The following is a 55,657-nucleotide window of genomic DNA, read 5'->3' as shown; positions in this document are numbered from 1 at the left end:
GAACTTCATCGACTCCAGGTAGGCGATCAGCGCCTCCTGGGTGTCCGGTTCGACGTGCGCCCAGACCGTCTCGCCGTCGTCGACGAGGTAGAGCGCGTGCTCGATGTGGCCGTGGGCGGAGAGGATCAGCGCCTCGGTGGCCTGGCCGGGCGGGAGTTCGGTGAGGTGCTGCGTGAGCAGCAGGTGCAGCCAGCTCAGCCGCTCGGGTCCGGTGACGGTGACGACTCCGCGGTGCGAGAGGTCGACGAAGCCGCGGCCGTCCGCGAGGGCGCGCTGTTCGCCGTACAGCTCCCCGTAGTGGGCGGCGACGCCTTCGTCACGGCCTTCGGCGGGCACGGCGCCGGGCAGATCAAGCAAAGGGCTGGTCATAGGGCAAGCCTACGACTGCTCGCCCTGGTGCTTGGCGGCATCCTTCTTGCACCGGCCGAAGATCGCGAAGTGCTTCATGTCGGTCTCGAACCCGAAGGAGGACCGCAGCTTCGCGATGAACTCGGCCGCCACCTCCTGATCGGCCTCGATCACGTCGCCGCAGTCCCGGCACACCAGGTGGATGTGGTGGTGCCGGTCGGCGAGGTGGTACGTGGGGGCGCCGTGCCCGAGGTGGGCGTGGGAGACCAGCTTGAGCTCCTCCAGGAGCTCCAGGGTCCGGTAGACGGTCGAGATGTTCACGCCGGAGGCGGTTTTGCGCACCTCGGCGAGGATCTCGTCCGGGGTGGCGTGTTCCAGGGTGTCCACGGCCTCCAACACAAGCTGGCGCTGCGGGGTCAGCCGGTAGCCGCGCTGCCTCAGGTCGCTCTTCCAGTCGGTGCTCGCCACCCGGCCAGTGTAAGCGCGGAAGGCGCGACGGAGCCCCGGCGGGCGCCGGGACTCCGTCGTGGATTGCCTGAGGGCCTGCGGGGCCGGCTCAGCGGAAGAAGGCGATGCCGTCGTCCGGCATGTCCGGGAGGTTGCGCGCCATCTCGGCGACCTCCTCGGGGGTGACGACCTTCTTCAGCTGCGCCGACATGTACGGGCGCAGCTCGACGTCCGGGGTGGCCTTCTCGCCGACCCACATGAGGTCGCCCTTGACGTAGCCGTAGAGGCGCTTGCCGCCGCTGTACGGGCCGGACGCGGCGGTCCGCGCCACCGCGTCGGTGACCAGGTCGATCTGCGGCTTCTGGTGGGCGAGCTCGCCGTACCAGACCTCGACGACGCCCTGGTCGCGGACCATGACGGTCTCGACCTTGCGGTCCTTGTCGATGCGCCAGTAACCGGTCTCCGACTCCAGCGGCCGGACCTTCTTGCCCTCGGCGTCGAGCACCCAGGTGTGCGAGACGTACGCCAGGAAGTCCCGGCCGTCGTGGCTGAAGACGACCTCCTGGCCGAAGTTGCACTTCTCTTCACCGGGGAAGTCGAAGACGCCCGCGCCCTCCCAGGTGCCGAGGAGGAAGGCGAGGGGGACGAGGCCCGGATTCAGGTCGGACGGGATCTGGATCATGAATGGCTGCTCAGGCGATCTGTGGGAGGGGTCGGAGAACCGGAGGTCAGCGCTGGCCCTGGTAGAGCTTCGCGACGGCCAGCGCGGTGAAGGCGAGGACGCCGACGGCGACCAGGACCAGCAGGGAGGTGAAGACTGCCTCAAGCACGGGGTGCTCCTCGGAGGGTCGGTTCGGGGTGGCTACGGGGCCGGTCCCCAAGCCTACTGGCCCGGGGACCGGCCCACTCTGTGAGGTAGGCCGTAGCGGCTGTGCCGCGGGCCGGCGCTAGCCGAGCAGCTGGTGCTGCAGGATCACCGTCTGGTGGAAGGGGACGGTGGCGGGCTCGGCGGTCTTGCGGGTGTGGAGGACCACGGCCTGGACGTCGCCCGACTGGATGCAGGCGGGCCGGACGGCTTCGTCGCCGGCGGGCGGGGCCTCGCGGTAGACGGCCACGTGGGCGTCCGTCTCGCTGCCGGGCCCGGTGTAGCCGGCCTCACCGCGCTCCGCCTTATCGGCCTCGTCCCAGGACTCGTCCCGCACGACGTCGGCGGTGCCGACCGGAGCCAGGTGGGCGGTGCAGCCGCTGAAGGCGTCCACGAAGGCCGAGGAATGGAAGCGCAGCAGGTGGACACGGGTGCGGGTGCTGTCGGGCGTGGTCCAGCCGCGCGCCGCGATCTGCCGCAGCCCCTCGTCGCGGAGCTGCTCCTTCAGCCCCTGCCGGGCATCCGGCGCGTACTCCTGGAGGAAGGTGTCCGGGACACCGTCCCGTCCTGGCGGTCGGCCCGGCGGTCGGCTCGGTCACGCGGACTCCCCGGGGGACTTCAGGTGGGTCAGCCTGATCTCCACGAACCGGTGCTCGCTCTCGTTCCACCGGCTGACCGCCACCCGCCGGATGTCGTTCGAGGGCGCGGCGTGGTCGCGTCGTCCGCCGCGACCGGCTTCGGTGCCGGGAGGTGCTGCTGCGCCAGCGGCGGCAGCGGGGTCGGGGCGCGGTCGAGCTGGACGGCGTACCCGGTGACCGTGCCGGCCAGGACGCCGAGGACGGCGGCGGCCGCGATCAGGGCGACCGTACGGCCGGTCCGCCTCCGGCGAGGCTGCTCGTTTTCCAAAGGAGTCCCCCCTCAGGACGTGAGCCACAGGTTCCGTCGCCCGTGCACACGCAAGATCCGTACCGGGGGGTGGCAGTTGTACGTGCCCGCATCACGGTTCGGCATCCCCGCGGGGCCGTTTGCCGTCGAGTTCGTCCCACCATTCGTCCGACTTCGGATCGCCCGAGGGGTCGTCCCACCAGCGGTCGTCCGGACCGCGACGGTTCGCGATCACCGCGGCGACCGGCGGGATGACCATCGCCACCACGCACAGGGCCACGGCCGCCTCCACCGACCACAGCCGCACGAAGCTCCAGGCGGAGACGAAGAGGAAGAGACATCCGCCCATGAGCAGGAGGTAGACGCGTCGGCGCCGGGCGTACATGCCTCCAGGGTAAGGCGGCACGAAGGGCCGCACCCCGGTTCAGTGGCGTCCAACCCCCGGGGGTGCGGCCCTTCGGCCGGTCAATGCGTCGTGCGGCTGCTCAGACCGCGATCGCGATGTCCGTCACGCCGCCGGCCTCGGCGACGTGCACGGCGCGGTCCGCCTGGCCGCCGGGCACCAGCGCCCGCAGCGTCCAGGTGCCGGTGGCCGCGTAGAAGCGGAACTGGCCGGTGGCCGAGGTCGGGACCTCGGCGGTGAACTCGCCGGTCGAGTCCAGCAGCCGGACGTAGCCGGTGACGGGCTCGCCGTTCTTGGTCACCTGGCCCTGGATGGCCGTCTCACCCGGCTTGAGGGTCGAGAGGTCGGGCCCGCCGATCTGTGCTCCACACATGTTCTCTGTCCTGTCCCTAGAGAAGTCGTACGTACCGCTGGGCGTCGCGTGCCCGGTGAATTACTTGTTGGCGCCGAGCTCGATCGGCACGCCGACCAGGGAGCCGTACTCGGTCCAGGAGCCGTCGTAGTTCTTGACGTTCTCCTGGCCCAGCAGCTCGTGCAGCACGAACCAGGTCAGCGCGGAGCGCTCACCGATGCGGCAGTAGGCGATGGTGTCCTTCGCCAGGTCGACCTGCTCCTGCTCGTAGAGGGCCGTGAGCTCCTCGTCCGACTTGAAGGTGCCGTCGTCGTTGGCGTTCTTCGACCACGGGATGTTGCGGGCGCTCGGCACGTGGCCGGGGCGCTGCGACTGCTCCTGCGGGAGGTGCGCCGGGGCGAGGAGCTTGCCGGAGAACTCGTCGGGCGAACGGACGTCGACCAGGTTCTGGTTGTCGATCGCGGCCACGACGTCGTCGCGGAAGGCGCGGATCGAGGTGTCCTGGGCCTTGGCCTTGTACTCGGTGGCCGGGCGCTGCGGGACCTCGGTGCCGTCGACCAGGTCGCGGGAGTCGAGCTCCCACTTCTTGCGGCCGCCGTCGAGGAGCTTGACGTCCTGGTGGCCGTAGAGCTTGAAGTACCAGTAGGCGTAGGACGCGAACCAGTTGTTGTTGCCGCCGTAGAGGACCACCGTGTCGTCGTTGGCGATGCCCTTGGCGGAGAGCAGCTTCTCGAAGCCCTCCTGGTCCACGAAGTCGCGGCGGACCGGGTCCTGGAGGTCCTGCTTCCAGTCGATCCGGACGGCGTTGCGGATGTGGTTCTTGTCGTAGGCGGACGTGTCCTCGTCCACCTCGACGATGACGACCTTGGGGTCGTCCAGGTGGGCCTCGACCCAGTCGGCGTCTACGAGGACGTCGCTGCGGCTCATGGTGTCTCCTCCGGGGCAGTGTGCGGCGGGGCTGTGCAGGTGGTGCTGCGGGTGCTGCGTGCGTGGTGGATTCCGGGTGCGCTCGAACGTCCTGCGCGGGGAGGCGTAGGGCGGGAGGCAGCTGCGGTCACGCGGGAAGGGCCGTTTCGGACGGCCGGCGGTCGCGACGCCGGGCGTCGCGCTCGGTCAGCGACAGAGCATGGCGGCGACGCGACACAGGTCTACTGCCCGTCGCTTCGTGAGGTCCGCCTGCATTCGCTTCATGGGCATGGATCGTAGGGACGAATCGGCGGCCCTGTCACCGGTGTGTCATATTCCGAGACAGGATCGTCCGCATGGCGGGATGCGGAGCGCCGCCGACGCCCTCCGGAGCCCCGCCCGGGCCCGGCCGGAGGGCCGTTCATCTGCGGATCGGACCGACCTGTCTCACTATCCGGCCAAAGCGCGGTTCTCAGCCCGACAGCTTCACGTTCTCGCCGTTCATCGTGAGGTGCAGACCGTCCTCGGCCGAGGTGAGTGCGGACAGCGTGAGGCCGGCCGGGAGTCCGCCGTCCAGGCGCCGGTCGAAGTCGGTCTCGCTGCGGACCAGGTCCTCGATCCCCGGGAGGCCCTCGCCGGGCACCTCGTCGGCGCGCACCCGGACCGTGTTGCCGTCGATCAGGGTGATGGTGGAGATCACGCTGCGGGTGATGGGCCGGCCCAGGATCTGCACGGTGGCGGTGACCTTCACCTTGCCCGGCGCCCCGCCGTAGGCGACGGTCGCGCCGCGCTGCGAGGCCTTGGTGAGGTCCTCGTACGTCACGAGTGCGGAGCCGTCGGCGCGCTTCGCGGTGCCGCCGGAGTAGTCGCTGTCGAGCTTCACGTCGTGGAAGCGGGAGTCGATCTTCGAGATCCGCATCCGGCGGCCGTCGGCGGTGGCCTCGACGTCCTTGAGGTGGACGTCGACGCGGTCCAGCCGGTGGCTCATGGCCTGGGTCAGGAACGGGAAGCCGCTGATCCCCACCTCGGCCCCGCCGACCGGCCGGCCCGACCGCACCCGGTCGGCGATCTTGTCCTCGGCGTAGCCGACGAAGATCCGGTCGGCGGCGACGAACAGGCAGGCGAGGACGCCCACGATGATCAGCAGCACGCGCATGAGACGCATTTCCCGTTCCCCCAAGTGATCGTTTACGTGCAGCAGCTAGTTGACCACGCGTCCCATCAGATAGATCGCGGGGGCGGCGGCAGCCAGCGGCAGCGCCACTCCGGCGGTCATGTGGACGAACTTGGAGGGGTAGTCGTACGCGGCCACCCGCAGGCCGATCAGCGCGCACACCCCGGCGGCCAGGCCGACCAGGGCGCCGCCGGCGCCGATCGGGGTCAGACCGCCGGCCGCGATGCCGGCACCGGCCGCGGCGGCCAGCGAGACGACGACGGAGGGGGCGGGCGGCAGCGGCAGCGCGCGGGTGAACACCGCCACGGCGACGGCGGCCGCGCCTGCCGTCACGGCAGCCGGCGCGGCGGCCAGGTAGCCGGCGCAGATGACGGCGAGGGCGGCGGAGGCCACCGAGGCCATCAGGCCGTACACACGCTCGTCGGGGTCGGCGTGGCTGCGCAGCTGGAGGACCAGGGTGAGCAGCACCCAGGCGCCGAGGGTGCCGATGACGGCGCCCGGACGGTGCACCTCGTCGACGGCCAGCACGGCGATGTCGGCCGTGACCGCCCCGGCGAAGGCGAGGGCGATGCCCTGGCGGGCCGGCCACATGCCGTTGAGCCGGAACCAGCCGGCGGCGGTGAGCGCCTGCAGCGCGATCAGCGGCACCAGCAGCGCGAGGTCCGCGACGGCGGCGGCCCCGGCGAGGAGGGCGCCGAGCGCGGCGGTGACGAGGGCGGACTGCGGACCGGGGTCGATGATCGGGGACCGCCCCTCGGCGCGCGCCTGGCGCGGATCCCTTATCCGGGTGGTACCGGCGAGGGTGGGGGACGAGTACTCCTCGGCCGGGCCGGGGGCCGCCTCCGGAGCCGGCTCGGCGACCGGGTCGGGCGCCTCGTAGGTCGGGTAGGGCGAGCCGTCACCGCTGTCCGGCCCCGGGTACGGGGGCAGGTACGCGGTCTCGGCGGGGTCGGCCGGCGCCTGCAGGCCGGCGGGGCCGGGGTAGGGCGGCAGGTAGGCCGTCTCGGCCGCCGAGGCCGGGGCCTGGGCCTGCGACGGGACCTGCGGGGCGAGCTCGTCGCCCCGGTACGGCGGCAGATAGGCCGTCTCGGCCGGGTCGGCGGGCGCCTGGCGGTCCGCCCCCGGAAAGCCGGAGCCGGAGCCGTGGCCTTCGAGGCCCGGTCCGGGATACGGCGGCAGGTAGGCCGTCTCGGCCGCCGAGGCCGGGGCCTGGGCATGGCCTTGCCCCTGCGCCTGGCCCTGGGCCTGCTCTTCGGCCCGGCCGGACCACTGGCCGGCCGAGGCCGGGCCTTGGGCCTGAGCGTTCGCCTGGGCCTGGGCCGGGTCCTGGCCATGAGCCTGACCCTGCGCATGGTCCCCGGCCGGGCCGGACCACTGGGGCGCCTGGGCCGGGGCCGCGTCGTCAGGGGGCCAGGCGTGGGCCTGGGACGGGCTGGGGGGCTCGTCGCGGAACCAGCCGGCCGGGGCCACCGGCTCCGGAGCCCACGCCTCGCCCGGGGCGGGCTGACCGGCTACGGAACCGGGGTACGGCTGCTGCGGCGGCTGCTGCGCGTACGCCGGGCCGGCGGCCTGCGCCGGGGCCTCGTACGACGGGAGGTACGCCTGCTCGGCGGCGGGCTGCCACGAGCCCGCGGCCGCCGGGTCCGGGGCGACCGCGCCCTGCTCGGGGGCAGTCGGCCCACCCGCCCAGGGAGCCGCCGCCGGGTCCGGTGCGGGAGCCGGCTCGTCCCGGAACCAGCTGTCCGGGGCCGCCAGCGGCTGCGACTGGCCCGGGACGGCGCCCAGTACGGGCTGGTAGGTGGTGTCCCAGGTGTCCGTCTGCCAGGTCTGGGTGGCGTACGGATCCTGCGGCAGGCCCTGCTGCCCGGGCTCCGGCTGCGGCTCGGTCTGCCGGTGCCGGCCGGCCTGCGGGGGCTGCGCCTGCGGGTGCTGGTTCTCGGGAGTGCTCATGGGGTGCCGGTCACCCGCCCGCGAACGGCGGCAGGACCTCGACGGTCCCGCCCTCGGTCAGCCGGACGTCGCCATGACTGCGCGTGCCCACCGGCTTCTCGTCCACCAGGAAGGAGCAGCGCTGCAGCACCCGGGTCAGCTCCCCGGGGTGCGCCGACCGCACCGCTTCCAGCGCCTCTGCCAGTGTTTCCGCCGCGTACGGCTCCTCCGCCGTACCGGCCGCGGCCTTCGCCGCCGCCCAGTAGCGGATGGTTCCCGCTGCCACTGCAGCTCCTTTCGTCGGCTCCGTACCGTCGGCCTCCATGATGACGCCTCGGGGCGGGGGCGGTCGGACGACCCGGGCCCGGCCCTGATCCGCCGACCGCCCCCAGGGGCACGGTGTGCCTCCACGCGCCCCTCGTGCGCCGCCCGGTACCGAGTGGGGGTCCACCGAACCGGTGAAACCGGGCATACCCAGGGCATGAGCGGGGCGCAGGGTGGTGCGAACCACAGAACTCGTATGTCAAGCGCCCTCGGCCGGGAATGGCCCGGCGGGCTATTCTGGCGGGGAAGAGGATCCGGGCAACGTAGCCCCCCGGGTCCTTTTGTGCTTTCTGCACGTTGAACACAGTGCGAACAGTGGAATCCATGCGGGCCTCAGGGCGCGGGGACCGCAACCGTACAGAGCACGTCCTCGACGGGACCGAGGAGGAACCGACGTGATGGGCCAGCCATTCCTGCACGAACGCACGACCGCCACCGCCAACGGGAGGTCGCCGCGATGAGCTCGCTGCTGCTGCTGACCAACGCCCTGCAGCCCTCCACCGAGGTGCTGCCCGCCCTCGGACTGCTGCTCCACAACGTACGTGTCGCACCCGCCGAGGGCCCGGCCCTGGTGGACACCCCCGGCGCCGACGTGATCCTGATCGACGGCCGCCGGGATCTGCCCCAGGTCCGCTCCCTCTGCCAGCTGCTCCGCTCCACCGGCCCCGGCTGCCCGCTGATCCTCGTGGTGACCGAGGGCGGTCTCGCGGCCGTTACCGCCGACTGGGGCATCGACGACGTACTGCTGGACACCGCGGGCCCCGCGGAGGTGGAGGCGCGGCTGCGGCTGGCCACCGGCCGGCAGCAGCTCGGCTCGGACGACTCCCCGATGGAGATCCGCAACGGCGACCTGTCGGTCGACGAGGCGACGTACTCCGCGAAGCTCAAGGGCCGGGTGCTCGACCTGACCTTCAAGGAGTTCGAGCTGCTGAAGTACCTGGCGCAGCACCCGGGCCGGGTCTTCACCAGGGCCCAGCTCCTCCAGGAGGTCTGGGGCTACGACTACTTCGGCGGCACCCGGACGGTGGACGTCCACGTACGGCGGCTGCGGGCGAAACTCGGTCCCGAACACGAGTCGCTGATCGGCACCGTACGGAACGTCGGGTACCGCTTCGTCACGCCGGAGAAGGTCGAACGGGCGGCCGAGGAGGCCCGTAAGACGGCCGCTGCGGAGGGATCGTCCCCGGTCCCCCGGATGGCGGACACCGAACTGGACGGGACGGTGGGTGCCCAATCCGCAGGACGCCCTGCCCAGAGGTAGGTCACCCCGCGTAGACTTCCGCGCGTGGCCAAGGTGACGCGGGATGACGTAGCGCGACTGGCGGGTACTTCTACCGCGGTCGTCTCCTACGTCATCAACAACGGACCCAGGCCGGTTGCCCCGGCCACGCGCGAGCGTGTACTCGCCGCTATCAAGGAGCTGGGCTACCGGCCCGACCGGGTTGCCCAGGCGATGGCCTCGCGGCGCACGGATCTCATAGGCATGATCGTTCCGGACGCGCGGCAGCCGTTCTTCGCGGAGATGGCCCACGCGGTCGAGCAGGCCGCCGCCGAGCGCGGAAAGATGGTGCTCGTCGGCAACTCCGACTACCGGGACGAGCGCGAGGTCCACTACCTGCGCGCCTTCCTCGGCATGCGGGTCTCCGGGCTGATCCTGGTCAGCCAGGGCATGAGCGAGCGGGCGGCGACCGAGATCGAGGCGTGGGACGCGCGGGTGGTCCTGCTGCACGAGCGCCCGGAGGCGATCGACGACGTCGCCGTCGTGACGGACGACATCGGGGGCGCCCAGCTCGCCACTCGGCACCTGCTGGAGCACGGACACGCGTACGTCGCCTGCATCGGCGGGATCGAGAACACCCCCTCGGTCGGCGACCCGGTCGCCGACCACGTGGAGGGCTGGCGTCGGGCCATGCTGGAGTCCGGCCGGTCCATCGAGGGCCGGCTCTTCGAAGCCCCGTACAACCGCTACGACGCGTACCGGGTGGCACTGGAAGTGCTGGCCGGGCCCGACCGGCCGCCGGCCATCTTCTGCGCTACGGACGACCAGGCGATCGGTGTGCTCCGGGCTGCCCGGGAGCTCCGCATCGACGTCCCGACGGAGCTGGCCGTCGCGGGCTTCGACGACGTGAAGGAAGCGGCCCTCACGGACCCGCCCCTCACCACGATCGCCTCGGACCGGCCGGCGATGGCCCGCGCGGCGGTGGACCTGGTCCTGGACGACGCCCTGCGGGTGGCCGGCTCGCGCCGCGAGCGCCTGAAGCAGTTCCCTTCGGCCCTGGTGATCCGCCGCAGCTGCGGCTGCGCGTAGTCCTCTATCGCGTAGTCCTTTATTTCGGGCATACACGGTTCTGTCGGGCTTCTCAGCCGGTCCTCAGGAAGCTCTCATGATCGGCGAGCAGAGTCGTTGCCATGACCGAGAGCCACCGCCACGAAGGCGATCACCCACAGGAGAACCGCCCGACCCAGCCCGCGCCGTTCGGCGACGCCTGGCAGCGGGGCCGCGAGGCGCTGGCGCGCGAGACCGGGGCGGAGGGCGCCTCGGGCGGCTCGTACCCGCCGCCGCCGGTGCACCCGCCCGCCGCCCCCGGCTGGCACGAGGCCCACCAGCCGCCGCCTGCACCGGTCACTCCCGTCCCTCCCGTTGCTCCGGTTTCGGGACCGGCCCATGCCGCGGCGTCCGCGCCCCGGGCCAAGAAGCCGGTCGCACTGCTCGCGGCGGTGGCCATCGCTGCCGCGCTGATCGGCGGCGGCACGGCGACGGCCGTTCAGCATCTGCTCGGCAACCCGTCCGCCACCGGTGGCGGCATCACCGGCACCCCCGTCTCCCAGTCCTCCAACGGCACCGTCTCCGGCGTCGCCGAACAGGTCAGCCCGTCCGTGGTCCGGATCGACACCCGCACCGGCTCCGGCCAGGGCACGGGCTCCGGCATCATCCTCAGCGCGGACGGCGAGATCGCCACCAACAACCACGTGATCAGCGGGGCCTCCGAGATCGAGGTGACGTTGAGCGACGGCAAGAAGTACAAGGCCGAGGTCGTCGGGACGGACCCCGACAAAGACCTCGCGCTGATCAAGCTGGTGGGCGCGAGCGGCCTCAAGCCCGCCAAGCTCGGCAACTCCGACCAGCTGAAGGTCGGCGACGAGGTCGTCGCCATCGGCTCCCCCGACCGGCTGACCGGGACGGTGACCAGCGGGATCGTCTCGGCCCTGAACCGGGAGGTGAAGGTGCCCAAGTCGGAGGCCCCCGGGCAGCAGCGCCGGCAGGGCGGGAACGAGGGCTGGCCGTTCTCCTTCGAGGGGCAGCAGTTCAACGGGGAGACGGGGTCGGACACCGCCTCCTACACGGCCATCCAGACCGATGCCTCGCTGAATCCGGGGAATTCGGGGGGTGCGCTGGTGAACATGAACGGGGAGATCGTCGGGATGCCGTCCGCGATCTACTCGCCGGCGAGCGACAGCTCCAAGGCGGGGAGCGTCGGTCTCGGGTTCGCGATCCCGGTGAACACGATCAAGGCGGACCTGGAGTCGCTGCGGAAGGGATCGGGGTCCGGCTCCGGCTCCGCCGGCACCGACACCACCGGCGGCGGCTGGGACTCCCGCTTTTAGCCGTGGCCGGGTGCGGCGCCGCTGCCGGGGGCCCGGGCGGAGCCCCCGGCAGCGGCGGAGCCGCATATCAGGTACTGCGGGAAGGGGCGGGGTGGGGAAGGCCCCGCGCAGCGGCAGGGCCGGGAGCGCCGCTTCGCGTGCGACGCTGGACGGTGCGGCCCGGCCGCGACCGCATGGACGAACGACCGATCACATCACCCCAGGGGGCCAAAGTGAATCCCGCCGAAGGCGACCCGCACCGGGTCCTCATCGTCGACGACGAACCCGCCGTCCGAGAGGCCCTCCGCCGCAGTCTCGCCTTCGAGGGGTACGGCACCGAAACCGCCGTCGACGGCCTCGACGCCCTCGACAAGGCGGCCGGCTACGAGCCGGACCTCATCGTGCTCGACATCCAGATGCCCCGCATGGACGGCCTGACCGCGGCCCGGCGGCTGCGCGCCGCCGGTTCGGTCACCCCCATCCTGATGCTGACCGCCCGGGACACCGTCGGCGACCGCGTCACCGGCCTCGATGCCGGCGCCGACGACTACCTGGTCAAGCCCTTCGAGCTGGACGAGCTGTTCGCCCGCGTCCGCGCCCTGCTGCGCCGCAGCGCCTACGCCACCCGAGCCGCGGCCGCGGCCGGCGACACCGCCGAGGACGTGCTCAGCTTCGGCGACCTCCGGATGGACCTCGCCACCCGCGAGGTCACCCGGTCCGGCCGCCCCGTGGAACTGACCCGCACCGAGTTCACCCTGCTGGAGATGCTCCTCTCGCACCCCCGCCAGGTGCTGACCCGGGAGCAGATCCTCAAGACCGTGTGGGGCTTCGACTTCGAGCCCAGCTCCAACTCCCTGGACGTGTACGTGATGTACCTGCGCCGCAAGACCGAGGCGAGCGGCGAGCCGCGCCTGGTGCACACCGTGCGCGGGGTGGGCTACGTACTCCGGGCGGCCGACAGCGGCGGTCCGGAGTGAGCCCGGCCGCCAGATTCCGGGCACTGCCCCTGCGGTCCCGGCTGGCCCTGCTGGTCGCGGTCGCGGTCGCGGTGGCGGTGGCCGCGATGGCCACCACCTGCTGGTTCATGGTCCGCACGCAGCTGCGCGACCAGCTCGACGCCTCGCTGCGGTCGACCAACGCCCGGGACCAGGTGGTCAAGGTACTGCCCCTGCTGGGCTGCCTGGCCAGCCCGCCCACCGGGCCGGGCCGGTTCGTGAGCGACCTCAACGCGGTCGTGCAGATCAACCTGGCCGACGGCAGCCACTGCTGGCTGGACGGCCAGGAGACGCTGCCCGTCACGCAGATCGACAAGGAGATCGCGAGCGGCACGCGGGCAGCCACCCTGTACGACTCGACGACCGCCGACGGTGACCCCGTACGCGTCTACAGCCAGCCCCAGCTCGTCGAGACCCAGGCCGGGATCCAGCGGATCGCCCTCTCGGTGGCCAAGCCGCTTGCCGACATCGACAAACCCCTCAGCACCCTCGCCTGGGTCCTCCTCCTCGTCAGCGGCATCGGCGTGGTCGGCGCCGGCGCCGCCGGACTGGTCGTCGCGCGGACCGGGCTGCGGCCCGTCGACGAACTGACCGGTGCCGTCGAGCACATCGCCCGGACCGAGGACCTGACCGTCCGCATCCCCGACGAGGGAGACGACGAGATCGCCCGGCTCTCCCGGTCCTTCAACTCGATGACGGCCGCGCTCGCCTCCTCCCGCGACCGGCAGGCCCAGCTGATCGCCGACGCCGGGCACGAGCTGCGGACCCCGCTGACCTCCCTCCGTACGAACGTCGAGCTGCTCGCGCGCAGCGAGGAGACGGGCCGGGCCATCCCGCCCGACGACCGCCGGGAGCTGCTGGCCTCGGTGAAGGCGCAGATGACCGAGCTGGCCTCGCTCATCGGGGACCTGCAGGAGCTGTCCCGGCCCGATGCGGCCGCGCCCGGGCCGCTGCAGGTGGTCGCGCTGCACGAGATCGCCGGGAATGCGCTGTCGCGGGCCCGGCTGCGCGGCCCCGAGCTGGTCTTCGCCTCGGACATCCGGCCGTGGTACGTGCGGGGTGAGGCGGCCTCGCTGGAGCGGGCGGTGGTGAACGTCCTGGACAACGCGGTGAAGTTCAGCCCGGCGGGCGGCGCGGTGGAGGTGGCTCTACGGGCCGGGGAGCTGACCGTACGCGATCACGGTCCGGGCATTCCGGCGGAGGAGCTCCCGCACGTCTTCGAGCGGTTCTGGCGCTCGCCGACCGCCCGCGCGCTGCCGGGCAGCGGGCTGGGCCTGTCGATCGTGGACCGTACGGTGCGGCGGGCGGGCGGCACGGCCGAGCTGCGGGCGGCGTCCGACGGCGGCCCGGGGACGGAGGCGGTGCTCCGCATCCCGGGCGCGCCGACTCCGCCGCCGGGCCCGCCCGTCGACCCGTCAGACGGGGTTGTGGGCGAGCAGTGACTCGATGAAGCCGCCGCGGGTGTTGGGGAAGTCCATGGGGACGACGCCGAGGCCGGTGCGGCCGGCCATTTCGGCGCCCGCCACGAAGGAGTGGATCTGCGGGTTGAGGCGGTCGGCGTTCCAGCGGGGCGGCATGTAGGCGGCCGTGGAGACGTAGTTGACGAACAGCTTGCCGGGCTGTTGGACGGCCTTGCGGAAGTGGTTCTCGATCATGCCGCGCTTGGCGAAGGGCTCGGCGTTCCAGTTGTCCTGGATGTCGAAGTGGGTGCCGTCGCCGTAGCGGATGCCCGGCAGGCCGCCGTTGTCGGCGAGCAGGACGACCTTGCCCCGGGCCTGGCCGAGCGCCGGCAGGGTGGGGGCGATGTGGAAGAGCGGGCGCCAGCCCCGGTTGTCCAGGTAGTCGTCGAAGACGGCGCGGAAGGTGGCGTCGCTCTCGCCCGAGTACTCCTGTTTGACCCGCATGAGGAGGGTCTCGGTGGGGTGGGCGGCGAGGAAGTTCCAGCAGGAGACGAGCACGTCGCCGAACATCTGGTTCTGGTAGAAGGAGCCGTGGTGGATGGCGAAGGAGCCGCCGGTCACCCGGCAGCGGACGTCCAGGAAGCGGATTCCCGCGTCCAGTTGCCGGCCGATGCCGATGTTCTGGCAGGCCACGTACAGGCCTCCGTAGAGGGCGCCCGAATCGTGGGTGCCGGGGATCGTCATGCGCTGGAGGGCGGTTGCGTCGGCGAGGCCGGCCATCCAGTCCTGGGTGCCGAGGGTGCGGGTGCCGAGGGTGCCCGCTCCGCGGGTGCGCGCGCCGGCCGGGGCGGCGGAGGCCGCTCCGAGTCCGGCTGCGGCGCCGGCCGCCAGCGCGCCGACCAGAAACCTGCGTCTGTCCAGTGCCATGCCCGTGCCCGCCCCTTCGCCGGCTGCCGCGTCAGCCGGATTATGGCGTGCACAGGTCAGAAATAACTACCCATCGGTAGTGGGGAGTTGGGGCCGAGACCGCCCCGCCGGGTCCTCCAGCAGATCGGCCAGTGCCCGCAGACCCGCCACGATGTCCCGCCCGTCCGGCGCGTACTCGGGATCCGTGATCCACTGGGTCATCACCCCGGTCAGCACGGCCATCTGCACCGATGCCAGCCCCCGCACGTCCGCCTCGGCCACCTCAGCCTCGGGCACCCCGCGCAGCTGGGCCGCGATCTGGCGGCGGCTGACCCGCTGCCCGGCCGCCAGGATCGCCAGCAGCTCGGGCGAGGTCTGCGCGTGCACGAAGGCCTCCACCGAGGCCGTCCACAGCCAGCGCTGCTCCGAGAAGGAACGGACCTTGCGGGTCCAGACGTCGACGTAGCGCTCCTCGGGCGTCTCCCCGACCCCGGTGAGACTGCCGATCTCCTCGCTCCACTCCTCCATGGCCGCGAACAGCGCCTGGTTGAGCAACACCTCGCGGGATCCGAAGTGGTAGCCGATGGCGGCACTGCTCACGCCGGCCGCGGCGGCGATGTCCCGCACGGTCGTCCGCAGGTACCCCTTCTCCTCCAGGCAGCGGCGCGCCCCGGCCAGCAGATCCTCGCGATTTCCCATGCCGGGATCGTATGACGCCCCCAGCGATTCATACGCCTGTCTAGATCGCTCGATCTATACGACAGTCTTGTGCAAGCGAGCAAGATCTCTTACGGTGAAGGAACAGCCGGCCGAGGCACCCCGCCCGCCGGTCGATGAGGGGAGACCACTGCCATGACCAGCAACGAACAGGTTCTCGACGCGGCCCTCACCGCGGCCGCCGCCTCCGCGGACAACCGGCGTGCCCTCACCATCGACGGCCGGACCCTCTCCTACCTGGACTTCGGCGGAACCGGCCGCCCGCTCCTCGCCGTGCACGGCGGCCTCTCCGAAGGCCTGCTCTACGCCGACCTCGCCGCCCGCCTCGGCCCCGACTGGCGGGTCATCGCCCCCGACCAGCGCGGCCACGGCGACTCCGACCGCGCCTCCGCCCAAGACCGCGCGGGCTACGTCGCCGACCTCGTCGCCCTGCTCGAACACCTCGGCCTCGGCCCGCTCCCGGTCATCGGGCACTCGCTGGGCGGGATGAACGCCTTCCACCTCGCCGCCGAGCGTCCCGACCTGGTCTCCGCCCTGGTGAACATCGACGCCGGCGTCGTCTTCCCCCAGGACGCGCCGAACCCGGTGGCCTTCCTCGCGCCCGTCCCGTACACCGCACCCACCCGCGAGGAGCTCATCGCGGCCTGCGGGGAGTTGGGCCCGATGGTCGCCCCGGCCCTGCGCCCGCTTCCCGACGGCACCGGCTGGCGACTGCCGTTCCACCCGCAGGACACCCTGGCCACCGTGGAGGCGGCCCGCGGGGACCACTGGCAGACCTGGCTCGCGAGCACCTGCCCGGCCCTGCTGGTCCACGGCCGCCGGAGCGAGGCCGTCCCGCAGGAGCTGGCCGACGCGATGGTCGCCGCGCGGCCGAAGACCTCGTACGCCGGACTGGAGACGGGCCACGTCGTCCCGGTGGAGGACCCGGTGGGCCTGGCCGCCGCCGTCGGCAACTTCCTGAAGTGCCTCCGAGGCGCTCCGGCAGGAACGCGGAAGTCCTGAAGGGGCTCTGGAACGAAGAGAGTCCCCCACCCTCCCGGCTCGGGAGGATGGGGGACTCCGGTGGCAGACCGCGGGTCAGCCGATGGACGCCCAGTCCGGCCAGTGGGAGGCCGTCTGCAGGGTGTCGACCCGGTTGCCGAAGCCGCCGGCGCCGTTCCCCGCGTTCAGCCAGAGCCGGTTGGAGGTGTCGAGGGAAACCAGGTCGTGCTTGCCGTCGCCGTTGACGTCCCCGGCGCCGACGACCTCCTTGTAGGAGGTCCCCCAGTCCTTGAAGACCAGCACCCGCTCCTTGAGCTTGCCGGTGCCCGTGCCGTTCAGCCGCCACAGCTCGTTCGACTTGTCCACGGCCAGGACGTCGCCGATGCCGTCGCCGTTGAGGTCACCGGCGCCGATCAGCCGCTTGTAGCCGGTCAGACCGGAGGCGGTCTTCACCCGCGCCTTGAACCCCGACGCGCCGTCGTGCGCGTACAGGTAGAGGTCGCCGGTCGCGGCGTCGCGGGCCAGGAAGTCCGGCCGCTTGTCGCCGGTGAGGTCCCCCGAGGCGATCAGGGCGTCGTACTTGCGCCAGTCGGTGGCCAGCCGCTTGTACGCCGAGTCGGGCCTCGGCAGACCGCCGCAGACGGGCGTGTAGAGGCGCACCTCGCCACTGGGCAGCCGCACGATCAGGTCGTTGCAGCGGTCCCCGTCGAAGTCGCCGAACGGCACGACCCGGGTGCCGTCGGGCCAGGACCCCACCTGGTAGGTGCGCGGCAGGTTCGCCGGGTCCTGGGTCACCAGGTTGATCTTGTCGCTCTTGGACAGGCCCAGGATGTCCGCCCGGGTGTCGTCGGCGTGGTCGCGCCACTTCGGCAGCGCCCGGGCGCCCGTGGTCGCGGTGAACGCCGAGGACGCCCCGCCGGCCGGCGCGGTCTGCGTCCATACGGCCACCGGGAGGCCCTTGGCGTCGGTGGTCAGCCGGCCCGCGCTGCGCGTGGCCTCCGCCATCGAGCTGAGCGTGCGCGGCTTGGAGGCGGTGCCACCGCCCACGGTCTGCGTGACGAAGTCGTGGCGGGTGGGCTTGCCGGTGACGTAACGCTTCTGCGCGTAGCCGACGACCACCTGACCGGTGGCCGACCGCACCACGCTCACCGAGTCCGTCACCACGTTGCTCCCGAGGCCCAGGGGAGCGGACCAGGCACCGCCGGCCACCTTGGTCGCGACCGCGAGAGTTCCGCTCCATCCCACGGCGGTGACGTCCCCGTTGGGCGTCGTCAGCAGCTCCGCCGACTCCAGGCCGATGGCCTGCACCGCACCCCAGTCGCCGCCGGCCGGCTTGCGGGAGTAGCCGCCGGAGCCGGAGAGCAGGTGGAACCCGCCCTGGGGGTGGGCGGTGAGGGTGACGTGCCGGGGCTTCTCGCCGAGCTGGGCGGTGAGATCGCGCGGAGCGCTCCACGCGCCGGCGCCGGCGGGCTTCTCCAGCGCCTTGTAGTACCACTTGTAGGCGGTCTCGTCCGGGTCGACCCCGTCGCCCGTGTAGTGGCTGTTGCCGCCCCAGATCAACGCCACGGCGCCGTCCGCGGCCACCGCGAGCCGCAGGTCCTCGAGGTGGTAGTCGTAGGTGTTGTCGGGCCGGACGATCGGCTCCGGCAGCCGGTCGAGCTGCGCCGGGGCCGTCCAGGCGGCCTGCGGGCCGGACCGTTCGACGACGGTCAGCCAGCGGTCCTCGTCCATCCACGCGACGACCTGACGGCCCGCCGCATTGCCCGCGAACGTCGGGCCACCGCCGATCGCGGTCGTGACGACCTCCTCGGCTGCGCCGAAGGAGGTGGTGCCGGCGGCCAGCCGGGACAGCTTCACGGTGGACTGCCCGGCGGCCGCGGCCGGCTCCGACCACAGCAGGGTCAGCGCGCCGTCGTCCGTGCGGTGGAGCTGCCCCGCGGCTACGCCGTGGGCCTGCTGCCAGGTGGTGCTGCCCGCCGGACGGATCCGCACCACGGTCTCGCTGCCCTGCCGGAAGACGCCGACGGCGGTGCCGTCGGAGGTCGACTTCAGGTCCAGGACGGCCGTGACACCGGCCAGCGGCTGGGGCGCCCCCCACGGGCCCAGGCTCACCGGGACGGCAGCGGCAGCCGCATGGGCGGCGGGGGCCCCCGGGACGGCACCGGGAACGGCGACTGCGAGGGCGAGCGCCGAAACGAGCGCACCGCCGAGGAGCATGCGGGACTTCTTGGTCATGCGGGATGGCCCCCCCGGGCAGAAATTCGGAAAGTAAGCGCAGCGTATATCAGCCAAGATCGAGCGCCGAAGGGGCGGCAGACCGGTCGGTCTGCCGCCCCTTCGGACGTACGCCGTGCCCGGTACTGCCGGACACGGCTCGGTACGCGACTACTTGACGACGGTGATCCGGTCGGCCGCCGGCGGCGCGATCGGGTTCGTCTCCGAGGAGTGCTTGCCCAGGTAGGCGTTGAAGACGTCCAGGTCGGACGCGCCCACCAGCTTGTTCTTGTGCTCCTTCAGCACGGTGAACCCGTCACCGCCGCCCGCCAGGAACTCGTTCATCGCGACCCGGTAGGTCTTGGCGGGGTCGATCGCCTCGCCATTGAGCTTCACCGAGTCGACGACGATCCGGTCCGCACCGCTCTTGGTCGTGTCCAGGGTGTAGGTGAAGCCCTTCGACACCTGAAGGATCTTCGGGTTCGCACCGTTGACCGGGCCGCTGACCTGCTGCTGCAGCGCGGTGATCAGCTGGGCGCCGGTCAGGTCCACCACGTTCATCATGTTGGTGAACGGCTGCACCGTGAAGGCCTCGCCGTAGGTCACCACACCGTCGCCCTCGGCCCCGGCGGCCTTGTACGCCAGGTCCGAGCGGATGCCGCCCGGGTTCATCAGGGCCAGCTGCGCGCCGCCCTTGTCGGCCGGGGCCAGCGCCTCCAGCTGCGCGTCCGCGATCAGGTCGCCGAGCGGCTTCTCGTACGCCGAGGAGCCGCGGCCGGCGATGTCGGCCGAGATGAAGCCCTGCGGACGGTTCGCGATCGGCGCGGCCAGCGCGTTCCAGCGGCCGATCAGCTCGGTCATGTCGGGGGCCTTCGGCTGGTCCCGGTGCACGACGTGGTTGGCGGCGGACGGCGACTGGATCGCGGTGCGGACGATGTCCTTGGTCTTGCGGTCGTACGTCAGCGTGGTTTCCGTGTACAGCCGGCCGATGGAGGCGGCCGAGGTGACCGTACGCGGGTTGCCCGCCGGGTCCGGGATGTTGCAGGCGTAGGCCTGGTGGGTGTGGCCGGTCACGAGCGCGTCGACCTTCGCGTCCACGTTCTTCGCGATGTCGACGATGGCACCGGAGATGCCGGCGCCCGCGCCCGGGACGTTGCAGTCGTAGTTGTACGCGCCGGAGGCGGGCAGGCCGCCCTCGTGGATCAGCGCGACGATCGACTTGACGCCCTGCCGGTTGAGTTCGGCGGCGTACTTGTTGATCGTCTCGACCTCGTCCTGGAACTTCAGGCCCTTGACGCCCTCGGCGGTGACGACGTCCGGGGTGCCCTCCAGGGTCACGCCGATGAAGCCGATCTTGACGCCGTCCTTCTTCCACACGTAGGTGGGGGAGAGCAGCGGCCGCTTGGTCTTCTCGTCCATCACGTTGGCGGCGAGGTACGGGAACTTCGACCCCTCGAAGGTCTTGTCCTGCTCGTAGCAGCCGTCGACCGGGTGGCAGCCGCCGTACTGCATGCGGCGCAGCTCCTGGCGGCCCTCGTCGAACTCGTGGTTGCCGACGCTGGTGACGTCGAGACCCATCTTGTTCATGGCCTCGATGGACGGCTCGTCGTGGAAGAGCCCGGACAGCATCGGGCTGCCGCCGATCATGTCACCGGCTGCGGCGGTGACGGTGTACTGCTTGCCCTTGCGGGCCTCACGGAGGCTGGTCGCCAGGTACTCGACGCCACCGGCGGGTATCGCCTTGGTGGTTCCGTCGGCCTGACGCTCGGTCACGGTGCCGGAGGAGCCCTGCGGGGGCTCCAGGGTGCCGTGGAGGTCATTGAAGGACAGCAGCTGCACGTCGACGGTGCGGCTGCTCTCTTGACCGCCACCACTGGCGGCTGCCCCGGCCGGCAGCGCGGCGACCATCAGAGTGCCGGCCCCGGCCGAGACGGCGAGGGCGGCAATGGCCAACCGGCGGGCACGGCGGCGCCGTTGTGGTGTCGCTGACATCAGTTCCCCTTTGCGGACAGCGAAACGACTTGGGAGGTCTCCGCAGCCTATGGTCAACGCGCGTAGCACGACAGGGGGTAACGGGTTGCGAGCTGGTTACGCGCAGCCCCTCCGAGAGCGCGGTTTGCCCGGAGTTCACCCCCGAATGGCCAGAAATCGGACATGTATTGCGAGCCGCTGCCCGAGACGGACCCCGAGGCCGGCGTGGCAGGGGGCCGCCCCGCGGCACAGGGGCCGGAGAGGGCACGTCAAGGGGAGGTTGCGGTCGTAGGCTCGTGGCATGACTGACGCAGCAGCGGCCGTGGAGCCGGGACGGCAGATTGTGACGCTCGACGAACTGACGGAGGAGCAGGCCGAGGCGGTGCTCGCTCTGATCGAGGACGCATCGCGTACGGACGGCACGACCGCGGTCTCGGAGCAGGGCCGGCTCCAGCTCCGCGGCGGTCCCCGCCCGGGCATCCGGCACCTCCTGCTGACCGAGAGGGGCCGGCTGGCCGGATACGCGCAACTGGAGGACACCGACCCGGTGGAGGCGCCGGCGGCGGAGCTCGTCGTCCACCCCTCGATGCGGGGGCGCGGACACGGGCGGGCCCTCGGCTCGGCGCTGCTGGCCGAGACCGGGAAGCGGATCCGGGTGTGGGCGCACGGCGGCCGGTCGGCGGCCCGCCACCTGGCGCAGGTACTGGGCCTGACCCTGTTCCGGGAGCTCCGCCAGCTCCGCCGCCCGCTGGGCCCGGACGCCCCGCCCCTGCCCTCCCCCGCGCTGCCCCCGGGCGTCACGGTCCGCACCTTCGTCCCCGGCGCGGACGACGCGGCCTGGCTCGCGGCGAACGCGGCGGCCTTCGCCCACCACCCCGAGCAGGGCGCGCTGACCCAACGCGACCTGGACGACCGGATGGCGCAGCCCTGGTTCGACCCGGAGGGGTTCTTCCTCGCCGAACGGGAGGGGGAGCTGGTCGGCTTCCACTGGACGAAGGTCCATGCGGCGGAGCGGGTGGGAGAGGTGTACGTCCTCGGCGTCCTGCCGGGTGCGCAGGGCGGCGGCCTCGGCAAGGCCCTGACGGCGATCGGCCTCCGCCACCTGGCTTCGGCGGGCCTCCCGACGGCCATGCTCTACGTGGACGCGGACAACCCGGCGGCCCTGTCGGTGTACGAGGGCCTGGGCTTCGCCACCCACGAGGTGGACCTGATGTACCGCACGGAAAGCTGACCCCGGCGGCGGCCGGGCCGCGCCCCCGGCCCCGGCCCGGCCAGGGGCAGCCCGGCCGGAGGCAGCCCGGCCAGGTCACACGCCCGCGGGCGGCCGGGACGCACGCCCGCGGGCGGCCCCGATCAGCACCGCCCCCCGCTCCCAGGAAGCCATACGCCATTAACCGGGCATTAAGACGCGCTTGCGACGCTCCCCCTTATGCAGCCCGGACTTCGACTCACAGCCGACCCGTCCGACGCGCCTGTCCTCCCGCGTGCGCGGAAGAATGGAGTCATGAGCCACAAGCCCAGCGCGAGCCCCACCGAGGTCCCTGTCCAGCACTCCCAGGCGGAGCGGAACGCACGGCTGGGCTCCATAGCCGCGCACCGCCCGCATGCCGAGCTCGGCGCCAATCTCGACGCCGATCTCGACGCCGATCCGGACGCGTACGACGACAAGGACGGCGGCGAGCTGCCCGCCGGACGGTTCCTCGACCGGGAGCGGAGCTGGCTCGCCTTCAACGAGCGGGTGCTGGAGCTGGCCGAGGATCCGGCCACCCCACTCCTCGAACGGGCTAACTTCCTCGCCATTTTCGCGAGCAACCTCGACGAGTTCTTCATGGTCCGCGTCGCCGGCCTGAAGCGCCGCATCGCCACCGGGGTGGCCACCCGTTCCGCCTCCGGTCTGCAGCCCCGGGAGGTCCTCGACCTCATCTGGACCAGGTCCCGTGAGCTCATGGCCCGGCACGCCGCCTGCTTCCAGCAGGACATCTCCCCCGCGCTCGCGGAGGAGGGCATCCACCTGATCCGCTGGCCCGACCTGACCGAGAAGGAACAGGCCCGGCTGTTCACCCTGTTCCGCAACCAGATCTTCCCGGTCCTCACCCCCCTCGCGGTGGACCCGGCGCACCCCTTCCCGTACATCTCGGGCCTGTCCCTGAACCTCGCCGTGGTCGTCCGGAACCCGGTCAGCGGCCACCGCCACTTCGCCCGGGTGAAGGTCCCGCCGCTGCTGTCCCGCTTCCTGGAGGCCTCCCCGCAGCGTTACGTCCCGCTGGAGGACGTCATCGCCGCGCACCTGGAGGAGCTCTTCCCGGGGATGGAGGTGCTGGCGCACCACATGTTCCGTGTGACCCGCAACGAGGACCTCGAGGTGGAGGAGGACGACGCCGAGAACCTCCTCCAGGCCCTGGAGAAGGAGCTCATGCGGCGCCGGTTCGGCCCGCCCGTCCGCCTGGAGGTCGAGGAGTCCATCGACCCGGGCGTGCTGGACCTGCTGGTGCAGGAGCTGAAGGTGTCCGCCGCCGAGGTGTACCCGCTGCCCGGCCCGCTCGACCTGACCGGCCTGTTCGGCATAGCGTCCCTGGACATCCCGGAGCTGAAGTTCCCGAAGTTCATCGCCGGCACCCACCGCGACCTGGCCGAGGTCGAGTCGGCGTCCGCGCCCGACATCTTCGCGGCGCTGCGCGAACGCGACGTGCTCCTGCACCACCCGTACGACTCCTTCTCCACCTCCGTGCAGGCCTTCCTGGAGCAGGCGGCCGCCGACCCGGACGTCCTCGCGATCAAGCAGACGCTGTACCGGACCTCCGGTGACTCCCCGATAGTCGACGCGCTGATCGACGCGGCCGAGTCCGGCAAGCAGGTGCTGGTCCTGGTCGAGATCAAGGCCCGGTTCGACGAGCAGGCCAACATCAAGTGGGCACGCAAGCTGGAGGAGGCCGGCTGCCACGTGGTCTACGGCCTGGTCGGGCTGAAGACCCACTGCAAGCTGTCGCTGGTCGTCCGCCAGGAGGGCGACACCCTGCGCCGGTACAGCCACGTCGGCACCGGCAACTACCACCCGAAGACGGCCCGGCTGTACGAGGACCTCGGCCTGCTCACCGCCGACCCGCAGGTCGGCGCGGACCTGTCGGACCTGTTCAACCGGCTGTCCGGCTACTCGCGCCGCGAGACCTACCGCCGGCTGCTGGTGGCGCCGCGCTCGCTCCGCGGCGGCCTGATATCGCGGATCAACAAGGAGGCCGCCCACCACCGGGCGGGCCGCCCCGCCTACGTCCGCATCAAGGTCAACTCGATCGTGGACGAGGCGCTGATCGACGCGCTCTACCGGGCCTCCCAGGCGGGTGTGCCGGTGGACATCTGGGTGCGCGGCATCTGCGCCGTCCGCCCCGGGGTCACCGGCCTCTCGGAGAACATCCGGGTGCGCTCGGTCCTCGGCCGCTTCCTCGAGCACTCCCGGGTCTTCGCCTTCGGCAACGGCGGCGAGCCCGAGGTGTGGTTCGGCAGCGCCGACATGATGCACCGCAACCTCGACCGCCGCATCGAGGCGCTGGTCAGGGTCGCCGACCCGGCCCACCGCGCGGCCCTGGACCGGATGCTGGAATCGGGGATGTCCGACGCCACCACCTCATGGCACCTGGGCCCGGACGGCGACTGGACCCGGCACAGCACGGACCCCGAGGGCCAGCCGCTGCGGCACGTACAGGAGATGCTCATAGACGCCCGGAGGCGCCGGCGTGGCTCAGCAAAACCATGACCTGACCGCAGGCACCGCCGGGGAGGTCCTGGGCGCGTACCTGCGTGCGCAGGCGACCGCTTTCCTGCGCGGGCTGCGCCTGCACGAGGAGTGCCGGGCGGACGCGGCGGAGGGGACGGAGGCGGCCCGCACCCTGCGGGGGGCGGCCCGCCGGATCAGCGGTTCGCTGGCCACGTTCCGGCCGGTCACCGAGTCGTCCTGGGCGGACGGGCTGCGGACGGAGCTGGTCTGGCTGTCGTCCACGCTGGCGGACGAGCATGCGTACGCGGCCCGGCTGACCCGGCTGCTGGACGCCCTGCACCGGCTGTCGGGCGCCCCGGAGGTGCCGGCCCCGCGCGGTTCGGCCGGTTCGCTGACGGTCGGCTCGGCCCGGGCGGGCGCCCTGCTGGAGCGCCAGCTGACGCTGGCCCGGACGCGCGCGCACTCGGCGACCCTGCAGGCCCTGGGGTCCTCCCGGTTCCACGCGGTGGCGGACGCGGTGGCGGTGCTGGCCTCGGAGGTGCCGCTGGACTCGGTCGCGGCGGCCGGCCGGACCGCGGACGTGCTGGTGCCGCTGGCCGCCCAGACGGAGTCCCGGCTGACCGACGCGGTGTCCGCACTGCCGCTGGTGCGGGCGGCCCACCCGTACAACGCGGACGCGCTGATCGACGACTCGCACCAGGACGCTCCCTGGCACACCGTACGCAGGCTGCTGCGGGTCCACCGGTACGCGCAGGAGGCGCTGGGCGCGGACGTGGCCCGGCTGGCGGTGGCGGGCGAGGCGCTGGACCGGCACCGGGACGCGGCGGAGGCGGCCGCGGCCTCGGCGACGGCGGCCCGCACCCCGCGGATCGCCCCGGCGACCGCGTACGCGCTGGGGGTGCTGCACGCGGATCAGCGGCACGAGGTGGAGGCCTCCCGCTTCGCGTTCCAGCAGATCTGGCTGCGGGCGACCGTCCCGACATAACGGCGCAACCCGGGCAGCGGCATGCCCCGGCTACAGGCGAAATCCGGCCACCTCCGCTCACCGCGGGGGTGGCCGGCCCTGTTCGACCGGTTCGGACCCTCCCAGGTGGCACTGTCACCCGGATGCCGAGGTAACGGGCCCATAACGGCGGCTTACGGCCGTGGGCGCCGGGCAGGCGAGCACCATGCCGTCCGCCACGGTTCACCGTCCGTTCACTCGCGACCGTCGGCCGCTTCACCTGTTCTGCCTAATTTCGGCAGTGCACGGTGCGAGTCACCCGAGAAACGCGGACCTCCCCGGGCCCCAACGACGTAGTCCTCTTCGCACGCCGCCCCGATACAGAAAGCGGCCGGCGGCTCCTGGAAGGAACACCCGAAAGTGAAGCTTCAGCGCAAGAACATGCTTCGTGCCTCCGCCCTCGGGGCGCTCGTCGTGTCCGGCGCCCTGGTCCTCACGGCGTGCGGCTCGGACGACAACACCAAGGGCAACGGCTCGAACACCTCCAAGCCTGCGGCGGCTCCCGGCTCCGTCAAGTGCGACGACGCCAAGGGCCAGCTGCTGGCGGCCGGCTCGACCGCGCAGAAGAACGCCATGGACCTGTGGGTCAAGGGCTTCCAGGCCGCCTGCCCGGGTGTGGAGATCAACTACCAGGCCATCGGCTCCGGTGGCGGTATCACCAAGTTCAACCAGGGCCAGGTCGCCTTCGCCGGCTCGGACTCCGCCCTGAAGGAGAACGAGGTCGCCGACTCGCAGAAGATCTGCAAGGGCGGCCAGGGCATCAACCTGCCCATGGTCGGCGGCCCGGTCGCCATCGGCTACAACCTGAGCGGCGTGGACAACCTGGTCCTGGACGCCCCGACGCTCGCCAAGATCTTCGACACGAAGATCACCAAGTGGGACGACCCGGCGATCGCCGCGCTGAACCCGGGCGTGAAGCTCCCGAGCACCGGCATCCAGGCGTTCCACCGCTCGGACGAGTCGGGTACGACCCAGAACCTGGGCAAGTACCTCAGCGAGGCCGCTCCCAACGACTGGAAGCACGACCCGAAGGCGAAGTCGTGGCCGGCCCAGGGTGGCCAGGCCGCCAGCGGCTCGTCCTCCGTCGCCTCCAACGTCAAGAGCACCGACGGCGCGATCGGCTACTTCGAGCTCTCCTACGCCAAGAACAGCAGCATCAAGACGGTCGCCATCAACACGGGCGCCTCCGCCCCGGTCGCGGCCACCTCCGAGAACGCCTCCAAGGCCATCGCCGCCGCCAAGGTCAAGGGCACCGGCAACGACCTCGCGCTGAGCCTCGACTACAAGACCAAGGCCGAGGGCGCCTACCCGATCGTCCTGGTGACCTACGAGATCGTCTGCGACAAGGGCAACAAGGCCGAGACCCTGCCGACCCTGAAGGCGTTCCTCAACTACGCCGTCAGCGCCGAGGGCCAGAAGATCCTCTCCGACGCGCACTACGCGCCGGTTCCGGAGGAGATCGCGGCCAAGGTCCGCACGATCGTCCCGACCCTTTCCTGACCCACCGCGGTCGGCCCCGGCCCACGGGGCCGACCGCGCCATCCGGTGCACCGCCGCCTGGAGCGTCAAGCTCCGCAGACCGGAGAAATCATGGACATAGCAACTCGAAGCAAAGAACCCTCACCGCCCCCCGCGGTGCCCCTCGACAGCCCCGCGCGCCGCGGCCCCGGCCGCGCCGGCGACAAGATCTTCCTCGGCCTGTCCCGGGGATCCGGCATCACCCTGCTGGTGATCATGGCCGCCATCGCGGCCTTCCTCACCTACCGGACCGTGCTCGCCATCTCCAAGGACGAGGGCAACTTCCTCACCACCTCGGAGTGGAACCCGGCCGGCAGCCCGCCGGTGTTCGGCATCGCCGTGCTCGCCTACGGCACGATCGTCAGCTCGATCATCGCGATGATCATCGCCGTGCCGGTCGCCATCGGCATCGCGCTGTTCATCTCGCACTACGCCCCGCGCAAGCTCGCCGGCCCGCTCGGCTACATCGTCGACCTGCTGGCCGCCGTGCCGAGCATCATCTACGGCCTCTGGGGCGCCGTCTTCCTGGTCCCGTACCTGGGCGGCCTCAACGAGTGGCTCGACGAGTTCTTCGGCTGGACGTACATCTTCGAGCGGACCTCCGAGGGCATCGCCCGGAACATGTTCACCGTCGGCATCCTGCTGGCCATCATGATCCTTCCGATCATCACGAACGTGACCCGCGAGGTCTTCCTCCAGGCCCCCAAGGCCCAGGAGGAGGCGGCCCTGGCGCTCGGCGCCACGCGCTGGGAAGTGATCCGCATGGCCGTCCTGCCCTTCGGCCGCTCCGGCATCATCAGCGCTTCCATGCTCGGCCTCGGCCGCGCCCTCGGCGAGACCATGGCCGTCGCCGTGGTGCTCTCCCCGAGCTTCGTGATCTCCGGCCACCTGCTGGACCCGGGCGGCGGCACCTTCGCGCAGAACATCGCCGCGAAGTTCAACGAGGCGGACCAGTTCGGCCGTGACGCGCTCATCGCCTCCGGCCTCGTCCTCTTCCTCATCACCCTGCTGGTCAACGGCGCCGCTCGCATGATCATCGCGCGCCGCAAGGAGTACTCGGGGGCCAACGCATGAGCCAGCTCGTTCAGGACCGGCGCCCCGCCTCCCCCATCCAGCAGGCGTCCCTGGCCCACGCACGGCTGCCCCGCTGGGCCCCGGCGGCCATCGCGGTCGGCTCGGTCCTCGCCGGAACGGGCCTCGGCCTCGCCGCCGGCTGGCACAGCAAGGTCCAGTGGGGCCTGATCTCCGCTCTGATCTTCGTGATCGCCACGTACGCGATCACCAGCAAGGTCGAAGGCGGCCGCCAGGGCAAGGACCGCGTCGCCACCAGCCTCGTCTGGGTCTGCTTCATCCTCGCCATCGTCCCGCTGCTGTCGCTCGCGTGGGTCACGATCAGCAAGGGCGCCAAGGTCCTCGACCCGTACTTCCTGACCCACTCCATGAGCGGCCTGCTGGACGCCGAGGCGGGCGGCGGCATCTACCACGCCCTGCTCGGCACCCTGGAGCAGGTCGGCATCGCGACCCTGATCGCCGCGCCGATCGGCCTGCTCACCGCCGTCTACCTGGTCGAGTACGGGCGCGGAAAGCTGGCGCAGGCCGTCACCTTCTTCGTCGACGTCATGACCGGCATCCCGTCGATCGTCGCGGGTCTGTTCATCCTCGCCACCTGGAATCTGATGCTGGGCTTCGGGCCCTCCGGATTCGCCGGCGCGATGGCCCTGGCGATCCTGATGATGCCGGTGGTCGTCCGGTCCACCGAGGAGATGCTCAAGCTCGTCCCGAACGAACTCCGCGAGGCGTCCCTCGCCCTCGGAGTCCCCAAGTGGCGCACCATCCTCAAGGTCGTCCTCCCCACGGCCATCGGCGGCATCACCACGGGTGTCATGCTTGCCGTAGCGAGGATCACGGGCGAGACCGCCCCGGTGCTGCTGCTGGTCTTCGGCACGAAGCTGATCAATCCGAATCCCTTCGAAGGCGCGCAGTCGTCGCTCCCGCTCTACGTGTACGAGCAGTACACGGTGGGCACCGACGCCTCGATCGACCGGGCCTGGGCCGCTGCCCTCGTCCTGATCGCCTTCGTCATGATCCTCAATCTGGTGGCCCGCGGCATCGCCCGCTGGAAGGCCCCGAAGACCGGCCGCTGACCGCGGCTACGAAAGAAGCAGTGATTCTCATGGCCAAGCGAATCGACGTCAGCGGCCTCTCCGCCTTCTACGGCACCCACAAGGCCATCGACGACATTTCGATGACCGTGGAGCCCCGCTCCGTGACCGCCTTCATCGGCCCGTCCGGCTGCGGCAAGTCCACCTTCCTCCGCACCCTCAACCGCATGCACGAGGTCACCCCCGGTGGCCGCGTCGAGGGCAAGGTCCTCCTCGACGACGAGAACCTGTACGGAGCGGGCGTCGACCCGGTCGCGGTCCGCCGTACGGTCGGCATGGTCTTCCAGCGCCCGAACCCCTTCCCCACCATGTCGATCTTCGACAACGTGGCGGCGGGTCTCCGGCTGAACGGCAAGTTCAAGAAGAACGAGCTGCAGGACGTCGTCGAGCGGTCCCTCAAGGGCGCCAACCTCTGGAACGAGGTCAAGGACCGCCTGAACAAGCCCGGCTCCGGCCTCTCCGGCGGCCAGCAGCAGCGTCTGTGCATCGCCCGCGCCATCGCGGTCGAGCCGCAGGTCCTGCTGATGGACGAGCCCTGCTCGGCCCTCGACCCGATCTCCACCCTCGCCATCGAGGACCTGATCGGCGAGCTGAAGGAGCGCTTCACGATCGTCATCGTGACGCACAACATGCAGCAGGCGGCCCGCGTCTCGGACCGCACCGCGTTCTTCAACCTCGCGGCGGTCGGCCAGCCCGGCAAGCTGATCGAGATCGACGACACGGAGCGGATCTTCTCCAACCCGTCCGTCCAGGCGACCGAGGACTACATCTCGGGCCGCTTCGGCTAGGCGACATCACGCGGCTCCGCCGCGCGGGCCCTCCCGGGCCCCCACACACGTCCTGCGGTGCTGCATGGCGGTGCCACCGCAAGGCGAAAGGGCCGGCTCCCCCTGGGTGGGGGGAGCCGGCCCGCTTCTTTTCCCCAGCCCCCGGCTGTGATCCGGATCACGCCAACCCTGCCGCCCGCCTGTCGGTCATACGTACGCCAGACACACACCAGGGGGATCCTTTGCGCAGTACCAAATACCTGACGGCCGCCGCGTGCGCCGCCGTACTGGGCGCCACCGGCCTGTCTCCGGCCGCGGCCGCACCCACCGCTCCGGCGGCCCCCGCGAAGCCCGTGGCCAAGGACGCCGCCGACTTCAACGGCGACGGCTACGCCGACCTGGCCATCGGCGCCCCGAGCGCCACCGTCAACCACCTCAAGCGGGCCGGCCTGGTCTCCATCGTCTACGGCTCCCCCACCGGCCTGCGCCACGACCGGCAGCAGCTGATCAGCCGCGCCACCCCGGGCATCCCGGGCGAGCCGGTGGCAACCGAGGGCGGCTGGGGGCATCACGCCACCCACGGAGACCTGGACGCGGACGGCTACGACGACCTGCTGATCGGCACCGGCGGGGACAACCTGGTCCTGTGGGGCGGAAAGTCCGGCATCTCCGGAGGCACCACCCTCCCGAAGGGCGCCGGCACCATCCAGTCGCCCAGGACCAGTGGGACCGGGGGCGGGATCGGGGATGTCAACGGCGACGGCAAGGACGACCTCGTCCTGCACGCCCAGGCCTTCAAGTCCCCCACCCCGTCGCCGGGCATCCTCACCCAGTACGGCCCGCTCGACCGTGCCACGGGCAAGCCGGCCTCCGCCCAGTTCCGGGACACACTGACCAAGGACGGGGTGCAGGTCCACGGCGTCTCGGTCGGCGACATGACCGGTGACGGCATCGCGGACATCGTGGGGTCGGGGAACAGGGGCAACAACATCCTCAAGGCTGCGGCTGTCGTACTGAAGGGAACCCGCACCGGACCGGTCCCCGGCGGCACGATCGACGCGGTGGCGGGCGCCGAGTTCGGCGACATCAACGGGGACGGATACCGCGACCTGGTGAGCAAGTCCTGGGCCTACAACCCCGACCGGAGCGGCGGGATCCACGTCACCTACGGCGGCCCCGACGGCATCAGCAAGACCCTGCCCGGTCGCCGCTACGACCAGGACACCCCCGGGGTCCCGGGCGTCAACGAGAAGGACGACCGCTTCGGATCCGACTTTGCCCTCGGCGATGTGGACCAGGACGGCTACGCAGACGTGATCGTCGGCGCCCCGTTGGAGTCGGGCTCGGAAGGCGGCTACACCGGTGCGGGGGCGATCACCGTGCTGCGCGGCAGCAAGACCGGCGTGACCGGCACCAGAGCCCAGGTCTTCACCCAGAACTCCAAGGGCATCCCCAGCAACTCCGAGAACCCCGACCACTTCGGCCAGGCGGTCACCGTCCTCGACGCCGACAAGAACGGCACGCCCGAGGTCTACGTCGGTGGGAACGGCGAGGACGGCTGGGTGGGCCGGGTCTGGCAGCTGCAGACCGGCGTCACGGGAGTGACCGGCACCGGCGCCAAGTCCTTCGACCTGGGCGGCGGCTACGGCAGCGCCCACTTCGGCGAGTGGTTCGGCAAGTAGGCACGCCCACCAGGTCGGCCCTCGTCAGCCACGGGGCCGACCCTCATTCACCGCCACACAGTTCCACGGGGGGACACCCAACCATGCGCATGCGTACGCTCCTCACCACGGCCATCTCCACAGCCGCCATCCTCGGCCTCACCACCCTGACCCCTGCCGCCGCGGCCGCACCCACCGCTCCGACGGCCCCCGCGAAGCCCGTGGCCAAGGACGCCGCCGACTTCAACGGCGACGGCTACCCGGACCTCGCGATCGGCGCCCACACCGCCACCGTCGACGGCGTCGCGCGGGCCGGCGCCGTCACCGTGGCCTACGGCTCGGCCACCGGCCTGAAGTACGACACGGCCGCCGTCATCAGCCAGGCCACCCCCGGCGTCCCCGGCGACCCGGCCCAGGACGGCAAGTGGCGCGAGCCCGCGGCACACGGCGACTTCGACGGCGACGGCTACGACGACCTGTACATCCGCTGGGCTGAGAAGAACATGATCCTCTGGGGCTCCCAGAGCGGTATCACGGGCGCCACCACCACTCTCCCGGCGGGCACCTACACGGCCGCCGATCCCAAGCTGCTCGGCGGCGCCTTCGGCACCGGCGACGTCAACGGCGACGGCACCGACGACATCGTGATCCGCTCCCACGGCGGCATCAACTTCGGCCTGAGCGTCCTGTACGGGCCGGTCAACCGCAGCACGGGCAAGGCCGCTTCCACCGTCTTCCGCAACATCGAGAAGGAAGACCGGATGGGCGGGCCCCGCGGCATCTTCGTCGGAGACGTCACCGGCGACGGGTTCGCGGACGTCGCCGTCAGCGGCCACTGGGACTACAAGCCCAAGAACACCGTCCTCAAGGGCAGCCGCACCGGCCTGGTCAAGGGCGGCGGCACGTACAAGGAGTACGCGGACTACTCGAACGTCACCGGCTCCGCCTTCGGTGACCTCAACGGCGACGGATACCTGGACCTGGCCATCGGCCTCGACGCATCGCGGACCGACAGCGACCGGGAGTCCGTCAGCGTGAACTACGGCGGCCCCGACGGCCTCAACACCACCGCGCCCGGCCGCCTCTTCACCCAGTCCTCCACCGGCGTCCCGGGCGTCGCCGAGAAGGACGACCGCTGGGGAAGCACCCTGGCGATCACCGACACCGACGGCGACGGCTCCGCGGACCTGCTGGTCGGCGCCCCGTACGAGACCGGCGACGACGCGGCCACCACCGCCCGGTCCGGTGCCCTCACCGTGCTGCGCGGCAGCGCGAGCGGGATCACCACCACCGGCGCGAAGACCCTCACCCAGAACACCGCGGGCATCCCCAGCACCTCCGAGAACGACGACCACTTCGGCTCCGCGCTCACCGCGATCGACACCGACAAGGACGGCAAGCCCGAGGTCTACGTCGGCGGCAACGGCGAGGACGGCTACGTCGGCCGCGTCTGGAAGCTCGCCACCGTGCCCGGCACCGGCCTCACCGGCACCGGCGCCACCAGCTTCGGCCTGACCGCCCTCGGCGGCACCTCCGGCGCCTCCAACTTCGGCTACCGCTTCGCAGGCTGACCCGGCCGCCTCTCCCACAAGGACCTTCACCCATGCGCAAGAACACCCTGCTGACCGCAGCCGCCTGCGCGGCCACCGTCCTCGGCCTCATCGGAACCGCCCCGGCCACCGCTGCCACCACCGCGGCACCCGCCACGACTTCGGCGACCGCCACGACCGCCACCACCTCGGCGCTCGCCGCCCCCGACACCGCCGACTTCAACAACGACGGCTACCCGGACCTCGCCATCGGCGCCCACACCGCCACCGTGAACGGCCTGAAGAAGGCGGGGGCGGTGTCCGTGGTCTACGGCTCGGCCACCGGCTTCCAGCACGACAAGGCGTCCGTCATCACCCAGTCCACCCAGGGCGTCGAGGGCGATCCCAGCGAGGGCAACCACTGGAGCCACGTCAGCGGCCACGGCGACTTCGACCACGACGGCTACGACGACCTGCTGATCGCCAGCTACAGCAAGCTGCAGATCCTCTGGGGCAGCAAGCAGGGCATCACCGGCGCCTCCGTCAGCGTCCCGACCGGATGGGAGCACACCGGAGGACCGGACCGCCTCCAAACCGCCGCCGCCATCGGCGACGTCAACGGAGACGGCACCCCGGACATCCTCTCCACGACGTGGGGCAGCGGCCGCCTCGGCCACGCCCTGGTGACGGAGTACGGCCCGTTCGACCGGACCACGGGCAAGCCGAAGTCGGTCGTCCACCGCGACACCGCGTCCCAGGACGGTCACGACACCTCCGCCGTGCAGGCCGGCGACATGACCGGCGACGGCATCGGCGACGTGCTGATCGGCGGCTACACCAAGCAGTGGGTGCGCAAGACCACGCTGTTCAGGGGCACGCGCACCAACGGCCTGGTCAAGGTCGGCGACGTGCCCAATGCCTCCTCCGGCAGCTTCGGCGACATCAACGGGGACGGCCACCAGGACTTCGTGAGCCGCGGCGACGAGAAGGTCACCGTCATCTACGGCGGCCCGGGCGGCGTCAGCGCCACCCTCCCGTCCCGCTCCTACAGCCAGGCCAGCGCCGGCGTGCCCGGCACGAGCGAGACCGGGGACCTCTTCGGCAGCACGGTCGCCGTCGCCGACACCGACCAGGACGGCTACGCCGACATCCTCATCGGCGCCCCCGGCGAGACCGGCACGGACCCCGCGACCACCGCACGCTCCGGCGCCATCACCGTCCTCCGCGGCAGCAAGACCGGCGTCACCACCACCGGCGCCAAGTCCTTCACCCAGAACTCGGCCGGCATCCCCAGCACCTCCGAGCTCGACGACAAGTTCGGCACCACCATCCGCGTCCTGGACAGCGACAAGGACGGCAAGCCCGAGGTCTACATCGGCGGACACGGCGAGGACAACTTCACCGGCCGGGTCTGGAAGCTGAAGACCGACACCACCGGCGTCACCGGCACCGGCGCCACCAGCTTCAACCTCGCCGACCTCGGCGGCTCGAAGGGCCTCGCCTCCTTCGGCTTCCGCACCGCCGGCTGACCGAAGCCCCGGTCCTCACCGAAAGCCTCGTCCTCACCGGAGCCATCACCCATGCGCAAGCAGAACCTGCCCCTCGCCGCCCTGTGCGCGGCCACCGTCCTCGGACTCACCGCCCCGACCGCCGCCACGGCCGCCACCCCGGCCGCCCCGGCGACCACCGCCGCCACCCCGGCCGATTCGGCCGACTTCAACGGCGACGGCTACCCGGACGTGGCGACCAGCGCCCCCACCGCCGCCGTCTCGGGCCTGGCCCGGGCCGGCGCGGTCGCGGTCCGGTACGGCTCGCCCACCGGCCTCCAGAAGCCACCCGACTGCTTCTGGTCCTGCGCGGCGGCAAGAACGGCATCACCGGCCACTACACCGGCGCGCTGAGCACGGCCGACGGCGGCCGGATCAACGTGACGTACGGCGGCCCCAACGGCGTCAGCACCACGGTCCCCGCCCGTGCGTACACCCAGGACACCGCCGGCGTCCCGGGCGTGAGCGAGATGGGCGACCGCTTCGGGCACGCCGTCTCCGTCGGCGACACGGACCAGGACGGTTACGCCGACATCGTCATCGGCGCCTCCTACGAGACCGGCTCGGACGCCGCGGCCACCTGGTCCGGCTCCGTCACCGTCCTGCGCGGCAGCGCGACCGGGGTCACCACCACCGGTTCCAAGCTGCTCACCCAGGACTCGGCGGGCGTCCCCAGCACCTCCGAGAAGGACGACCACTTCGGCTCCGCGGTCAACGTGATCGACACGGACAAGGACGGCAAGGCCGAGGTGTACATCGGCGGCTACGGCGAGGACGCGTACGCGGGCCGGGTCTGGAAGCTGAAGACCGACGCCACCGGCGTCACCGGCACCGGCGCCACCAGCTACGGCCTCAACGACCTCGGCGGCCCGGCCGGCCGCGCCCACTTCGGCTTCGCGTTCGGTTCGGGCGGCAACGACCTCTCCCTGCGCAGCTGAGCCCGCGGCCCAGCCGACCCGACCCGACCCGGGTGCAGTGACGACGAAAGCCCCGCCGGATCCTCCGATCCGGCGGGGCTTTCGTCACGTACTGCCGAAGGCCTCAGACGAAGGCGAGGTTGACCACCCAGAAGCTGAGCGCCGCGACCAGCGCCGCGGCCGGCATGGTGATGAACCAGCCGAGGATGATGTTCTTGGCGACGCCCCAGCGGACCGCGTTGACCCGCTTGGTCGCGCCCACACCCATGATCGCCGAGGTGATCACGTGCGTGGTGGAGATCGGCGCGTGGAAGAGGAACGCCGAGCCGAACATGATCGAGGCGCCGGTGGTCTCGGCGGCGAAGCCCTGCGGCGGGTCCAGCTCGATGATCTTCCGGCCCAGGGTCCGCATGATGCGCCAGCCGCCCGCGTACGTACCCAGCGACAGCATCACGGCGCAGGCGATCTTCACCCACGCCGGGATCGGGGCGCCGGATTCCTCGACGTCGGCGATGACCAGGGCCATCACCACGATGCCCATCGTCTTCTGGGCGTCCTGCAGACCGTGGCCGAGGGCCATGGCGGCCGCGGACACGGTCTGGGCGATCCGGAAGCCGCGCTTGGCCTTGTGCGGGTTGGCGCGCCGGAAGATCCACATGATGGCGACCATCACCAGATAGCCGACGACCATGCCGACCACCGGGGAGACGAACATCGGGATGACGATCTTCTCGACCACCCCGTCCCAGATGACGTCGATGCCGCCGGCCAGCGCCGCGCCCACCATGCCGCCGAACAGCGCGTGGGAGGACGAGGAAGGCAGTCCGAAGTACCAGGTGATCAGGTTCCAGACGATCGCGCCGACCAGCGCCGCGAACAGGATCCACATGCCCCGGTTGCCGTGGGGCGTCTCGATCAGGCCCTGGCTGACCGTCTTGGCGACCCCGCTGCCCAGGAAGGCGCCGGCGAGGTTCATGACCGCCGCCATCGCCAGGGCCGCGCGCGGGGTCAGCGCCCGCGTCGAGACGGAGGTGGCGATGGCGTTCGCGGAGTCGTGAAAACCGTTGGTGTAGGTGAAGCCGAGCGCGACACCGATGGTCACGACCAGCGCAAAGGTGTCCACGAGGTTCAGGACTCCTTGACCGCGATGGTCTCCACCGTGTTCGCGACGTGCTCGAACGCGTCGGCCGCCTCCTCAAGCACATCCACGATCTGCTTGAGCTTGAGCACCTCGATGGCGTCGTACTTGCCGTTGAACAGGTGGGCAAGGAGCTTGCGGTGGATCTGGTCGGCCTGGTTCTCCAGCCGGTTGACCTCGATCCAGTACTCCGTGAGGTTGTCCATCGTCCGCAGGTGCGGCATGGCCTCGGCGGTCAGCTCGGCCGCCCGCGCCAGCACCTCGATCTGCTGCTCGACCCCCTTGGGGAGCTCCTCCACGTTGTAGAGGACGACCAGGTCGACGGCCTCCTCCATGAAGTCCATGATGTCGTCGAGGGAGGAAGCGAGGGAGTAGATGTCCTCGCGGTCGAACGGCGTGATGAAGGAGGAGTTCAGCTGGTGGAAGATCGCGTGGGTCGCGTCGTCTCCCGCGTGCTCCGCCGCCCGCATCCGCTCCGCGATCTCGGCCCGGGCGGACGAGTCCGCCCCGAGCAGTTCCATCAGGAGCTTGGAGCCCGTGACGATGTTGTCCGCGGAGGCGGCGAACATGTCGTAGAAGCTCGTCTCCCTGGGGGTCAGACGAAATCGCACGTGAGGTCCTCGGGGTGCATTGGATTCGGTCAGGCTGATGCTAGGCGCATCCTCCGGCCACGGCTAACCGGCAGTTCCCCAGTGTCCTCCATCAGGCAGAGTGAGGGCCACGGGCCCCTGCCACTCCGGGCGAAGCCCGGTAACCTATACCCATGAGGGGTATGCCCTCCGGGTGTGCCCCCCTTCATCTGCGGACCACGGGAGGACGCATGACGACCACCGAGACCGAGCCCGCCGGCGTCCACGGCTACCACCACCAGAAGGAAGAGCACCTCAAGCGGCTCCGCCGGATCGAGGGCCAGATCCGAGGTCTGCAGCGGCTCGTCGACGAGGACGTCTACTGCATCGACATACTCACGCAGGTCTCGGCCAGTACGAAGGCCCTGCAGTCCTTCGCGCTCCAGCTGCTGGAGGAGCACCTGCGGCACTGCGTCGCCGACGCGGCGGTCAAGGGCGGCGAGGAGATCGACGCGAAGGTGGAAGAGGCGACCAAGGCCATCGCCCGCCTGCTGCGCACCTGACCGGGGCCGCGCCCCGGGGCGCGGCCCGCTACCCCCACCCGATGCCCAGCAGGACCTCGTCGATCCGGTCCTGGCTGAGCCGGTCCTCCAGCGCCGCGGACGCCGCGATGATCAGTTCACCGCACAGTTCGATCTCGGCGAGAGCCACGTGGTCCTGCACCGTCGCACTGCCTACGGGAGTCACGCATGCCCCCTCTCTCCGACCGAATCGGCTCTCAGCGTAGGGAGACCGCGACTCCGCGCGCATGACACGGATGGACCATTTCCGGATACCGGCTCTGGCCAGAACCCGCCGACGGCCGGTCTAGTCCGCGATCTTCCCGGCGTAGATGTCCTCGCCCGCCGGCAGCACCACCGTCACCGGCGATCCGAAGGCGTACAGCAGCGTGGTGGAGGACACGTCGATCACTCCGTTGTTGACGTAACTGAACCGGTGCCTGACCTTCCGCAGCCGGCCCTCCTCGTCGAGGTAGACGTCGAAGGGCACCGTGTCCTTGCTGAACCCTTTCGCCGCGGCCTCCAGCGCCCCCCGTGCCTGCGGGGAGGCGCTGCGCGCGGCCCGGCCGATGTCCGTGGTCCCGCGGTAGTGCCGCACCTTGGTGCCGGACAGCTCGGTCTCGCCGACGTACGTGACCCGGTCCGCGCCGCGCAGCAGCTCGGCCGCGGCCAGCGGGTCCGTGGCCCCGCCGGTGACCAGGTTCCCGTCGGCGAGGGTGGTGGTGTCCACCCGGACCCACTTGTCGGCGGGCACCCCGGCCCCCCGGTTCTTCATGTAGAGGGCGCCGGGCGCGAGCAGCTCGGTGATCGGCCGGTGTCCCGGCTTGCCGGTCACGTCGGCCGGCAGCATCACCAGCAGCTGCCCCATCTGCTTCCGGAAGTCGACCCCGCCCTCACCGCGGATGGTGACCCGGGTGCCGCCCGTTGCCATCTCCATCGCCGTCCGCGCCCGCGCGCTCCCGGCCCGGGCCAGTACGTCCGCGGCCCCGCGCACCGCGGCCGTGCCGTCGGCCGGCTGCTGCGGATCGCCCGTCCCGCATCCGTTCGCCGCCACCAGGGCCGCCAGGACGGCCAGGGCCGTTGCGGGACCACGCCTGTGCCGGTGCACCACCATCGCCTGCCAACCCCCAACGCATGAACGCCGTTCGCCCGGGCCCCACCCGTTCCGCTTAACGAGGGCCCCGGACCGCCGTCACGGCTGCCGGGGCGAGATGCACCACATCGGGAGCACCCCGTGGGGGGCGTCCGGCGGCTCCGGTGAAACTCCGGGCGGCCGGGTACCGTTGCATCGTGGACTCGCACAGCAAAGCGCACCCTGCCCCTCCGGTTGCGGCCGTACCGCTTCCCCGCGCGACCGAGGCCTCCCATCCCACCGACACCGTCGAACGCGGTTCGTTCGCCGTGGCCGTCTGCGGCTGCGGCTGGCGCGGCCCGGCCCGCCGCTCTCGTGACAAGGCCCGCCTGGACGCGGCCGCCCACAGCACCCACTGAAGATCGGTAGCCCGTTCGGCCTCCCCGGCTGGCCGGTCGGCGCCCGACCGGATGCCCTGTACGGGAGAGCCCGCTGCGCAGAGCCCGCCGCGGGAGGCACTTCCACGAGGTACTCCCCCAGGGCGGATGCGCATGCCGGCAGCACGACGACTCGCACCCCGGGCCGCGGCCGTCCTCTGGACCCTGCTCTTCGCCCTCGCCCCCGTGCCCGACCGGGCCTGGGCCAAGCCCGTCGGCACCGCGGACGGGCCGGGCGACGTGGCCCTGGCCATCGGGGCCACCACGGCCCCCGCGGTGGCCACCGGCCTGTGGCTGCGCTCCCGCTACCGCCGCGACGAATCCCCGTCCGACGGCGAAACCGGCCCGGGCGGCGACCCCTGACCCCCCGCCCGCCCCGCCCGGCGGCGGTCCGGCTCTGCTTCGGCGTGGCCGGGCTGTGCCTGCTGGTGGCGGTCCTGCTGACGGTCTGGGACGCGTACGCCCACGGCTGAGACTACGCGGCCAGGTCGTTCTCGCAGCTGCTGGACCGGGGCAGGTCCACCGGCTGGGCCAGCCCGCGCCTGCGGGACCGTACGAGCCATCCGATCCGCGGGGACGCGGCGATCGCCCGCGCCAGCGGGGTGAGCAGGGCCATGGCGAGCGGCGCGAGCAGCAGCACCACGGCCGTGCCCAGCGCCAGCCCGCCGATGACGTCGGTCGGGTAGTGGACCCCCATGTAGACCCGGCAGAGGCCTTCCAGCAGGGCGATGCCGATCCCGAGGAACCCGAGCCTGCGGTTGGCGATGAACAGGCCGACGCCGAGGGCCATGGCGAGCGTCGCGTGGTCGCTCACGAAGGAGAAGTCGGTCTTCCCGTCCGCCAGCACCTCCAGCCCGCCGTGCTGCCGGAAGGGCCGTGGCCGGCCCACGAACTGACGCAGCGGAATGTTGACGAGCAGCGCGATCCCGGCGGCGAGCGGGGTCCACACGAGCGCGGCGAACCCCTCCGCCGCCGCGGCACCCGGCAGCCTCCTGACGCCGCGCCAGCACCAGAGCACGAGCAGCACCAAGGCCAGCAGGAGACCGTACTCGCCGACGAACCCGACGACCCGGTCGAGCCAGCCCGGGGCGTCCTGGGCCAGGCCGTTGATCTCGTACAGCAGGCTTACATCCACGTTCGGCCCACCGGCCGTGAGTCCAGCCATGGCGATGCGGCCCCTTGCCCTCTGCTTGGTCCCCTGCGGACGCACCCCTGTGTGCGCCCCTTCGGCCCCCCGGCGTCCAACCGGTGATCAACCCCCACGCCCATGGAACGCCCGTTCTGGCGCGCACGTTCCACTCTCCACCGAATGATCACGCCAACGTTATCCAAGAGTGACGCATCGTCGCAGCTCAGGGCCTTGGCTTCACGGAGTGTTGCCGGCTGCGCGGTGGTCGGGCAGCGCCTCCGCGCCGTCCTTGGTGACCCGGGTGGCTCCGAAGTAGTCAGGGGTGTCGATCTTGTCGAACCGGATCACCGCACCGGTGAACGGGGCGTTGATCATGTACCCGCCGCCCACGTACAGCCCGACGTGCCGGATCGCGCGGGAGTTGTTCAGATCGTCGGAGAAGAACACCAGGTCCCCGGGCAGCAGTTCGCCCCGCGCGGGGTGCGGTCCGGCGTTGTACTGGTCGTTGGCCACCCGGGGCAGCCGGATCCCCACGGTCTCGTACGCGGCCTGCGTCAACCCGGAACAGTCGAACCGCCCGTTGTCCGCGGGCCCGCCCTCACCACCCCACAGGTAGGGCGTGCCGAGTTGCTTCTGCGCGAAGTAGATGGCCCCGGCGGCCTGCTGGGAGGGGGCGACGCGGCCGACGGGGGCGGCGAAGCTCTTCTCCAGGCTGCGGATGGTCTTCACATAGCCCTGGGTCTCCTTGATGGGCGGCACCCCGCCCGCCTTGATCACCCGGTAGGGGCCCGCGTTGTACGCGGCCAGCATGTTGTCCACCAGGTCGCCGGGCACGTTCTTGACGTCCTTGGAGAGGGCGCAGTCGTAGGTCGCGGCCGACGGGATCGCGTCGTTGGGGTCCCAGATGTCCCGGTCGCCGTCCCCGTCCCCGTCGACGCCGTACCTGGCCCAGGTTTCGGGGATGAACTGCGCGATGCCGCGCGCGTCGGCATGGCTCACCGCAGTCGGCTTCCAGGCGCTCTCCTGGTACAACTGGGCTGCGAGCAGGGCCGGGTTGAGGGCGGGGCAGAGGTTGCCCCACTTCTGCACGAGCGGCTGGTAGGCCGCCGGCACGGCCCCCTTGACGAGGTTCACCGACCGTCCGCCGCCGCCGGTCGCGATGCCCGCGGCCGCCGAGTACGTCCCGACGACGAGCAGCGCGACGAAGCTGAGGCACAGCCCGATCCCGATCCCGCCGGCCATCCAGAACTTGCGCACGATTCAACCCTGCCCCATCGCCCGGATGCTGACATCCCCTTCGCCAGTGTGTCTGCCGACTACTTCACGGGGAAGCCCGAACAGGCCACGCTCGAGTAGTCCCTGGCCCCCCGGACGTGCAGCACCTGCACGGTCCAGTCGCCAGGGTCGTTGGCCAGCGGGATCGCCGGGTAGGTCCTCCGCTTGCCCTCGTTGTCGGTGAAGTGCGAAGCGAAGTCGTCCGGGTAGGTGAGGACCAGGTCCTGGGTTTCGGCCTTGGCCATGCTGCCGAGGTCGACGGGCTTGCTGGTGTAGCCGATGTCCAGGTTCGCCTGCCTGACCTCCGTGTAGGGCCGCCCGGTGCGGAAGTCGATCTCGTGCGGCGGCTTGACGGCGACGGAGAGGTAATACGGCAGCGGCTCCGTGTGGTACGGCTTCAGGAACAGCTTGACCTTGACCTTTCCCCCGCCCTGCGGGGTGACGGAGGTCAGCAGGAACTGCGAGCGCTCCTCGTTCGGCAGGTTGCAACTGCCGTCCCCTGCCGTGGTGCCGCTCCAGTACTCCCGGGACGGTCCCTTCGTTTCGACGTGGTCGGGCGCTGCGCCCGCAGCAGTGGAACCGGAGGGTGCGGGCGCCCCGCCCTGCTGCCCGGCCGGGGGCTGGCCCGCCGGCGTCCCGCTGCCCTGGGCCCGGGTGCCGCCCTTCCCTTCTCCCTCGCCCTGGAACGCCAGGTACCCGCCCACCGAGCCGGCGGCCACCAGCATGCCCGCGGCCACCGCGAGCGCCCAGCGCGGCAGCCGCCGGGCGGGCGGCGCGGCCGGCATCGGGGGCGCGGGGACGTAGGTGGGCGCGTTGGCCGGGGCGTACGTGGGCGCGTTGGCCTGGGCGTACGTCGGGACGTACGTGGGGACGTACGCAGGGCTGTACGCGGGGGCGGCGCCCGCCGTGGAGACCGCGCCCGCCGCGCCCGCCGCGCCCGCCGTGCCCGCCGCGCCCGCCGTGGACGGCAGCCCGGGCAGCTGCGGCGCCTCGCCGGTCGCCGCGAGGCCCGCGTACACCGGGTCGTCGACCAGCGCCGAGTCCACCGCGCAGCGCCGGATCACCTCGGCGAGCCCCGGCCGGTCCGCCGGGTCCTTCGCCACGCAGGCCTCGATGAGCGCCGCCAAACCCGGCTCCACCCCGGCCACGTCGATCTCGCCGTGCACGGCCCGGAAGCTCACGCCCGAGGCTTCGCCCGTGCCGTACGGCGCGCGGCCGGTCGCCGCGTACGCGATCGTCGCGCCGAGCGCGAAGACGTCCGCCGCGTCGGCCACCTCGTTGCGGAGCAGCACCTCCGGGGCCGTGTAGCCGGGGGTGCCGGGTGCCAGGCCGTCCTGGGTGAGTGCCGTCTGGGTCTCGCCCTTGGCGATGCCGAAGTCGATCAGCTGCGGCCCCTGCGCCCCCAGGATCACGTTCTGCGGCTTCAGGTCCCGGTGCGTCACCCCGTACGCATGGACGCTCGCCAGCCCCTCCGCCAGCGCCGCGAACAGCCGCCGGCAGGTCTCCGCCGGCAGTGCGCCCCGGGCTCCCACCGCATGGCTGAGCGTGGGGCCGGCCACGTACTCCGTCGCCAGCCAGTACGGCGGGGCCGCCAGCGACGCGTCGATCAGGTTCGCCGTGTACGCCGAGCGGACCGCCCGCACGGTCTCCGCCTCCCGGCGGAACCGGGCCAGCGCCTCGGGGTGGCCGGTGATCTCGTCGCGGATCACCTTCACCGCGACCAGCCGCCCGCCGGGCGACCTCGCCAGATAGACCTGCCCCATCCCGCCGGCCCCCAGCCGGGCCAGCAACGCGTGCGCGCCGATCTGCGCGGGATCGGTGTCTCTCAAGGCCTCCATGCGCACGAGCCTGCCATACCGATTCCCGTGTTCCGCCCGCGGGTTGGGTGCGGTCGGCTTCCGGCAGGACGCTGCTCAGCGCGGTGCGACGTACAGGCTCTGCACCCCGCGTCCGATGGGGCCCTTCTCGTCGTGCAGCCGGGCGTCCGCGAGCCCGATGCCGGCCGGGTCCACGCTCGTGCGGGCCTCCACGCAGGCCCAATCGCCGACCGGGTGCCGGTGCAGATGCACCGTCAGGTCGCTGTTGATGAACAGGAAGGAGCGGATGTCCATGACCGCGCTGATCCCGTTGCCGGAGTCGGCCGCGATCAGGATGCGGTCCAGCGGGCGCGGCTCGTCCCCGGCGATCAGCGGCACCTTCATCCGCATCCAGCAGGTGCCGGGTCCGGGCTCCAGGAAGGCTCCGGTGGTGAACCGGGTCTCCATGGCGGTGTGGTAGCCGACGTCCCACGGCACCGGGAAGAAGGGGGTCGCCCCCACCTCGCCCGGCGGCGGCAGCTGCGGACCGGAGAGCACGGCCGGGACGGCCTCCGCGGCCACCCGCACCCGCAGGGCGCGCGCCAGCATCACCGGCGCGTCCGCGCCCTCCGGGGTGAGCGCCGCCTCGACCACCTCGGTGCTGCGGCCGGCCCGCAGCACGGTGGTGGTGACGGCCAGGCCGCCGATCGGTACGGGCCGCAGGATCTCGTACGTGATCCGCGCGATCCGCATGTCGGTACGGGCACCGGGGCGCTCCTCGACGGCCCGGCCGAGCAGGGCGGCGGGCGGCCCGGCGTGCTGCGAGCCGGGATCCCAGGGACCCCGCGTGAACTCGGTGGCGGTGAACCGCCCGGCATCAACCCGCTCGAAGAACCCCTCGACAGTGCCCATGCGGCCCACGCTACCCACCGGTAATCACCGGCACCAGCCCCTCGCCGACCCCGTGCGCAACGGCTCAGCGAGCGAAACCCAGGCTCACCCCGAGCCCCACCAGCACCGACCCGATGGCCCGGTTCAGCGCCTTCTGCGCCTTCAGCATCCGGTCCCTCAGCCGGGAGTTGGAGAAGAACAGCGCGACCGCCCCGAACCAGGCCAGATGGGCCACCGCCATGAACAGCCCGTACCCGGCCTGCTGCCAGACCGGCGTGCCCGGGTTCACCACCTGCGTGAAGGTGGACACGACGAACAGCGTGGTCTTCGGGTTCAGCACATTGGTCAGGAAGCCCGACCGCATCGCCCCGAACGGCGACAGCGCCGCCTCCGACTCCAGGTCGACGGCCACCTCGGTGCGCGCCCGGAAGGTCCGGATGCCGATGTAGACGAGGTACGCGGCACCGGCCAGCTTGATCGCGGTGAACAGCTCGGTGGAGGAGGCGATCAGCAGACCCACCCCGAGCATCGTGTACGAGACGTGCACGAGCACTCCGGCGGCGACCCCGGCCGCCGCGAGCAGACCGGTGGTCCGCCCGTACAGGTAGCTGTTCCGCACGACCATGGCGAAATCGGCGCCGGGACTGATCACGGCGAGGAGGGTGATGACTGCAACGGCGATCACTTCTGTCATGAAGGGATGCTGACCTCCCACCGCCCGCCGATCAAGGCCCCTCGGAAAACGGACACTTGGCCACCGACGACACTCGATCCATGACCGCCCTCCCCCTCCTCTCCCTGCGCCCCTTCCGGCTCGCCGACGACGCCCCCCTCCTCCACCGCTGGGTGACCACCCCCGCCGAGCTCCTCACCTGGGCCGGCCCCGCCTTCTCCTGGCCGCTGGACCGGACCCAGCTCACCGCCTACGCCACCGAGCCCGGCCGGCACACCTGGACCGCGGTGGCCCCCGGGCCGGAGCAGGTCCCCGGACCGGATCAGGTCCCCGGGCCGGAGGAGGTCCCCCTCGGGCACATCTCGCTCTGCCGCCACCCCGACGGCTCCGGCGCCCGCCTCGGCCGGGTGCTGATCGCCCCGGAGGCCCGCGGCCGCGGGCTCGGCGAGGCCCTGCTCCGCCAGACCCTGGACCGCGCCTTCGGCGAGCTCGGCCTGCCCGCCCTCGACCTCGGCGTCTACACCCACAACACCCCCGCAGTCCGCCTCTACGAGCGCCTCGGCTTCCGCACCGAAGCGCTCCTGCCGGACGTCGAGGAGGTCGACGGCGTGCGCTGGTCCGCCCTCCAGATGCGGCTCAACGCCCCCGAAGGGTGACAATGGACCACGTGTCCCACGTGTCCCACGAGTCCCACGCATCCCCTGAGCTGAAGGCCGACTGCAGCAGCTGCTTCGCCCTCTGCTGCGTCGCCCTGCCCTTCGCCCGGTCCGCCGACTTCGCCGTCGACAAGGCCGCCGGCACCCCCTGCCGCAACCTCGCGGAGGACTTCCGCTGCGGCATCCACACCCGGCTCCGCGACAAGGGCTTCCAGGGCTGCACCGTCTTCGACTGCTTCGGCGCGGGCCAGCAGGTGTCCCAGGTCACGTTCGGCGGCCGCGACTGGCGCAGCCACCCCGGCACGGCCCGTGCCATGTTCGACGTGTTCCCGGTCATGCGGCAGCTGCACGAGCTGCTCTTCTACGTCACCCAGGCCCTGGCCCTCCCCGCCGCCCGGCCGGTCCACGCCGAGCTGCGCAGCGCCCTGGCCGAGACCGAGGAGCTGACCCGGGCCGACGCGGACGCCCTCGCCGCCGCCGACGTGCCCGCCCTGCGGGCCGGCATCAACACCCTGCTGCTCAAGACCAGCGAGCTGGTCCGCGCCAAGGTGCCCGGCAAGAAGAAGAACCACCGGGGCGCCGACCTGATGGGCGCCCGGCTGGCCGGCGCCGACCTCCGCGGAGCCAACCTGCGCGGCGCCTACCTGATCGCCGCCGACCTCACCCGGGCCGACCTGCGCACCGCCGACCTGATCGGCGCGGACTTCCGCGACGCAGATCTGTCCGGGGCCGACCTCACCGACAGCATCTTCCTCACCCAAGCCCAGCTCAACGCCGCCCGCGGCACCGCCGACACCCGCATCCCGCCCGGCCTGGCCCGCCCCGCGCACTGGGCGGCGTAACGCGACCGCCGGTGCCGCGCCCCGGCTCGTGCTCCGGACGCGGCACCGGCGGGGACCTCAGGGCTTGACCAGGGCGGTCCAGCCGGACGGGCAGACGAGCGCATAGCTACAGGAGTTCTCGTAGACCTCGCCCTGCGTGGTCAGCACCTTGATGAACACGGTCCTGTCCTCGGTGGTGACCGACACGCTGCACGCGGTCTCCGGGAACCCGGGGTTCTGCGGACCCGTCAGATCCCGCCAGGTGTAAGCGCCGTTCGGCAGCACCGACCGCCGCCCGACGAACGCGTTGCCCTTGCTGAGCACGGCGCTGAACTCGAAGTCCCCTGCAGCCTCGGTCGTGTCGATGTCCGCACACGGCCCGGGCGGCCCGGCCGGCCCCCGCTCCCCCTTCGGACCCCGCGGCCCCTGACAGCCGTGGCCGCCGCCCGCCGGCTTCTTCGCCGCCTTGCCTGCCTTGCCGGCCTTTCCGGCCTTGCCTGCCTTGCCGGCCTTGCCTGCCTTGGCCGGGGCGGTCCTGGCGTGGTCACAGGAATCGCCCCCACCCGGGCCGTGATCGGCCGCCACGGCAGGGGCCGAGAACCCCGCGAGCGCCAGCGCCAGCGCCAGCGCGAACCCCCTCGCCGGCCAAACACGCCGGCCGCCCTTTGATGCGGAACCCATCCGTTTGCTCCTTGCGTCGTACGACGTACCGAACGCGGTGGAGCATCCCCCGCAACACGGCGTACGGATGGAACGAATGGCGGAATGTCGGACGTATGTCAGCGGGTTGGTCCAACGACACGCCGCTCCACTGGGCCGAACGGCGGCCGCCCGGCCGAGCACGCACCGGGACGCCCATCATTGCCCGCCGTCACCCCCCGTGATACACAGAGTGACGGAACGTGATGGTCTGCGTCCGGGCGGCGAGATCAGGTAAAGGAAGCCGCCAAGTCGACATACGGCGGCGGTTTCATCAGCGAAGATAGGACATGACCCCTGCCGGTCCGGCACGGGCGGATGGAACTACCCATACAGGGGCGGTGAGTTACATGATCCTGGCAGCCGAAAAGGGCGACATCACCACCATCATCGGCGGAATCGCCCCGAACTGGGGGCCGTTCGGCAGTCTCGGCAATGAAGCGAAGGTCATGATCGAGGTGGTCATGGCCGTGGCGATCCTCCTCTGCCTCGGCATCGCCATCTGGGGCGCGGCCAAGCAGCGCATCGGCGCGACCGCACTCCGCGACACGTTCAGCGCGGAACAGGGCAAGGGCCTGATCGTGGCCGGACTCACGGGAGTCTTCATCATCGGCTCGCTCGGGACGCTGTTCACCATCGTCTACGGGATGGCCGTCTAGCCGAGCCTGCCCGTCCCCGCCCGCTGAGGTTGCGCTGCCTGATGACGATTCACCACACGCTACCGTCGTACGACGCGGAGGGGGCGGATACGGAATGACCGAGGACCAGTACGGGGCCGGGGGTGCGGTCGGCGGCACGGGCCAGACCCGCACCCGCCTGCCGGACTCCCCGTCCGACCCCTACGGCACCCCGCGCCGCCCCACCCGTTCCTCCCGCGGGCTGGTCACGGTGGTCGGCGTGGTCGTCCTGCTGATCGCGGCGATCGCGTTCGCGAACCAGAGCGACGAATCTCCGGCGGACCGGGGCACGGACACCCCGGCGGCCTCCTCACCGACGGCACCGTCGGGGGTGGCCCCGGTCGACGCCAAGAACGGGACGATCCCGTCCGGATTCGCACAGACGGAGCAGGGGGCGCAGTCTGCCGCCGCGAACTACGCGGTCGCGCTGGGATCTGACGGCATGTTCAATACGGCCCGGCGGCACGCCATCATCGACGCCATCGCCGACACCGGCACCAGAGACAGACTGCGAGCCGCATTCGACGCCGACTACTCGGCCGGCCTGCTGTCCCAGATCGGCCTCACCAAGGACGGGCTCGCCCCGGCCGGGACCACCTTCGTCAGCCGGACGCTGCCGTCCGGCACCAAGGTCCGCAACTTCTCCGGAGGCGCAGCCGTCGTCGACGTCTGGTGCGTCGGTCTGTTCGGCCTGACCGGCGAGAAGTCCACCAACCCGGTGACCAGCAACTGGTTCACCACCTCGGTCACGCTGAAGTGGAGCGGCTCCGACTGGAAGGTCGTCGAGACGGCGCAGCAGGAAGGCCCCACGCCGGTCACCGGCGACGACCCGGTATCCCCGTCCGACCAGATCAACGGAGCGGTCGAGCAGTTCGGAGGCTTCACTTATGCCCGGTAGCCCCGCCCCCCGCGTGGGGGGCGTCGTCGCGGCCTTCACCGCCCTCCAGGCTGCCGCCATACTGTTCGCCACTCGCGTGGCGGCGGCTCCCACGCCGACCCCGACCCCGTCGCCGAGCGCGAGCAAGGACCCCTGCTCGCTGATCGCCGGCCCCGCCAGGGAGTACTGCGAACGCGGCGAACGCCAACCCGGCAGCGGTTCCGTGCAGCCCGGCCTCGGCCCCGCCGACCCGGCCGACGCGCTCAACCCCCTCGCCGCCCTCTCCAAAGGTTGCGCCGACGCCGCCGTCTGGATCGTCACCGAGCTCAGCCAGATCGTCAAAGGCACGTCCGACGTCGACTTCACCGACGACGGCTTCCTCAAGCACTACGCCATCGTCTTCGCCGCCTCCACCATCCTCACCCTCATCATCTGGCTCCTCGCCGTCGCCAAACGCGCCATCCGCGGCGTCCCCTTCGCCACCGCCGTGTCCGAGGCCGTCGGCTTCCTCTGGCTGACCGTCCTCGCCTCCGCCTTCACCCCGCTCGTCCTCCACGTCGTCGTCAACGCGACCGACGGGGTCTCCGAGACCATCTCCTCCGCCACCGGCAACCAGAGCGACGTCTTCTTCGGCTCCTTCATCGAAGCCCTGAAGAAGGGCGACGGCATCGGCGGCGGCCCGATCATGCTGATCGTCGTCTCCCTCGTCACGATCCTCGCCGCCGGCGTCCTCGCCCTCGAACTCGTCATCCGGGCCGCCCTCCTCTACGTCGGCGCCCTCCTCGGCGTCGTCGTCTACGCCGGGCTCGTCGACCGCAACCTGTGGGGCCACGTCCGCCGCTGGGCCGGCATCATGATCGCCGTCATCCTGGTGAAGCCCGTCATCGTCATCGTCCTCGGCCTCGCCGGAGCCCTGGCCGGCGATCAAGGCCCCAACGCCTTCTCCGCCGTCGTCTCCGGCCTCGCCATCATCCTGCTCGCGATCTTCGCCTCGGCGATGATCTACCGCTTCGTACCCGGCTTCGGCGACGAGATCGCCTCCGCCCGCAGCAACCGCAAGCAGGCCACCGACGGCGCCCAGGCCGCCGCCGTCATCAGCTCCCCGGCCTCCCTCGTCTCCCAGGGCATCAAGACCCACAGCACCCGCAGCGGCGGCGGCGCCCACCGCGCGAGCGGCGGCGGCGCTCCCGCCCCCGCCAACCCGATCTCCGGTGGCGTGGCCGCGCACAGCAGCCGCCCCTCCGGCGGCGGGGCCGGCGGCGGATCTGTCCCCTCCGCCGCACCCCCGCCCCGCCAGAGCACGAGCACGAGGAACACAGGAGGTGACGGGCGTTGACGACCCAGTCCCACCAGATCCACCCGGTCGCGCCCCGCCGCACGTATCTCATCGGCCGGGCCCGGCCCAACGCGATCGTCGGCAAGAACCGCGAAACGGGCGAGATCGCCCTGATCATCGCCGGGGCCTTCCTCGGCATGATGAGCGGACTGCTCGTCCCCGACCTCACCCTGCGCATCGTCAGCCTCGTCGGCTTCCCGATGCTCGCCCTCGCCGCCGTGTACGTCCCCTACCGGGGCCGCACCTTCTACAAGTGGTTCGAGATCAACCGCACCTTCAAGCGGACCCTGCGCCGCGGTACGACGTACCGCTCGGCCGCCATGGAAGCCGGCACCCGCGCCGCCGACGGCCGCGAGATCGAGGTCGGCCCGCCCCCCGGCATCGGCCGCATCAACTGGCTCGCCGCACCCTTCGGCCCCGACGAGATCGCCGTACTCCTGCACGCCGACCGCCGCACCGTCACCGCCGCCATCGAGATCGAGGGCCCGGGCGTCGGACTGCGCGACAGCGAGGACCAGGAAGCCCTCGTCGACCGCTTCGGCACCCTCCTCAAGCACGTCGCCAACGGCGACGGCTTCGTCACCCGCCTCCAGATGCTCGCCCGCACCCTCCCCGCAGACCCCGACGCACACGCCAAGGACGTCGCCCAGCGCGGCGACACCCACGCCCCCGCCTGGCTCGTCGACTCCTACGACCAGCTGCAGTCGATGGTCTCCACCTCCTCCGAGCAGCACCGCGCGTACCTCGTCGCCTGCATGCACTACACCCGCGAGCTCGCCGCCGAGGCGAACGCCATCGCCCGCGCCTCGCACGACCGGAAGGGCCGCCGGCTCAACAAGGACGCCGGCCTCGCCGTCGTCATGGCCCGCGAGCTCACCGACATCTGCGCCCGCCTCGCCGAGGCCGACATCCGCGTCCGCCAGCCCCTCGGTCAGGGCCGGCTCTCCTCCCTCGTGCACTCCATGTACGACCCGGACCACCCCATCGACCACATCCAGGCCATGACCAAGCGCAACGCCTGGCCCGCCGAACTGGACGCGATGGAACCCACCTACCTGCAGGCCAAGACCCGCGAGTCCACCACCCGCGCCCCCTGGTGCCACGCCACCGCGTGGGTGAAGGAGTGGCCGATGACGCCCGTCGGCGTCAACTTCCTGGCCCCCCTGCTGGTCCACACCCCGGACGTCATCCGGACCGTGGCCGTCACCATGGACCTCGAACCCACCGAGATCGCCATCGAGCGGATGCTCACCGAGAAGACCAACGACGAAGCGGACGCCTCCCGCGCCGCCAAGATGAACCGGACCGTCGACCCGCGCGACATCGCCGCGCACGGCCGACTCGACCAGAGGGGTGAAGATCTCGCCAGCGGTGCGGCCGGAGTCAACCTGGTCGGGTACATCACCGTGTCCTCGCGTTCACCGGAAGCCCTCGCCCGCGACAAGCGGACGATCCGCGCCTCGGCCGGCAAGTCGTATCTGAAGCTGGAGTGGTGCGACCGCGAGCACCACCGCGCCTTCGTCAACACCTTGCCGTTCGCCACCGGTATCCGACGCTAGCTGGAGGACAGTGCCGCATGCGAGATCCACTGTCCGCCGTGACGGACGCCTTCACCAGCTTCCTCTTCGGGAAGGTCGAGACGACCCGGCTGCCCGTCCGCACCTCCACCGGCCAGGCCCAGGCCGTCTACCTGCCCACCGCCGCGCCCGGACTCGGCGACTCCGGCGTCATCATCGGCCGCGAGGTGTACAGCGGCAAGGGCTACATCTACGACCCCTTCCAGCTGTACGGCCAGCAGCTGCCGGCCCCGCACTGGCTGGTCCTCGGCGAGTCCGGCAACGGCAAGTCCGCGCTGGAGAAGACCTACGTCCTGCGCCAGCTCCGGTTCCGGGACCGCCAGGTCGTCGTCCTCGACGCACAGGGCGAGGACGGCGTCGGCGAGTGGAACCTGATCGCCCAGCAGCTGGGGATAACCCCCATCCGGCTCGACCCGGTGGCCGCCCTCGACGGCGGCATCAAGCTCAACCCGCTCGACCCGGCCATCACCACGACCGGCCAGCTGGCCCTGCTCCGCACCATCATCGAGGTGGCCACCGGCCACGGCCTGGACGAGCGGGCCGGCTTCGCCCTGAAGGTCGCCCACGCCTACGTCAACGACACCATCCGGGACCGCCAGCCGGTCCTCACCGACATCGTCGAACAACTCCGCCACCCGGAGGCCGAGTCGGCGGAGTCCATGAACGTCGGGATAGACGACGTACGGGCCTGGGGCCTGGACGTGGCCCTGGTGCTGGACCGGCTGGTCGACGGCGACCTGCGCGGCATGTTCGACGGCCCGACCACGGTCGGCATCGACCTGGACGCCCCGCTGATCGTCTTCGACCTGTCGCACATCGACCGCAACTCCATCGCCATGCCCATCCTGATGGCGATCGTCGGCGTGTGGCTGGAACACACCTGGATCCGCCCCGACCGGAAGAAGCGCATCTTCCTGGTCGAGGAGGCCTGGCACATCATCAACAGCCCCTTCGTGGCCCAGCTGTTCCAGCGGCTGCTGAAGTTCGGCCGACGCCTCGGCCTGTCCTTCGTCGCGGTCGTCCACCACCTCTCCGACGTCGTGGACGGCGCGGCGGCCCGGGAGGCCGCGGCGATCCTGAAGATGGCCTCCACCCGCACCATCTACGCCCAGAAGGCGGACGAGGCGCGCGCGACGGGCCGGGTCCTCGGCCTGCCCCGCTGGGCGGTGGAGATCATCCCGACCCTCACCCCGGGCATCGCGGTCTGGGACGTCAACGGCAACGTGCAGGTGGTCAAACACCTCATCACCGAAGCCGAACGCCCCCTGGTCTACACGGACCGGGCCATGACGGAGTCGGCGAGCCCGGCCCAGCTGCCCGAGGAACTCCTGGCAGCCGAACTGGAGGCGGAGGAACGCGCCTTGTACATCGAACGGCACCGAAACGGCGGCGCCGGGACCACGGTGGCCTGACATGCCCGAGGCCCGGCCCGCACAACGCGGGATCCCCGACTCGCTGCTGGTGGCCCTGCTGGCCTTCCTCCTGGGCCTCGCGGTCCTCGTCTGGTCCTCGACCGGCCTGGCGGCCTGGTTCTCCCGCGGCGCCTGGCCGGACACGGTCACCTTCACCCGCACCCCGACGGCCGTGCGGCAGCTGATAGCGCAACCGCACAACCTGGCGGCGGCCTGGCCGGACACCGACCCGGCGGCCCTCTCCGGGTGGGGACTGTTCTGGGGCCTGTTCATCAGCCAGCTGCTGGTGCTGTTCGTCCTGACGGTGTTCGGGATCGGCGTGGTAGCCCGCACCACCGCGAGACGGGCCCGGGCGCGCCAGGCTGCCCTGACACCGGACCCTGCCCCACAGCCGCAGCCGGAGCCGCAGCACCAGCCCGTGCCGGCACAGGCGACCGGGCCCGCGGCCGCGGCCGCGGCCGCGACGCAGGCTCCGGCCGCAATTCCGCTGCCTACGGCCGCGGTTGTGCTCCCCGCTCCGCCCGTCGGCAGCCAGGGGGCCGAACCCCGGCAGGAGCCCCAGCCGGAGCCGGCCCGCATTCCGGCCGGGAAGCCCCTCGGCAACGACCGGCCCCCGCACCACCACCCGCCGGCGGACGAGGCCTACCGCTACGGCTTCGGCTACGCCCCGGCACGTACGGCGCCACCGGGCACCCCGGGGTCCCTGGCCGAGCCGGTCCCCCGGCTCATGTACGGCACCCCCGCCGAGCGGTACCGGGCGGCAGCCACCCGCATCGCCGAGGCCGAGGGCGCCGCGCTGATCGTGACCTCCTCCCCCACCCTCTGGGCCGAGACCAAGGACGCCCGCGCCAAGCTGGGCCCGGTCCTCCTCTACGACCCGTCCCACCTGTGCGACACCCCGGCCCGGCTGCACTGGAACCCGGCCGAGGAGTGCGCCGACCGGGACACCGCCGCGGCCCGCGCGGTGGCCCTGCTGGGCCCCGTACGCCCGCAGGCCCGTATGGACGCGGCGGTGGCCGACACCGCGGAAACGCTCCTGCGCAGCTGGCTGCACGCGGCCGCCCTGGACGGCCGCCCGTTCAAGCAGATCCACCGCTGGGCCCAGGGCGCGGGCTCCCACGATCCGGTACGCGTCCTCCGCACCCATCCCAAGGCCGCCCCCGGCGCGGCCGGCGAGCTGGAGAGCGCCCTGACGGCCCATCCGGAACGCCGAGAGATCGCCCACCAGCTGACCGCACGCGCCCTGTCCGCGCTCAACTCGATCCACATCCGCGAGTCCTGCAATCCCAATCGAACAGATTCGCTGGCGCTCGCATCATTCATGGCCGAAGGGGGCAGCCTGTACCTGGTGGGCGAGCCCCTCGAGGACCCTCGCGCCCACCCGGGTGCGATGCCCCTGCTGACCGCACTCGCATCGAGCGTGGTCGAGCACGGCCGCCGCATGGCCGCACGGTCATCCCACGGTCGGCTCGACCCACCACTCTCGCTGGTCCTGGACGACATCGCAGCGGTCGCCCCGGTCCCCCAGCTCCCGGACCTGCTCACGGACCCGGCCCTGCCGCTCCTGGCCACCTGCCGCAGCCGCGAACAGGCCCGCTCCCGCTGGCCGGACGCCGATCTCCCGCTTACGGGAACGGCCGGCTGAGCCGGACGCATCCGATCGGCTGCTGCTCCTCCCAGGCCGCGACGGTGTGGCCCATGTGGTCGCGCGTCTGGGGGCCGTAGCCGCCGTCCTGCGCGATGCCCTCCCGTCGCTGGACCGCGATCAGCGCGTTCTTGGTGTTCGTTCCGAACTGCCCGTCGATCCGGATGCTGATGCCGTAGCACCGGACGATGGAGATCTGGAGTCTCCGCACCGCCTCGTTGGCGTAGCCCTGCTGGAGGTGGCAGTGCGTTCCGCTGGAGGCGATGGGGATGTCCACGATGGTGCCGCGATAGCCGGCGACGTAGCCGTGTCCGGTGCAGGGCGGGCTGGCGGCCGCCGGGCCGGCCGTGGCGAAGACGAGTCCGGCGGCGGTACCGAGCACGGACAGGAGAGAGACGATCTTCTTCCGCATGGCTGGGCTGTCCCTTCGGGTGACGTACCTGAAGTGCAGACGCGACCGCACAGTAGGGGCCACCCGCCCGACCGACAAGGGCCGCGCGGGACACGTGTACCGACCCCGGAATTACGAAGCGGGACGCTCCAGGACGTACTCCAGCTCCTTGGCGTCCGGATCGCTCTCCAGGGAGACGACGCGGCCGCTCGGCACGAACCCGAAACGCCGGTAGAAGGCCGCGGCCCGCGTGTTGTCCTCGTGCACGTACAGCCGTACGCGCTCCAGCGCCGGCTCCTCCAGCGACCAGGCCCACTCGACGGCGGCCCGGAAGAGCTCGTCGATGAGCCCGGTACCGCGCTGCTCGGCCCGTACGAACACGCCGACCAGGTGGCCCTGGTGACGGTCGATCACCCCTTCGAAGAAGTCGGCGGCCCCCGGCTCCTCGACCAGCACGACCACGGACCCGTCCCAGGACCCGTCCGCCGCCTCGGCCACGAACTGCCGCGCCCGCCGGCCACCGGCCGCCCCGGCGGCCCGCTTCTGCCAGAACTCGTCCGATCTGCCCTCGGCGTCCTCAAGCCTCTCGAGGAATGCGAGATGGGCCACGGGATCCCTGAGCGCGGCGATCCGCAGCTCCTTGATCTTCTGCCACTCCTCGGCCCGGACGGGACGTATCAGGTGCTGGTTCATGCCGGGATACTAGCTGTACTAAAGGTCCTGAACGCAGAAAAGCCCCGCACCATAAGGTGCGGGGCTTTCCCACAATGATTGTTCGGCGGCGTCCTACTCTCCCACAGGGTCCCCCCTG

At 71.6% G+C, this 55,657-nt stretch carries 57 protein-coding genes (1 of these 57 cut by a window edge); 29 read left to right on the top strand and 28 right to left on the bottom strand.

The features are described from left to right. From AB0447_RS23230 to AB0447_RS23175, 12 genes are all read right to left on the bottom strand, one after another. On the bottom strand, positions 1-369 hold the beginning of the coding sequence (locus AB0447_RS23230) for a folate-binding protein (RefSeq protein WP_366478639.1). It extends 597 nt beyond the left edge of the window; 369 of the gene's 966 nt are visible here — the first part of the coding sequence; its start codon is at positions 367-369; its stop codon lies beyond the left edge, outside the window. Positions 370-378: 9 nt separating this feature from the next. Continuing rightward, positions 379-816, bottom strand: coding sequence for a Fur family transcriptional regulator (locus AB0447_RS23225; protein WP_366478638.1), 438 nt, complete (start codon positions 814-816; stop codon positions 379-381). A gap of 88 nt (positions 817-904) precedes the next feature. Next, positions 905-1,477 (bottom strand): FABP family protein, encoded by a 573-nt coding sequence (locus AB0447_RS23220; protein ID WP_366478637.1) that lies wholly within the window; start codon positions 1,475-1,477, stop codon positions 905-907. Between the two features lie 265 nt (positions 1,478-1,742). After that, positions 1,743-2,054, bottom strand: a complete 312-nt coding sequence (locus AB0447_RS23215) for a hypothetical protein (RefSeq protein ID WP_366478636.1) — start codon at positions 2,052-2,054, stop codon at positions 1,743-1,745. Between the two features lie 233 nt (positions 2,055-2,287). Then, on the bottom strand, positions 2,288-2,566 hold the full coding sequence (locus AB0447_RS23210) for a hypothetical protein (RefSeq protein ID WP_366478635.1): 279 nt from the start codon (positions 2,564-2,566) through the stop codon (positions 2,288-2,290). A gap of 91 nt (positions 2,567-2,657) precedes the next feature. Then, positions 2,658-2,930 carry a DUF3099 domain-containing protein gene (locus AB0447_RS23205; RefSeq protein WP_366478634.1) on the bottom strand — a complete coding sequence of 91 codons (273 nt, stop codon included), beginning with the start codon at positions 2,928-2,930 and terminating at the stop codon, positions 2,658-2,660. A gap of 100 nt (positions 2,931-3,030) precedes the next feature. Next, on the bottom strand, positions 3,031-3,321 hold the full coding sequence (locus tag AB0447_RS23200; protein WP_366478633.1) for a DUF1416 domain-containing protein: 291 nt from the start codon (positions 3,319-3,321) through the stop codon (positions 3,031-3,033). A gap of 60 nt (positions 3,322-3,381) precedes the next feature. Beyond that, positions 3,382-4,227: a sulfurtransferase gene (locus AB0447_RS23195; protein ID WP_366478632.1), complete on the bottom strand. Its 846-nt coding sequence runs from the start codon at positions 4,225-4,227 to the stop codon at positions 3,382-3,384. 186 nt (positions 4,228-4,413) lie between these two features. Further along, a complete protein-coding gene (locus AB0447_RS23190; protein WP_351319324.1) occupies positions 4,414-4,482 on the bottom strand; it encodes a putative leader peptide in 69 nt (22 codons plus the stop codon). 196 nt (positions 4,483-4,678) lie between these two features. Beyond that, a complete protein-coding gene (locus AB0447_RS23185; RefSeq protein ID WP_366478631.1) occupies positions 4,679-5,371 on the bottom strand; it encodes a DUF2993 domain-containing protein in 693 nt (230 codons plus the stop codon). Between the two features lie 36 nt (positions 5,372-5,407). Next, on the bottom strand, positions 5,408-7,330 hold the full coding sequence (locus tag AB0447_RS23180; RefSeq protein WP_366478630.1) for a hypothetical protein: 1,923 nt from the start codon (positions 7,328-7,330) through the stop codon (positions 5,408-5,410). A gap of 10 nt (positions 7,331-7,340) precedes the next feature. Next, positions 7,341-7,595: a MoaD/ThiS family protein gene (locus AB0447_RS23175; protein WP_366478629.1), complete on the bottom strand. Its 255-nt coding sequence runs from the start codon at positions 7,593-7,595 to the stop codon at positions 7,341-7,343. A gap of 495 nt (positions 7,596-8,090) precedes the next feature. On the opposite strand from AB0447_RS23175, the gene AB0447_RS23170 reads away from it, so the two are divergent. From AB0447_RS23170 to AB0447_RS23150, 5 genes are all read left to right on the top strand, one after another. Beyond that, positions 8,091-8,894: a response regulator transcription factor gene (locus AB0447_RS23170; RefSeq protein ID WP_366478628.1), complete on the top strand. Its 804-nt coding sequence runs from the start codon at positions 8,091-8,093 to the stop codon at positions 8,892-8,894. A 24-nt stretch (positions 8,895-8,918) separates the two neighbouring features. Continuing rightward, entirely contained in the window at positions 8,919-9,941 is a 1,023-nt protein-coding gene (locus tag AB0447_RS23165) for a LacI family DNA-binding transcriptional regulator (RefSeq protein WP_366478627.1), read from the top strand. 101 nt (positions 9,942-10,042) lie between these two features. Continuing rightward, on the top strand, positions 10,043-11,239 hold the full coding sequence (locus AB0447_RS23160; protein WP_366478626.1) for a trypsin-like peptidase domain-containing protein: 1,197 nt from the start codon (positions 10,043-10,045) through the stop codon (positions 11,237-11,239). A gap of 212 nt (positions 11,240-11,451) precedes the next feature. Beyond that, positions 11,452-12,195 carry a response regulator transcription factor gene (locus AB0447_RS23155; RefSeq protein ID WP_366478625.1) on the top strand — a complete coding sequence of 248 codons (744 nt, stop codon included), beginning with the start codon at positions 11,452-11,454 and terminating at the stop codon, positions 12,193-12,195. Then, the gene (locus tag AB0447_RS23150; protein ID WP_366478624.1) at positions 12,192-13,655 is read left to right on the top strand and encodes a HAMP domain-containing sensor histidine kinase; all 1,464 of its coding nucleotides are present in this window, start codon (positions 12,192-12,194) and stop codon (positions 13,653-13,655) included. The genes AB0447_RS23155 and AB0447_RS23150 overlap by 4 nt, the downstream gene beginning before the upstream one ends. On the opposite strand, the gene AB0447_RS23145 is transcribed toward AB0447_RS23150, so the two are convergent. Next, complete coding sequence (locus AB0447_RS23145; protein WP_366478623.1) at positions 13,629-14,540, bottom strand: phosphatidylinositol-specific phospholipase C; 912 nt, start codon at positions 14,538-14,540, stop codon at positions 13,629-13,631. The two genes, AB0447_RS23150 and AB0447_RS23145, sit on opposite strands and share 27 nt — an antisense overlap. 66 nt (positions 14,541-14,606) lie before the next feature. Beyond that, complete coding sequence (locus tag AB0447_RS23140) at positions 14,607-15,218, bottom strand: TetR/AcrR family transcriptional regulator (protein ID WP_366478622.1); 612 nt, start codon at positions 15,216-15,218, stop codon at positions 14,607-14,609. Between the two features lie 153 nt (positions 15,219-15,371). On the opposite strand from AB0447_RS23140, the gene AB0447_RS23135 reads away from it, so the two are divergent. Continuing rightward, positions 15,372-16,238: an alpha/beta hydrolase gene (locus AB0447_RS23135; protein WP_366478621.1), complete on the top strand. Its 867-nt coding sequence runs from the start codon at positions 15,372-15,374 to the stop codon at positions 16,236-16,238. Between the two features lie 75 nt (positions 16,239-16,313). Here AB0447_RS23135 and AB0447_RS23130 read toward each other — a convergent pair whose 3' ends face one another. Beyond that, complete coding sequence (locus AB0447_RS23130; protein ID WP_366478620.1) at positions 16,314-18,452, bottom strand: VCBS repeat-containing protein; 2,139 nt, start codon at positions 18,450-18,452, stop codon at positions 16,314-16,316. 150 nt (positions 18,453-18,602) lie between these two features. Next, entirely contained in the window at positions 18,603-20,423 is a 1,821-nt protein-coding gene (locus AB0447_RS23125; protein ID WP_366478619.1) for a bifunctional metallophosphatase/5'-nucleotidase, read from the bottom strand. Between the two features lie 280 nt (positions 20,424-20,703). Here AB0447_RS23125 and mshD point away from each other — a divergent pair, with 280 nt between their 5' ends. The 12 genes from mshD (at position 20,704) to AB0447_RS23065 (ending at position 35,236) form a co-directional block, all read left to right on the top strand. After that, a complete protein-coding gene (mshD, locus tag AB0447_RS23120; protein WP_366478618.1) occupies positions 20,704-21,633 on the top strand; it encodes a mycothiol synthase in 930 nt (309 codons plus the stop codon). A gap of 273 nt (positions 21,634-21,906) precedes the next feature. Beyond that, a complete protein-coding gene (locus tag AB0447_RS23115; RefSeq protein ID WP_366478617.1) occupies positions 21,907-24,150 on the top strand; it encodes an RNA degradosome polyphosphate kinase in 2,244 nt (747 codons plus the stop codon). After that, positions 24,131-25,096 carry a CHAD domain-containing protein gene (locus AB0447_RS23110; RefSeq protein ID WP_366478616.1) on the top strand — a complete coding sequence of 322 codons (966 nt, stop codon included), beginning with the start codon at positions 24,131-24,133 and terminating at the stop codon, positions 25,094-25,096. Before AB0447_RS23115 ends, AB0447_RS23110 begins: the two co-directional genes overlap by 20 nt. Before the next feature lie 378 nt (positions 25,097-25,474). Beyond that, positions 25,475-26,614, top strand: a complete 1,140-nt coding sequence (gene pstS, locus AB0447_RS23105; protein ID WP_366478615.1) for a phosphate ABC transporter substrate-binding protein PstS — start codon at positions 25,475-25,477, stop codon at positions 26,612-26,614. Between the two features lie 90 nt (positions 26,615-26,704). Then, positions 26,705-27,706, top strand: a complete 1,002-nt coding sequence (gene pstC / locus AB0447_RS23100; protein WP_366478614.1) for a phosphate ABC transporter permease subunit PstC — start codon at positions 26,705-26,707, stop codon at positions 27,704-27,706. Then, on the top strand, positions 27,703-28,776 hold the full coding sequence (pstA, locus tag AB0447_RS23095; protein WP_366478613.1) for a phosphate ABC transporter permease PstA: 1,074 nt from the start codon (positions 27,703-27,705) through the stop codon (positions 28,774-28,776). Before pstC ends, pstA begins: the two co-directional genes overlap by 4 nt. A gap of 29 nt (positions 28,777-28,805) precedes the next feature. Then, complete coding sequence (pstB, locus tag AB0447_RS23090; protein WP_366478612.1) at positions 28,806-29,582, top strand: phosphate ABC transporter ATP-binding protein PstB; 777 nt, start codon at positions 28,806-28,808, stop codon at positions 29,580-29,582. A gap of 221 nt (positions 29,583-29,803) precedes the next feature. Then, positions 29,804-31,243 (top strand): integrin alpha pat-2, encoded by a 1,440-nt coding sequence (locus AB0447_RS23085; protein WP_366478611.1) that lies wholly within the window; start codon positions 29,804-29,806, stop codon positions 31,241-31,243. A gap of 83 nt (positions 31,244-31,326) precedes the next feature. Next, complete coding sequence (locus AB0447_RS23080; RefSeq protein WP_366478610.1) at positions 31,327-32,793, top strand: FG-GAP-like repeat-containing protein; 1,467 nt, start codon at positions 31,327-31,329, stop codon at positions 32,791-32,793. 32 nt (positions 32,794-32,825) lie between these two features. Then, entirely contained in the window at positions 32,826-34,280 is a 1,455-nt protein-coding gene (locus AB0447_RS23075; RefSeq protein ID WP_366478609.1) for an FG-GAP-like repeat-containing protein, read from the top strand. A gap of 51 nt (positions 34,281-34,331) precedes the next feature. Continuing rightward, a complete protein-coding gene (locus tag AB0447_RS23070; RefSeq protein WP_366478608.1) occupies positions 34,332-34,652 on the top strand; it encodes an FG-GAP repeat protein in 321 nt (106 codons plus the stop codon). Positions 34,653-34,678: 26 nt separating this feature from the next. Beyond that, the gene (locus AB0447_RS23065; RefSeq protein ID WP_366478607.1) at positions 34,679-35,236 is read left to right on the top strand and encodes an FG-GAP repeat protein; all 558 of its coding nucleotides are present in this window, start codon (positions 34,679-34,681) and stop codon (positions 35,234-35,236) included. A 103-nt stretch (positions 35,237-35,339) separates the two neighbouring features. Here the strand turns inward: AB0447_RS23065 and AB0447_RS23060 are convergent, their stop codons facing one another. Together AB0447_RS23060 and AB0447_RS23055 are read right to left on the bottom strand one after the other, a co-directional pair. Continuing rightward, positions 35,340-36,338 carry an inorganic phosphate transporter gene (locus AB0447_RS23060; protein ID WP_366478606.1) on the bottom strand — a complete coding sequence of 333 codons (999 nt, stop codon included), beginning with the start codon at positions 36,336-36,338 and terminating at the stop codon, positions 35,340-35,342. A gap of 5 nt (positions 36,339-36,343) precedes the next feature. Next, on the bottom strand, positions 36,344-36,964 hold the full coding sequence (locus tag AB0447_RS23055) for a DUF47 family protein (RefSeq protein ID WP_028797706.1): 621 nt from the start codon (positions 36,962-36,964) through the stop codon (positions 36,344-36,346). A gap of 209 nt (positions 36,965-37,173) precedes the next feature. Here AB0447_RS23055 and AB0447_RS23050 point away from each other — a divergent pair, with 209 nt between their 5' ends. Continuing rightward, the gene (locus tag AB0447_RS23050; RefSeq protein ID WP_366478605.1) at positions 37,174-37,485 is read left to right on the top strand and encodes a metal-sensitive transcriptional regulator; all 312 of its coding nucleotides are present in this window, start codon (positions 37,174-37,176) and stop codon (positions 37,483-37,485) included. A gap of 28 nt (positions 37,486-37,513) precedes the next feature. Here AB0447_RS23050 and AB0447_RS23045 read toward each other — a convergent pair whose 3' ends face one another. Both AB0447_RS23045 and AB0447_RS23040 read right to left on the bottom strand, forming a co-directional pair. Then, on the bottom strand, positions 37,514-37,669 hold the full coding sequence (locus AB0447_RS23045; RefSeq protein WP_366478604.1) for a hypothetical protein: 156 nt from the start codon (positions 37,667-37,669) through the stop codon (positions 37,514-37,516). Between the two features lie 120 nt (positions 37,670-37,789). Next, positions 37,790-38,596 carry a hypothetical protein gene (locus AB0447_RS23040; protein ID WP_366478603.1) on the bottom strand — a complete coding sequence of 269 codons (807 nt, stop codon included), beginning with the start codon at positions 38,594-38,596 and terminating at the stop codon, positions 37,790-37,792. Between the two features lie 176 nt (positions 38,597-38,772). Here AB0447_RS23040 and AB0447_RS23035 point away from each other — a divergent pair, with 176 nt between their 5' ends. Both AB0447_RS23035 and AB0447_RS23030 read left to right on the top strand, forming a co-directional pair. After that, entirely contained in the window at positions 38,773-38,973 is a 201-nt protein-coding gene (locus AB0447_RS23035) for a hypothetical protein (RefSeq protein WP_366478602.1), read from the top strand. Between the two features lie 132 nt (positions 38,974-39,105). Then, the gene (locus AB0447_RS23030) at positions 39,106-39,354 is read left to right on the top strand and encodes a hypothetical protein (RefSeq protein WP_366478601.1); all 249 of its coding nucleotides are present in this window, start codon (positions 39,106-39,108) and stop codon (positions 39,352-39,354) included. A 112-nt stretch (positions 39,355-39,466) separates the two neighbouring features. Here the strand turns inward: AB0447_RS23030 and AB0447_RS23025 are convergent, their stop codons facing one another. The 5 genes from AB0447_RS23025 to AB0447_RS23005 all read right to left on the bottom strand — a co-directional run bounded on the left by AB0447_RS23025 (position 39,467) and on the right by AB0447_RS23005 (position 44,776). Continuing rightward, the gene (locus AB0447_RS23025; RefSeq protein ID WP_366478600.1) at positions 39,467-40,156 is read right to left on the bottom strand and encodes a phosphatase PAP2 family protein; all 690 of its coding nucleotides are present in this window, start codon (positions 40,154-40,156) and stop codon (positions 39,467-39,469) included. 201 nt (positions 40,157-40,357) lie between these two features. After that, positions 40,358-41,362: an NlpC/P60 family protein gene (locus tag AB0447_RS23020; protein ID WP_366478682.1), complete on the bottom strand. Its 1,005-nt coding sequence runs from the start codon at positions 41,360-41,362 to the stop codon at positions 40,358-40,360. 74 nt (positions 41,363-41,436) lie between these two features. Continuing rightward, positions 41,437-43,233, bottom strand: a complete 1,797-nt coding sequence (locus tag AB0447_RS23015; protein WP_366478599.1) for a serine/threonine-protein kinase — start codon at positions 43,231-43,233, stop codon at positions 41,437-41,439. Between the two features lie 75 nt (positions 43,234-43,308). Continuing rightward, a complete protein-coding gene (locus AB0447_RS23010) occupies positions 43,309-44,103 on the bottom strand; it encodes a thioesterase family protein (protein ID WP_366478598.1) in 795 nt (264 codons plus the stop codon). 64 nt (positions 44,104-44,167) lie between these two features. Beyond that, positions 44,168-44,776, bottom strand: a complete 609-nt coding sequence (locus AB0447_RS23005) for a LysE family transporter (RefSeq protein ID WP_366478597.1) — start codon at positions 44,774-44,776, stop codon at positions 44,168-44,170. Between the two features lie 80 nt (positions 44,777-44,856). Here AB0447_RS23005 and AB0447_RS23000 point away from each other — a divergent pair, with 80 nt between their 5' ends. Both AB0447_RS23000 and AB0447_RS22995 read left to right on the top strand, forming a co-directional pair. Further along, a complete protein-coding gene (locus tag AB0447_RS23000) occupies positions 44,857-45,411 on the top strand; it encodes a GNAT family protein (protein ID WP_366478596.1) in 555 nt (184 codons plus the stop codon). A gap of 2 nt (positions 45,412-45,413) precedes the next feature. Continuing rightward, on the top strand, positions 45,414-46,253 hold the full coding sequence (locus AB0447_RS22995) for a pentapeptide repeat-containing protein (protein ID WP_366478595.1): 840 nt from the start codon (positions 45,414-45,416) through the stop codon (positions 46,251-46,253). A 57-nt stretch (positions 46,254-46,310) separates the two neighbouring features. Here the strand turns inward: AB0447_RS22995 and AB0447_RS22990 are convergent, their stop codons facing one another. After that, entirely contained in the window at positions 46,311-46,913 is a 603-nt protein-coding gene (locus tag AB0447_RS22990; protein WP_366478594.1) for a hypothetical protein, read from the bottom strand. 368 nt (positions 46,914-47,281) lie between these two features. On the opposite strand from AB0447_RS22990, the gene AB0447_RS22985 reads away from it, so the two are divergent. From AB0447_RS22985 to AB0447_RS22960, 6 genes are all read left to right on the top strand, one after another. Next, positions 47,282-47,590: a hypothetical protein gene (locus AB0447_RS22985; RefSeq protein ID WP_008742356.1), complete on the top strand. Its 309-nt coding sequence runs from the start codon at positions 47,282-47,284 to the stop codon at positions 47,588-47,590. 94 nt (positions 47,591-47,684) lie between these two features. Next, a complete protein-coding gene (locus AB0447_RS22980) occupies positions 47,685-48,506 on the top strand; it encodes a hypothetical protein (RefSeq protein WP_366478593.1) in 822 nt (273 codons plus the stop codon). Then, positions 48,496-49,821, top strand: coding sequence for a hypothetical protein (locus AB0447_RS22975; RefSeq protein ID WP_366478592.1), 1,326 nt, complete (start codon positions 48,496-48,498; stop codon positions 49,819-49,821). Before AB0447_RS22980 ends, AB0447_RS22975 begins: the two co-directional genes overlap by 11 nt. After that, complete coding sequence (locus AB0447_RS22970) at positions 49,818-51,380, top strand: SCO6880 family protein (protein ID WP_366478591.1); 1,563 nt, start codon at positions 49,818-49,820, stop codon at positions 51,378-51,380. The genes AB0447_RS22975 and AB0447_RS22970 overlap by 4 nt, the downstream gene beginning before the upstream one ends. Before the next feature lie 17 nt (positions 51,381-51,397). Further along, the gene (locus AB0447_RS22965) at positions 51,398-52,810 is read left to right on the top strand and encodes an ATP-binding protein (RefSeq protein ID WP_366478590.1); all 1,413 of its coding nucleotides are present in this window, start codon (positions 51,398-51,400) and stop codon (positions 52,808-52,810) included. A gap of 1 nt (position 52,811) precedes the next feature. Further along, positions 52,812-54,455, top strand: coding sequence for a type VI secretion protein (locus tag AB0447_RS22960; RefSeq protein ID WP_366478589.1), 1,644 nt, complete (start codon positions 52,812-52,814; stop codon positions 54,453-54,455). On the opposite strand, the gene AB0447_RS22955 is transcribed toward AB0447_RS22960, so the two are convergent. Further along, positions 54,436-54,867: a peptidoglycan-binding domain-containing protein gene (locus tag AB0447_RS22955; RefSeq protein ID WP_366478588.1), complete on the bottom strand. Its 432-nt coding sequence runs from the start codon at positions 54,865-54,867 to the stop codon at positions 54,436-54,438. The genes AB0447_RS22960 and AB0447_RS22955 overlap by 20 nt on opposite strands. Positions 54,868-54,978: 111 nt before the next feature. Beyond that, entirely contained in the window at positions 54,979-55,539 is a 561-nt protein-coding gene (locus AB0447_RS22950; RefSeq protein WP_366478587.1) for a GNAT family N-acetyltransferase, read from the bottom strand. Positions 55,540-55,657: the final 118 nt, after the last annotated feature.

The sequence above is a fragment of the Streptomyces sp. NPDC051211 genome, assembly GCF_040689505.1.
Lineage (GTDB): Bacteria > Actinomycetota > Actinomycetes > Streptomycetales > Streptomycetaceae > Streptomyces.
This window is presented reverse-complemented; position numbering and strand designations above follow the sequence as displayed.

Excerpts from the sequence above, each read along its gene's own strand:
- AB0447_RS23220 (WP_366478637.1), bottom strand. The coding sequence starts at position 1,477 with ATGATCCAGATCCCGTCCGACCTGAATCCGGGCCTCGTCCCCCTCGCC.
- AB0447_RS23205 (WP_366478634.1), bottom strand. The coding sequence starts at position 2,930 with ATGTACGCCCGGCGCCGACGCGTCTACCTCCTGCTCATGGGCGGATGT.
- AB0447_RS23200 (WP_366478633.1), bottom strand. The coding sequence starts at position 3,321 with ATGTGTGGAGCACAGATCGGCGGGCCCGACCTCTCGACCCTCAAGCCG.
- AB0447_RS23195 (WP_366478632.1), bottom strand. The coding sequence starts at position 4,227 with ATGAGCCGCAGCGACGTCCTCGTAGACGCCGACTGGGTCGAGGCCCAC.
- AB0447_RS23185 (WP_366478631.1), bottom strand. The coding sequence starts at position 5,371 with ATGCGTCTCATGCGCGTGCTGCTGATCATCGTGGGCGTCCTCGCCTGC.
- AB0447_RS23180 (WP_366478630.1), bottom strand. The coding sequence starts at position 7,330 with ATGAGCACTCCCGAGAACCAGCACCCGCAGGCGCAGCCCCCGCAGGCC.
- AB0447_RS23170 (WP_366478628.1), top strand. The coding sequence starts at position 8,091 with ATGAGCTCGCTGCTGCTGCTGACCAACGCCCTGCAGCCCTCCACCGAG.
- AB0447_RS23160 (WP_366478626.1), top strand. The coding sequence starts at position 10,043 with ATGACCGAGAGCCACCGCCACGAAGGCGATCACCCACAGGAGAACCGC.
- AB0447_RS23145 (WP_366478623.1), bottom strand. The coding sequence starts at position 14,540 with ATGGCACTGGACAGACGCAGGTTTCTGGTCGGCGCGCTGGCGGCCGGC.
- AB0447_RS23140 (WP_366478622.1), bottom strand. The coding sequence starts at position 15,218 with ATGGGAAATCGCGAGGATCTGCTGGCCGGGGCGCGCCGCTGCCTGGAG.
- AB0447_RS23135 (WP_366478621.1), top strand. The coding sequence starts at position 15,372 with ATGACCAGCAACGAACAGGTTCTCGACGCGGCCCTCACCGCGGCCGCC.
- AB0447_RS23130 (WP_366478620.1), bottom strand. The coding sequence starts at position 18,452 with ATGACCAAGAAGTCCCGCATGCTCCTCGGCGGTGCGCTCGTTTCGGCG.
- AB0447_RS23125 (WP_366478619.1), bottom strand. The coding sequence starts at position 20,423 with ATGTCAGCGACACCACAACGGCGCCGCCGTGCCCGCCGGTTGGCCATT.
- mshD (WP_366478618.1), top strand. The coding sequence starts at position 20,704 with ATGACTGACGCAGCAGCGGCCGTGGAGCCGGGACGGCAGATTGTGACG.
- AB0447_RS23115 (WP_366478617.1), top strand. The coding sequence starts at position 21,907 with ATGAGCCACAAGCCCAGCGCGAGCCCCACCGAGGTCCCTGTCCAGCAC.
- pstC (WP_366478614.1), top strand. The coding sequence starts at position 26,705 with ATGGACATAGCAACTCGAAGCAAAGAACCCTCACCGCCCCCCGCGGTG.
- pstA (WP_366478613.1), top strand. The coding sequence starts at position 27,703 with ATGAGCCAGCTCGTTCAGGACCGGCGCCCCGCCTCCCCCATCCAGCAG.
- pstB (WP_366478612.1), top strand. The coding sequence starts at position 28,806 with ATGGCCAAGCGAATCGACGTCAGCGGCCTCTCCGCCTTCTACGGCACC.
- AB0447_RS23080 (WP_366478610.1), top strand. The coding sequence starts at position 31,327 with ATGCGCATGCGTACGCTCCTCACCACGGCCATCTCCACAGCCGCCATC.
- AB0447_RS23075 (WP_366478609.1), top strand. The coding sequence starts at position 32,826 with ATGCGCAAGAACACCCTGCTGACCGCAGCCGCCTGCGCGGCCACCGTC.
- AB0447_RS23070 (WP_366478608.1), top strand. The coding sequence starts at position 34,332 with ATGCGCAAGCAGAACCTGCCCCTCGCCGCCCTGTGCGCGGCCACCGTC.
- AB0447_RS23050 (WP_366478605.1), top strand. The coding sequence starts at position 37,174 with ATGACGACCACCGAGACCGAGCCCGCCGGCGTCCACGGCTACCACCAC.
- AB0447_RS23040 (WP_366478603.1), bottom strand. The coding sequence starts at position 38,596 with ATGGTGGTGCACCGGCACAGGCGTGGTCCCGCAACGGCCCTGGCCGTC.
- AB0447_RS23030 (WP_366478601.1), top strand. The coding sequence starts at position 39,106 with ATGCCGGCAGCACGACGACTCGCACCCCGGGCCGCGGCCGTCCTCTGG.
- AB0447_RS23025 (WP_366478600.1), bottom strand. The coding sequence starts at position 40,156 with ATGGCTGGACTCACGGCCGGTGGGCCGAACGTGGATGTAAGCCTGCTG.
- AB0447_RS23020 (WP_366478682.1), bottom strand. The coding sequence starts at position 41,362 with ATGGCCGGCGGGATCGGGATCGGGCTGTGCCTCAGCTTCGTCGCGCTG.
- AB0447_RS23015 (WP_366478599.1), bottom strand. The coding sequence starts at position 43,233 with ATGGAGGCCTTGAGAGACACCGATCCCGCGCAGATCGGCGCGCACGCG.
- AB0447_RS23010 (WP_366478598.1), bottom strand. The coding sequence starts at position 44,103 with ATGGGCACTGTCGAGGGGTTCTTCGAGCGGGTTGATGCCGGGCGGTTC.
- AB0447_RS23005 (WP_366478597.1), bottom strand. The coding sequence starts at position 44,776 with ATGACAGAAGTGATCGCCGTTGCAGTCATCACCCTCCTCGCCGTGATC.
- AB0447_RS23000 (WP_366478596.1), top strand. The coding sequence starts at position 44,857 with ATGACCGCCCTCCCCCTCCTCTCCCTGCGCCCCTTCCGGCTCGCCGAC.
- AB0447_RS22995 (WP_366478595.1), top strand. The coding sequence starts at position 45,414 with ATGGACCACGTGTCCCACGTGTCCCACGAGTCCCACGCATCCCCTGAG.
- AB0447_RS22990 (WP_366478594.1), bottom strand. The coding sequence starts at position 46,913 with ATGGGTTCCGCATCAAAGGGCGGCCGGCGTGTTTGGCCGGCGAGGGGG.
- AB0447_RS22985 (WP_008742356.1), top strand. The coding sequence starts at position 47,282 with ATGATCCTGGCAGCCGAAAAGGGCGACATCACCACCATCATCGGCGGA.
- AB0447_RS22980 (WP_366478593.1), top strand. The coding sequence starts at position 47,685 with ATGACCGAGGACCAGTACGGGGCCGGGGGTGCGGTCGGCGGCACGGGC.
- AB0447_RS22975 (WP_366478592.1), top strand. The coding sequence starts at position 48,496 with ATGCCCGGTAGCCCCGCCCCCCGCGTGGGGGGCGTCGTCGCGGCCTTC.
- AB0447_RS22965 (WP_366478590.1), top strand. The coding sequence starts at position 51,398 with ATGCGAGATCCACTGTCCGCCGTGACGGACGCCTTCACCAGCTTCCTC.
- AB0447_RS22960 (WP_366478589.1), top strand. The coding sequence starts at position 52,812 with ATGCCCGAGGCCCGGCCCGCACAACGCGGGATCCCCGACTCGCTGCTG.
- AB0447_RS22955 (WP_366478588.1), bottom strand. The coding sequence starts at position 54,867 with ATGCGGAAGAAGATCGTCTCTCTCCTGTCCGTGCTCGGTACCGCCGCC.
- AB0447_RS22950 (WP_366478587.1), bottom strand. The coding sequence starts at position 55,539 with ATGAACCAGCACCTGATACGTCCCGTCCGGGCCGAGGAGTGGCAGAAG.